We start from the raw sequence: 54,793 nt of genomic DNA, 5'->3' as shown, positions 1-54,793 counted from the left end.
ACGCATTGCGCTGGCTGCATCGCGAGGCTGCCGCATTCGGTATCGATGCGACGCGGCTCGCGGTTGGTGGCGACAGCGCGGGCGGTACGCTCGCGACCGTCTGCGCGGTGCTCGCGCGCGACGCGGGCATCGATCTTGCGCTGCAGTTGCTGATCTATCCGGGCGTGACGGGCTACCAGGACACCGAATCGCACGGACGGCTCGCGAACGGCTACCTGCTGACCCAGGACACGATCCAGTGGTTCTTCACGCAATACGTGCGGGATCGATCCGACCGCGACGACTGGCGCTTCGCGCCGCTCGACGGCACGCGCGGCGCGCCGTCGTTCGCCGGTGTGGCCCCGATCTGGATCGCGACGGCCGAATACGATCCGCTGAGCGACGAGGGCGCCGCGTACGCGGACAAGCTGCGCGCGGCCGGCAATACGGTTACGCTGGTCTGTTATCCGGGGATGATCCACGAGTTCTTCAAGATGGGCGGCTACGTGCCGGAGGTGCGGGCCGCGCATGCCGACGCGGTGGCGGCGCTCAAGGCCGCATTCGACGACGTTTGATGGCGGCGGCGCCCGGCGCCGCGCGGAGGAAGCGATGACCGACGGCTGGGTGGAGACGGGTGACTGGGCCGTGCTGGGCGGCGATGCCGCACGTATCCGCGATGCGGTGTTCGTGCGCGAGCAGCGGATTCCGCCGGAATGGGAACTCGACGACGAGGATCCACTGTCGTTGCACGCGGTGGCCTACCGCGTCGATGCGGCGACCGGCGCGCGCCGCGCGGTCGCGACGGGACGGCTGCTGCGCACCGGCACGATCGGCCGCGTCGCGGTGTTGGCCGATGCACGCGGGCAGGGCGCGGGATCGGCCGTGCTGCATGCGCTGCTGGACGCGGCGCGGCATCGCGGTGAGCCGATCGTGCGGCTCTACGCGCAGGATGCTGCGGTGTCGTTCTACGTGCGGCACGGCTTCGCGGCAATCGGCGAACCGTTCGTCGAAATCGGCGTGCCGCACGTCGAGATGGCGCGCACGCCCTAGTGCCGCGCGCGGCAGGCTCAGCGCGGTTGCGTCGCGTCGATGTCGAACGTGAACGTGCGCTCGAAACTGCCCGGCCGAACGGTGCGGTGCGAGCCGTCGTCGTCGCAGCGTTCCTTGATGTCGACCGTCAGCCGCACGCCTTCCTTCATCGTCACGCGCAGCGCGGTCGTGCCGCGCGTGCCGTATTCTGGCGTCTCGATGAATGCGGCCGACAGCGCCCGCTCGCGCTCGATCGGAATGCCGGTGTGCGGCAGCGCGTCGTCGTCCGCGACATGCGGATCGCGCATCAGCTCGATCAACTCGTCGAGCGACGGGGTCGGATTGTCGGTCAGCAGCGTGCCGAGTTCCGCGCGCTTGCGCACGACTTTCGGCCAGGGCGTATCGAGCCGGGCGTTCGACAGCGCGTGCACGCCGGCGCCGATCGCGACCGGCGATGCAACGCCGGTTTCGCCTTCGACCGCGCGATTGCAGAACCACGCGAGTTCGCGCCGCTTCCAGTCGCCGACCAGCAGGTTGAAGCCGTTGTACACGGCCGCGTGCTCGGCCAGCTCGCCGAGGTAGTCGAGCGGCGCGACGGACGGGCCGCGGAGGAAATCGGACACGAGCTTGCCGCGGGTCGGCGCGCCCGCGCGAATGTCGAACGGCGCGCGGTAATTCGTCAGCGCCGCGAAGCGGCCGTCGCGCGACACGCCGAGCCACGTGCCACCCGCTTCCAGATCGCGGCCGGCGAGCAAGCCCGGCACGTCCTCCCACCACGAAAGCGGCGCACTGGTACGGCGAAAGAATTCGTCGCGGTTGGCGGTCAGGGTAAAGACGGGACCGGCGGCGGCATCAGGCTGCCAGTCGAAGGCAATCAGACACATCGGGCGAATCTCTCGCAGGAAACTTCGGGCGCCGGCCGCGATCTGCGAGCCGGCGTGCGAACGGGTTGTCAGTGCGTCACGCTTCCGTCGGCCACGCGTACGGCAGCGCGTCGAACGCGAGCGCCGGACCGTCGGCGGAACCAAGGTGCACCGTGCCGTTGTCGAGCGCGGCCAGCTTGATCTCGACGAGCGCGTCGACGCCGCCCGCGGGCGCGGCCGCCGCGTTGACGATCATCCCGCACGGCTGGCCCGGGTCGTCGCTGTGGAACAGCTCGACGCCGGCATGCACGGTGTCGGTCTCGCCGGCGACGTGCGCGAGCGCGGTACGGCGCTTGATCGTGCCGCGGTACTGGCTGCGCGCGACGATTTCCTGGCCCGGGTAGCACCCCTTGCGGAAGTTAACGGCGCCGATCACGTCGAAGTTGACCATCTGCGGCACGAACTGTTCGACGGCCGGCTGCGTAATGCGCGGCTCGCCCGCGCGCACGTCGAGCCAGTCCCAGACGGCCGGCGACACGACCGGCAGCGTGCCGGCGAGCGCGGCGAGACGCGCGTCGACTTCCGCGCGGGGCCCGATCCACAGGTAGCGCTTGCGGCCGGCCGCGTCCGGCACGCGGATCAGCGCCCCGGCCGCGCCGTCGACCTTCACGTGCACGCCGTCGGGCAGCGCGTCGAAGATGCCCGACAGCACGTCGCGCACGTCGCCCGCGAAGCCGACGACCGCGAGCGCATCGCTCGCGTCCGTCAGTTTCGCCTTTGCACGCAGCACGAACATCGACAGCCGTTTCTGCACGGCGGCCTGGACGTCCTTCGAGACAAGCAGGCGCACGCCGTGACCGGCGCGCCACGCGAGGAACGACGCGAGCAGGCGGCCCTTCGGCGAGCAATAGCCGGACAGGCGCGCGCTCGCGGCATCGAGATGCTCGATGTCGTTGGTGAGCTGGCTGTGCAGGAACGTCGCGGCGTCGTCGCCGGCCACGTCGATCACGCCGAACTGCGCAAGCGGCATGCAGGCGCCCGGCGCGTCGAAATCGGCGGCTGACGGGCGGGGGAAAACGGGGAGCGAGACGGATGCGGGCTGTGCAGCCGGTGAAGCGAACGGTGTGCTCATGGAATGAGGGAACAGTCAACCCTGACTTTGACGAAGGCGAGCAAGTATTATATGGGTCTTACCTGAGTCTCGTTTCCATGTCCCTACTGAAGAAATGCGCCGCGACTGTCGTGGCGCTGGCCGTCGTTGTGGCCGCTGCCGGCGCGGGCGGCGGATATTACTGGGCGACCCGGCCGCTGCTGCTGGGTGCCGCGTCGCTCGATGTCACGATCAAGCCGCGCAGCAGCGTCAAGAGCGTCGCGCTGCAGCTCAGGCGCGGCGGCGTGCCGGTCGAGCCGCTCGGCTTCGTCGCGATGACGCGCCTGCTCGGGCTGTCGAGCCGGCTCAAGTCCGGCAACTACGAATTCAAGACCGGCATCACGCCGTACGACGTGCTGCAGAAGATCGCGCGGGGCGACGTGAACGAGTACGTCGCGACGGTGATCGAAGGCTGGACCTTCAAGCGGATGCGCGCGGAACTCGACGGCAATCCCGATCTCGCGCACGCGACGGCCGGCATGAGCGACGCCGAACTGCTGCGCGCGATCGGTGCGCCGGACAACGCGATTCAGCGCGGCAGCGGCGAGGGGCTGTTCTTCCCGGACACCTACCTGTTCGACAAGGGCACGAGCGATCTGAACATCTACCGGCGTGCGTACCATCTGATGCAGACGCGTCTCGACGAAGCATGGGCCGCGCGCGTGCCGGGACTGCCGTACAAGACGCCTTACGAAGCGCTGACGATCGCGTCGATCGTCGAAAAGGAAACGGGCCACGCGGCCGACCGCGCGTTCGTCGCCGCCGTGTTCGCGAACCGGCTGCGGATCGGGATGCCGCTGCAGACCGATCCGTCGGTGATCTACGGCCTGGGAGACGCGTACGACGGCCGCCTGCGCAAGCGCGACCTGCAGGCCGACACTCCTTACAATACCTACACGCGCCGCGGGCTGCCCCCGACGCCGATCGCCCTGCCGGGCGTCGCCGCGCTGCAGGCGGCGATCAATCCGGCCCAGACGAGCGCGCTCTATTTCGTCGCGAAGGGCGACGGCACGAGCGTGTTCTCGGACACGCTCGGCGACCACAACAAGGCCGTGGACAAGTACATACGAGGTCAATAATGGCGAGCGGTAAATTCATCACGTTCGAAGGCATCGACGGGGCGGGGAAGACCACCCACCTGCAATGGTTCTGCGAACGCCTCCAGGCCAGGCTGGCCGCGAGCGGCCGGCAGGTCGTCGTCACCCGCGAGCCGGGGGGCACGCAGCTCGGCGAGAAACTGCGCGAGATCCTGCTGAACCAGCCGATGGATCTCGAGACCGAAGCGCTGCTGATGTTCGCCGCGCGCCGCGAGCACCTCGCGCTCGTGATCGAGCCTGCGCTCGCGCGCGGCGACTGGGTCGTGTCGGATCGCTTCACCGACGCCACGTTCGCGTACCAGGGCGGCGGCCGCGGACTGCCGCGCGACAAGCTCGAGACGCTCGAGCGCTGGGTGCAGGGCGGCTTCCAGCCCGACCTGACGGTGCTGTTCGACGTCGCGCCACAGGTGGCGAGCGAGCGCCGCGGCGCCGCGCGCATGCCCGACAAGTTCGAAAGCGAGTCGGACGCATTCTTCTCACGCACTCGCGCCGAATACCTGCGGCGCGCGGAAGAGGCGCCGCACCGCTTCGCGATCGTCGACGCGACGCAGACGATTCCCGACATCCGCCAGCAGCTCGAACGCGTGCTCGCCGCGCTGTAACACGAAGGAACGCACCACATGATCTATCCGTGGCAGACCGACGACTGGAACCGCCTGCAGCAACTGCGTGCGCAGTGGCCGCATGCGCTGCTGCTGCACGGCCAGGCCGGGATCGGCAAGCTGCAGTTCGCGCAGCATCTCGCGCAGGGCTTCCTGTGCGAGGCGCCACAGCCGAACGGCGAGCCGTGCGGCACTTGTGCGGCCTGCACGTGGTTCGTGCAGGGCAACCATCCGGACTACCGGATCGTGCTGCCCGAGGCGCTCGCGGGCGAGGCGCCGGGCGCCACCGACGACGCGAAGCCTGCCGACGCGGACGAGGGCGGCAAGAAGACGCGCGCGCCGAGCAAGGAAATCAAGATCGAGCAGGTGCGTGCGTTGCTCGACTTCTGCGGGGTCGGTTCGCACCGCGGCGGCGCGCGCGTCGTCGTGCTGTACCCGGCCGAGGCGCTGAACGTCGCCGCGTCGAACGCGCTGCTGAAGACGCTGGAGGAGCCGCCGTCCGGCGTCGTGTTCCTGCTGGTGTCGGCCCGCATCGACCGGCTGCTGCCGACCATCATCAGCCGCTGCCGGCAGTGGCCGATGACCGTGCCGGCGCCCGACGCGGCCACGGCATGGCTCGCGGCGCAGGGTATCGACGATGCGCGCGCGCTGCTCGCCGAAGCCGGCGGCGCGCCGCTCGCCGCGCTGGCGCTCGCGAGCGACGAGAACCGCCCGCTGCGCGATTTCACGCTCGGCCAGCTCGCGGCCGGCTCCGCGTGCGATCCGTTCGCGTGCGGCGAGACGCTGCAGAAGCTGCCGGTGCCGCTGGTGCTCGGCTGGCTGCAGCGCTGGCTGTACGATCTGCTCGCGCAGCGGATGGCGGGCGCGCCGCGCTACTTCCCGATGCAGGCGGCCGCGCTCGCGCGGTGCGCGGAGGCGGTCGATGCGAATGCGTTCGCGCGCTTCATGAAGGCCGTGACGCGCCAGCGAACGGTCGAGAACCATCCGCTCAATGCCCGGCTCGTATTCGAGGAACTGTTTCTCGGTTATCGGGAAATGTTCGCGTGAGCGAGTATTGTTTCCTTCGGGTGAGGAAACGATTGCCGGCGAGTGCATGAGCGCCCGCCAACCGTATTCAGGAAACACGATGTTCGTCGATTCTCACTGTCACATCAATTTCAAGGGTCTCGCCGACCGCCTGCCTGCCGTGCTGGAGAACATGCGCGAGCACGACGTCACGCACGCGCTGTGCGTGTCGGTCGACTTCGAGACACTGCCCGACGTGCTCGCGATCGCGCAGGCGCACGACAACGTGTACGCGTCGGTCGGCGTGCACCCGGATCACGAGGACGCACGGGAGCCGACGCTCGCGGAACTGATCGAGCTGGCCGCGCATCCGAAGGTCGTCGCGATCGGCGAGACGGGCCTCGACTACTATCGCCTCGAAGGCCGCTCGATCGCCGACATGGAGTGGCAGCGCGAACGCTTTCGCACGCACATCCGCGCGGCGACCGCGACGATGAAGCCGCTGATCATCCATACGCGCTCGTCGTCGGAAGACACGCTGCGAATCATGGCCGAGGAGCGCGCGGACGTGCCGGGCGGCGTGATGCACTGCTTCACCGAGCCGTGGCCCGTTGCCGAGCAGGCGCTCGCGCAGAACTTCCATATCTCGCTGTCGGGGATCGTCACGTTCAAGAACGCGACCGACGTGCAGGACGTCGCGCGGCGCGTGCCGCTCGACAGGCTGCTGATCGAAACCGACTCGCCGTACCTCGCGCCGGTGCCATATCGCGGCAAGCCGAATGAACCTGCGTACGTCAGCCATGTCGGACGCTTTATCGCATCCGAGCGCGGGATCGCCGTCGAGGCGCTCGCCGATGCGACGACACAGAACTTTTTCCGGCTGTTCAAGATCGCCCGCTAACGGCGCGCGGCCAGCCGACAACCCAGGGAAGGAGCCCACAACAATGACGAAGCCGACCACATACCTGCCCAAGCGCGCACTCGTCGCCGCCGCGCTCGTCGCGAGCGGCCTCTTTGCCGCCGCCGGCGCGCATGCCGAGTCGCTCGACGCGATCGTCAAGGCGGTCAAGTTCGACGATATCGCCGACATCGGCAAGCAGCTCAAGAGCGGCAAGCTCGATCCGAACACGCTCGCGCCGAACGGCGACCCGATCCTCGTGATCGCCGCGCGCGAGAAGTCCGACAAGGTTGCCGCCGCGATCGCCACGACGCCGAACGTCGACCTCGAGAAGGAAGACAAGGCCGGCGAGAACGCGCTGATGCTCGCGTCGCTGAACGGCGACGTCGGGCTCGTCAAGCTGCTGATCGACAAGGGCGCGGAAGTCAGCAAGAAGGGCTGGGCGCCGCTGCACTACGCGGCGACCAACGGCCAGGACGAGGTCGTCAAGATCCTGCTCGACCACGACGCGTATATCGACACCGCATCGCCGAACGGCACGACGCCGCTGATGATGGCCGCGCGCGGCAACCACGCGACGACCGTCAACCTGCTGCTCGACCAGGGTGCCGATCCGCAGGTGAAGAACCAGCTCGGCATCACCGCGCTCGAGTTCGCGAAGCACTACAAGGCACCGGACGCAATCGACATCCTGAGCAAGCGGACGGTGCGCGTCGGTGCGTCGGCGCCGGCAGATGCCCAAAAGAGTGCAAAATGACGGTTTCGGCGCGGTGGCGCAGCGCCCGGCCGTCCGGAACCCGGCCGGCCGCGGGCGTCCGGCTGCCGCGCCGGTCAGCGCAGCAAGCGGCCCGGGGCCGCATTGACATAAGGAACACCATGTTGCGGGCTATGTTTTGTGCCGCGGCGTTCGCCGTGCCGTTGTCGGCGGCGGCTTTCACGGGCGCGGATCTCGACCGGCTGTGCGCGAAGACGGACGTCAAGTCGCGGGCGTCGTGCGCCGCCTACATCGAAGGCGCCGCCGATGGCGTCTACAACACGATCGACGCGATCGGCGGTACCACGGGGCCGCGCGTCGGGCAGTATTTCTGCCTGCCGCCCGACATCCGGGCGCAGCAGATGACCGACGCGGTGCGCAAGTACATCGCGGAGAACCCGAAGCTGGCCGACTACAACGCGAGCACCGCGGTGTCGCTCGGTCTCGGCAAGGCGTTCCCCTGCAGGGGCGGCAGCTGATCTGACGCCGGGGCCGGGCGCGCGCGTTGCCCGGACGTCGCCGACGCATCCAGGACGAGGCCGCCGCGCCTCATAACCGAAGCATTCCCGGGCGCCGATGATTTCAATCGAGGAATTGCAGCGCATCGCCGATGCGCCGTTGCATGCGTGGCTCGGCACGCTGGGCGTGTCGGTCATCGTCGTGCTCGTCGTCGTGATCGTGCACCGTGTCGGCGCACGCATCGTCAAGCGCATCGCGCAGCCGTATCCGTTGATGAGCGTGATCCTGCGTTACATCGACAAACCTTCGCTCGTCACGCTCGCGCTGCTCGCGCTCGAGTTCCTGTGGATCCAGGCCGACGAGGGCATGTCGTTCGTGGGCGGGATGCGCACCGCGGCCGCGGTCGGCTCCATCGTGTCGCTGACCTGGCTGCTGGTGCGGCTCGTGGCCGGCGTCGGCGACGCGATCATCCAGGCCCATCCGATGGATGCGGCCGACAATCTCCACGCACGGCGCGTCCACACGCAGGCCAAGGTGCTCGTGCGGACCGTCATGGTGCTGATCGTGATCATCGGCACCGGCGCCGCGCTGATGACGTTCCCGAACGTGCGCCAGGTCGGCGCGAGCCTGCTGGCGTCGGCCGGCGTCGCGGGGCTGGTTGCCGGCATCGCCGCGCGGCCGGTGCTCGGCAACCTGATCGCCGGGCTGCAGATCGCGCTCACGCAGCCGATCCGGCTCGACGACGTCGTCGTGATCCAGGGCGAGTGGGGCCGCATCGAGGAAATCACCGGCTCGTTCGTGTCGGTGCGGCTGTGGGATCAGCGCCGGCTCGTCGTTCCGCTGCAGTGGATCATCGAAAACCCGTTCACGAACTGGACGCGCAGCAGCTCGGAGATCATCGGCACGGTGTACCTGTCGGTCGACTACCGCACGCCACTCGCGCCGCTGCGCGAGGAACTCGCGCGGCTCGTCCATGCGGCGCCCGAGTGGGACGGCCGCGTGCAGGTGCTGCAGGTGACCGACGCGACCGAACGCACGATGCAGTTGCGCGCGCTCGTCAGCGCGGCCGACTCGTCGGCGTGCTGGGATCTGCGCTGCCGCGTGCGCGAGGGCTTGATCGCCTACCTGCAGGCGCGTTTTCCGCAATGCCTGCCGCGCAGCCGGATGGAACTGTATCCGCACGATTCGGCGCTGGACGAGCCGAGCCCCGAACGACCGCATGCGCGGCCGCCCGCCGCCAGCACGGCAGCCAACACCGCGGCCGATCCGAAGGCCACCGAAGGCCGCTGAACGCGTGCCGGTACCCGCCGCCATTTTCTTTCCATGAACACGCTCGCCATTGCCAACTACCGCTCGCTGCGCGAGCTGATCGTGCCGCTCGCGGCGCTCACCGTCGTCACGGGGCCGAACGGCAGCGGCAAGTCGAGCGTTTACCGCGCGCTGCGGCTGCTCGCCGATACGGCGCAGGGGCGCGTGATTCCGTCGCTCGCGCGCGAAGGCGGGCTGCCCTCGACGCTGTGGGCCGGCCCCGAGCGCTTTTCGCGCGCGATGCTGAGCGGCGAGACGCCGGTGACCGGTACGGTGCGCAATGGACCGGTGAGCCTCAAGCTCGGTTTCGCGAGCGACGATTTCGGTTATGCGATCGATCTCGGCCTGCCGGTCCCGAGCCGTTCGCAGTTCGCGCTCGATCCCGTCGTGAAGCGCGAATGCATCTGGGGTGGCGCGCTGTTGCGCCCGTCGACGCTGCTGGTCGACCGGCAGGGCGCGCAGATTCGCGCGCGCACCGGGTCGGGCGACTGGCACACGGTGCCGCAGCCGGTCGCGAGCTTCGACAGCATGATGACCGAGTTCGCCGATCCGGTCGGCGCGCCGGAGATGATCGCGGTGCGCGAGCGGATCCGATCGTGGCGCTTCTACGACCATTTCCGCACCGATGCGCAGGCGCCGGCCCGGCAGTCGCACATCGGCACCCACACGCCGGTGCTCGCGGACGACGGCGCCGACCTGGCCGCCGCGCTGCAGACGATTCGCGAAATCGGAGATGCCGCCGCGCTCGACGCGGCGATCGATGACGCGTTCCCCGGCGCATCGATCGACATCGACAATCCGGGCGGCCGCGGCCGCTTCGACGTGCTGATGCGCCAGCCGGGGCTGCTGCGGCCGTTGTCGGCCGCCGAGCTGTCGGACGGCACGCTGCGCTATCTGCTGCTCGCGGCCGCGTTGCTGACGCCGCGGCCGCCCGCGCTGATGGTGCTGAACGAGCCGGAAACGAGCCTGCATCCCGATCTCCTGCCGGCGCTCGGCCGCCTGATCGCACAGGCCGCGCAGCGTTCGCAGGTGCTGGTCGTGTCGCACGCGGCGCGGCTCATCGCGACGCTCGAACGCGAGGCCGGCTGCGAGTCGCTGGTGCTCGACAAGCAACTCGGCGCGACCGTGCTCGTCGACGCGGATACGCGCGACCTGCCGCCGTGGAAGTGGCCGTCGCGCTGACGGGCGGGGCGGTGCGCGCGTGGCGCGTCAGCGGTGGGCCGTCGGTCGCTCGCCCTCGGATGCCCGCCCTCGGATGCCCGTCGCGCCGGTCCGGCCGCCTCGAAGCTGGTACGGGCGGCCCGCGGGCGAATGTATCCTGTCTGTAACAACGCCCATAAAATGAAAGTCCGGTGCTTCCGGGCATCGGGATCGCGAATAATAATGAGATATTCGGCCGGCGCGATGCCGGCCGCATGCCGCACGGAGCGCGGCGTGCACCAGCCCCCGTGCCGGCTGACCGAGGACACAGGAGACGTGGACCATGAGAATTGCCCAGATCGCCCCGCTGACCGAATCCGTGCCGCCGAAGCTGTACGGCGGCACGGAGCGCGTCGTGTCCTACATCACCGAGGCGCTCGTCGACCTCGGCCATGACGTGACGCTGTTCGCCAGCGGCGATTCGACGACCCGGGCCAGGCTCGAACCGGTGTGGCCACGCGCGTTGCGGCTCGACTCGTCGATCCGCGATCGCGTCGCCCCGCACATGCTGCTGATGGAGACGGTCGCGCGCCGCGCGAAGGATTTCGACGTGCTCCATTTTCACATGGACTACTACTCGTTTTCGGTTTTCAACCGGCAGGACACACCGTACGTGACGACGCTGCACGGCCGGCTGGATCTGCCCGAGCAGCAACCGGTGTTCGACACGTTCAACACCGCGCCGGTGATCTCGATCTCGAATTCGCAGCGCCAGCCGCTGCCGCAGGCGAAATGGCTGACGACCGTGTACCACGGCCTGCCCGACGCACTGTACCTGCCGCAGCCCGTCGAGCCGCGCTATCTCGCGTTCCTCGGCCGTATCTCGCCGGAGAAGCGGGTCGACACGGCGATCCGCATCGCACGCCAGTGCGGGCTGCCGATCCGGATCGCAGCGAAGATCGACGCGGCGGACCAGGAATACTTCGAACGCGAGATCAAGCCGCTGTTCGCCCTCCCGCATGTCGAATACATCGGCGAGATCGCTGACCACCAGAAGGCCGAATTCCTGTCGGGCGCGCATGCGCTGCTGTTTCCGATCGATTGGCCGGAACCGTTCGGGCTGGTGATGATCGAGGCGATGTCGTGCGGCACGCCGGTAATCGCGTTCAATCGCGGCGCGGTGCCGGAGGTGCTGGACGAGGGTGTGTCGGGCTTCATCGTCGAGGACGAGATCAGCGCGGTGGCCGCCGTGAACCGGCTGCACCTGCTGCCGCGCGCACGCGTGCGGCAGCGCTTCGAGGAGCGCTTCACGGCGCGGCGGATGGCGCAGCAATACGTCGACGTGTACCAGTCGCTGATTCGCGCGCAGAAGCGTTCGCGCTTCAAGGTGATCGATTCGACGACCTGACGCGCCACGCGCGCGGATAAAAAAACGGCGATGCCCGCAAGGACATCGCCGTTTGCACGTCGCCCGCGCGCGGTGCGCACGGGCGAGGACGCCTCGGCGTCAGATCTTCAGCTTCGTGACCTTCGTGCCGTTGATCGACACGTCGCCCATCAGGCCGGCATTGGTCAGCACGACGACCTGGACCGGCGCGGTGGCCGTGGTCGTGTCGACCGCGCCGTTCGCGCCCATCTTCACGAGCGCGACCGATGCGCCGGCGCCGGCTGCCCAGCCGTCCGAGCCGCGGAATTCGTCGAGCGCTTCCTGCGTCATGAACAGGAACACGATCGCCTTCGACTGCGCGCCGGCCTGCAGGCCGACCGACAGCGACGACGTGTTGTAGTAGCCGACCGTGCTGCCACCGACGCGCAGTGCGCCGTTGCCCGACTGGCCGCCGACGATGAAGCCTGCCTGGATCACGTCCGGGAACACGAGCACGCCGCGCGACTTCGCGACGAGTTCGCGCGAACCCTTGACCGTGGAATACATGCGCGACAGCGTTGCGTCGACGCTCGAATCGATCGCCTGACGCTTCGACGCGTTGGTCGCGGCATTGTCGGGCTTGTCGGGGGTGGTGGTGCAACCGGTGAGCGCAAGGCTACCGACGACAAGCGCAGCGGCGGCTTTCAGCACAAGATTCCGTTTTTGCATCGTTCTTCTCCATCGGATGACGTTCGGAGTGAGTCTCGCTCAAGGAGCGGATCACGTCGGCAGTTATATCACAGCGGATTACAAACCCTTTTCGTTCGCGCGTGAAAAAGCGTCAAATCGTTTTGGGGTGTCGCGGCGCGCCAACGGACGGACCGGCGCGCGTACGGCCATACGTCGCGCGGCCGGCCGGGGGCGGCAGGAAAGGGGAAAGGGAAACGGTTGCTGCGCGTCAGTGCGGCGTGACGGGTGGTGCCGGCGGGGCAGGCGGTTTGATCGGCGGGCGGCGCAGCGCGCGGCGGATCAGCGCGATCACGACCCCGCACGCGAACAGGAACGCGGCCGGTACGACCCAATAGCCGACGAATGCATGCCACAGATAACCGGCGAGCGTATTGCGGCGCACCACGTATTCGTCCCGGGCTGCCTGCTGACGTGCCGCGTTGGCGGCCAGCACGTCGGACGGGCAGCCGGCGGCGCGCGCCGCGTCAGGATCGCCGTGGCACTTCGCGGCGGCGCCTGCCGCCTGCTGCGCATCGGTGAGCTGCCAGGTGGTCAGCGCGAGCTGCAGGTCGGCCTTGTTGTATGCCATTTCCTCGCGGATCTCGCGCACGGCGACGATCGCGACGGGCACGGCCCAGAACACGATCACGATCAGCCAGCGGCGGAACCAGCGGTGTTGTCTCCATGCCATCCATGCCTCCGTTTGACGCGGTGTGCGCGTCCGTCTCGAGGGCGGCCCGATGGCGCTTCTTGTACTTGGATGGGCCGCGTTGCAGCCATCATAGAAGAAATCGCGGCGAATTGCCGCACCATGTGGCGGCATTCGTGCGGCGCGCGGAGGGAAGCGGGGTGGGAGGGTGGTGGAGCATGTCGCAACGGCACGATGCCGTTGGCCGGACAGCGCGGTGACGCATCCGGCGTCGTCGCGCGCGTCGATGCGCGTGCAACGAAAACAAAAATGCCGCGCCCGCCGAAGCGGTGCGCGGCATTCGCGCGGGAGCGCCGGAACTCAGGCGGCCGGCTGGCTGCTCAGGCAACTCTTCATGAAAGCCTTGCGGTCGTCGCCCTTCTTGTCGGCGGCCTGGGTGTTGCAGGCCTTCATCTTTTCCTGCTGCGACATCTTCTTCGCGGGCTTGGCCGACAGGCAGTCCTTCATGAACGCCTTGCGTTCGTCGCCCGTCTTGCCGGCGGCCTGGGTGTTACAGGCCTTCATCTTGTCCTGCTGGCTGTTCGCCGCGAAAGCGGGGGAAGCCAGCATGCCGCCGAGAAGGACTGCGGCTACGAGCGATTGGATTTTCATTTCGACACTCCCATGGGGTGAATTGCGTTTTATATCGACGCCGTCACGAAGCCCGGCGCAACGGGAACAGGGTCACATCGCGCCGCGCGCTCCGATTATGGCAAATCAATGTGAAAACACCAAAACGGCATACCTATAACGCGGCGGGCAACGCGGCCGTTGACGGCGTGCGCATGCCGGCGATCGGGACAAACCATGATGCGACGCGTTCGGCTCCGGGCGCGCGCACGTGACCTACCGGATGCCGGCCGCGAGCGATTACAATCGCGGCCATGAATATTCCGAACACCGCAACTCCTTCGTCCGTGCCGGCGCTGCCGCGCATCGCCGTACTCGCCACCGGCGGCACGATCGCCGGCGCCGCGCCGGACGCCACCAGCACGGCCGGCTATCAGGCCGGCGCGCTCGGCGTCAATTTCCTGCTCGACGCGGTGCCGGCGCTCGGGTCGGTCGCGCGCATCGATGCCGAGCAGGTCGCCAGCATCGACAGCAAGGATCTCGCGCTGCCGCTCTGGAATACGCTCGCCGCGCGCATCGACGCGCTGATGGCCGATCCGGCGATCGACGGCATCGTGATCACCCACGGTACCGACACGCTCGAGGAAACCGCGTACGCGCTGCATCTGGTCGTGACCGGCGACAAGCCGGTCGTGCTGACGGCCGCGATGCGGCCGGCCACCGCGCTGTCATCCGACGGGCCGCTGAACCTGCTGAACGCGGTGACGGTCGCCGCTCACCCGGACGCGCGCGGGCAGGGCGTGCTCGTCGCGTTCAACAACCGGATCCACGGCGCGCGCGACGTGGTGAAGACGAGCACGTACGCGGTCGACGCATTCCAGTCGCCGGAACTGGGCGCGCTCGGCTGGGTGCAGGACGGCCGCGTCGAATTCGCGCGCCGCGTGACGCGCTCGCGCGATGCGCACCTGGCGATTGCTGCCACGTGGCCGCCGGTCGAAGTCGTCGCGAGCTATGCGGGCGTGACGCGCACGGCCGTCGACGCGCTCGTGGCGGCCGGCGTGCGCGGCCTCGTCGTGGCGGGCACCGGCAACGGGTCGATCCACGCGACGCTGCAGGCGGCGCTCGCCGATGCGGTGAAAGCGGGCGTCGCCGTGGTGCGTGCGTCGCGCGTCGGCTCGGGGCACGTGATGCGCAACGGCGCCGCGAACGACGACGTGCTCGGTTTCGTGAGCGCCGGGTCGCTGAGCCCGTTCAAGGCACGCGTGCTGCTGATGCTTGCGCTCGCGAACGGCATGCACGGACGCGACGCGCTGCAACGCGCATTCGATACGCTTTGACCGCTGTCCGCCGATCGGGCGGCGCGCATGAAGAAAAGGCAGGCCATCGGCCTGCCTTTTTTGCGTCAGTACTGCGCGAATGCTCAGGACTGCGGCGGAATCACGAGCTTCTGACCCGGATAGATGCGGTCCGGGCTCGACAGCATCGGCTTGTTCGCCTCGAAGATCGCCGGGTACTTGTTCGCGTCGCCGTACACTTCCTTGGCGATCGCCGACAGCGTGTCGCCCGGCTTCACATCGTGGTACTGAACTTCCGGATCGTCCGGCTGCAGATCGTCGTCGTTGACGCCCGCGACGCCTTGCACGTTGCCGGCCGCGACCTTGACCTTAGCCTTCGTGTCGAGGTCGGAGACGCTGCCCGACAGCGTGACGGTGCGCGATGCGCCGTCGAACGCCACGGTCAGGTTCGACGTGTCGAGACCTTGCGTGTTGATGTAGTTCTTGATCGCATCGGCCGCGGTCTGGTTCGCGGCATTCGGATCTTCCGCTGCTTGCGCATCGGCGTGACCCAGCAGTTTTTCACCCGCCTCTTTGATAAACGAAAGAAGACCCATCGTTGCACTCCCTAGGTGGTTGAAAAGAAAACGCGCCGTGAAGTGGCGAAAAAAACACCGCGCTGGGCGCGATCACGGGCGTGAGCGCAAGCGCGGCGGATTTCTCGAAAGGCGTGGCGAAAGTGTAGGCGTTCATCGCGACGATTGCATGAAAAATCGCACGCCCGAACGTAAAGAAATGTAATACGCGAAATCCGACAGGCGGACACCCGACGACGACGTCTGACCGACCAAGGCTTCCCCGGCGTCGCCGGGTGCCGCTGCGGACCCCACCACGCCGCTCTCAGCCCAGAGCGGCGTTTTTCGCCCCGCCGCGCACGCATTTCAGCAATACGCGGCGGGACGCCCCATCGTGATGCACGCACAGGCATGCATCGATGCGACCGGCCGTGGCCGGATCGCGTGTGTGCGTCGCGCGTTCGCCGTTGCAGCGAAACGCGCGTCGTTGCGTCGGCGTTACGCGGCCGGCGTCTGGCCGATCTCGAAGTTCGACATGATCTCGAGCGCACGCACGAGTGCCGAGTGATCCCACGCCTTGCCGCCATGCGATGCGCACACGCTGAACAGCTGCTGCGCGCTCGCCGTGTGCGGCAGTGCGAGGCCGAGCTTGCGTGCACCGTCGAGCGCGAGGTTCAGGTCCTTCTGATGCAGCTCGATGCGGAAGCCCGGATCGAACGTGCGCTTCGTCATGCGCGCGCCGTGCACTTCGAGGATGCGCGACGCGGCGAAGCCGCCCATCAGCGCCTGGCGCACGCGCTCCGGATCGGCGCCCGAGCGTGCGGCAAACAGCAGCGCTTCGCCGACCGCTTCGATGTTCAGCGCGACGATGATCTGGTTCGCGACCTTGCAGGTCTGGCCTGCGCCGTTGTCGCCGACGAGCGTGATGTTCTTGCCCATCTTCTCGAACAGCGGCTTCGCGCGCTCGAAGGCCTTCTCCGGGCCACCGACCATGATTGTCAGCGTCGCTTCGCGGGCGCCGACTTCGCCACCGGACACCGGCGCGTCGAGGTAGTCGCAGCCGAGCGCGTTGATCTGCTTCGCGAATTCCTGCGTGTCGAGCGGCGAGATCGAGCTCATGTCGATCACGAGCTTGCCGGCCGAGAGGCCCTTCGCGACGCCGTCGTCGGCGAACAGCACGTTACGCACGTCGGGCGTGTCCGGCACCATCGAGATGATGATGTCGGCGTTCTGCGCGACTTCGGTCGAATTTGCGACGACCTTCGCGCTGGCGCGCAGGTCGTCGGGAATCGGGAACGCACCGTTCACGACGAGCTGATGATCGCCCTTGAGCAGGTTGCGCGCCATGTGCGCGCCCATGATGCCGAGGCCGATGAAACCGATGGTTGCCATGTGAAAGTCTCCTATAGGGGCGTATGTGGGAATGCCGCGGGAAGGGCGGGCCTCAGGCTGCGCGACGCGCCGAGCCCGATGCGCAGCCGGCGACGCTTTGCAGCCAGCCGAGGCCTTCCGTCGTGGTGGTGCGGGGCTTGTATTCGCAGCCGACGTAGCCGGCGTAGCCGAGCCGGTCAAGCAGCGCGAACAGGAACGCGTAATTGATCTCGCCCGTACCCGGCTCGTTGCGGCCCGGGTTGTCCGCGAGCTGGACGTGGCCGATCGATGCGAGGTTGCGTTCGATCGTCGCGGCCAGTTCGCCTTCCATGCGCTGCATGTGGTAGATGTCGTACTGCAGGAACAGGTTGTCCGAGCCGACCGCGCGGATCACGTCGAGCCCTTCGGACGAGCGGTTCAGCGCGAAGCCCGGGATATCGAAGCTGTTGCACGGCTCGACGAGCAGGCGGATGCCTTCGCGCTTGAGCGCGTCGGCGGCGAAGCGCAGGTTGTCGACGATCGTGACGAACGTCTTGTCGCGCGCCGTGCTCGCCGACGGGATGCCGACGAGGCAGTTCAGCTGCGACACCTTCAGCGCCTTCGCGTACTCGATGGCACGTCCGACCCCTTCCTGGAACTCGCCGACGCGATCGGGCAGGCACGCGATGCCGCGCTCGCCCTGATCCCAGTTGCCCGCGGGTAGGTTGTGCAGCACGAGGCGCAGGCGATGCGTCTCGAGCCGCTCGGCGAGTTCCTCTTTCGCGTACGGATACGGGAACAGGAACTCGACGGCGTCGAAGCCCGCGTCGGCGGCCGCCTTGAAGCGGTCGAGGAACGGCACTTCGTTGAACAGCATGGTCAGGTTTGCAGCAAACTTCGGCATGAGCTAAGCCTCTTCGGTCGGTCAGTCAAAAAATGTCGTGCGGATCAGTCGAGCATCGAGATCGCGGTCGGCGCGTGTTCGGCCCGCTCGGCGAGTTCCTCGAACTCGTTGATCGCGTCGATTTCGGTGCCCATCGAGATGTTCGTCACGCGCTCGAGGATCACTTCGACGACGACCGGCACACTGAATTCTTCCGCGAGCGTTTGCGCCTGACGCAGTGCCGGCTCGATCTCTTCCGGCTTGAACACGCGCAGCGCCTTGCAGCCGAGGCCTTCGGCGACCGCCACGTGGTCGACGCCATAGCCGTTCAGCTCCGGTGCGTTGACGTTGTCGAACGCGAGCTGCACGCAGTAGTCCATGTCGAACGCACGCTGCGCCTGGCGGATCAGGCCGAGGTACGAGTTGTTCACGACGACGTGCACGTACGGCAGCTTGAATTGCGCGCCGGCGGCCAGCTCCTCGATCATGAACTGGAAGTCGTAGTCGCCGGACAGTGCGACGATCGGACGGCGCGGGTCGGCCGCACGCACGCCGAGCGCGGCGGGGATCGTCCAGCCGAGCGGGCCGGCCTGGCCGCAGTTGATCCAGTTGCGCGCCTTGAACACATGCAGGAACTGCGCGGCGGCGATCTGCGACAGGCCGATCGTGCTGACGTAGCACGTGTCGCGGCCGAACACCTTGTTCATCTCTTCGTACACGCGTTGCGGCTTGACCGGCACGTTGTCGAAGTGGGTCTTGCGCTGCAGCGTGCGCTTGCGTTCCTGGCACTCGGACACCCATGCGCTGCGATCCTTCAGCTTGCCGGCGGCCTTCCATTCCTGCGCGACGGCGACGAACAGTTCCAGCGCGGCCTTCGCGTCCGACACGATGCCGAGATCAGGGCCGAACACGCGGCCGATCTGGGTCGGCTCGATGTCGACGTGCACGAACTTGCGGCCCTTCGTATAGACCTCGACGCTGCCCGTGTGGCGGTTCGCCCAGCGGTTGCCGATGCCGAGCACGAAGTCGGACGCGAGCATCGTCGCGTTGCCGTAGCGGTGCGACGTCTGCAGGCCGACCATGCCGGCCATCAGCGGGTGATCGTCGGCAATCGCGCCCCACGACATCAGCGTCGGGATCACGGGCACGCCGATCGTTTCGGCGAACTGGACGAGCAGGTCTTCGGCCGCCGCGTTGAGCACGCCGCCGCCCGACACGATCAGCGGCTTGTCCGCGTCGTTGAGCATCGCGAGCGCCTTCTCGATCTGCGCGCGGGTCGCCGCGGGCTTGTAGACCGGCAGCGGCTCGTACGTGTCAATGTCGAATTCGATCTCGGCGAGCTGCACGTCGATCGGCAGGTCGACCAGCACCGGGCCCGGGCGGCCCGAGCGCATCAGATGGAACGCCTGCTGGAACACGCGCGGCACCAGCGCCGGCTCGCGCACGGTGACGGCCCACTTGGTGACGGGCTTCGCGATCGACTCGATGTCGACGGCCTGGAAGTCTTCCTTGTACAGGCGCGCACGCGGTGCCTGGCCCGTGATCGCGAGGATCGGAATCGAGTCGGCCGACGCGGAGTACAGGCCGGTGATCATGTCGGTGCCGGCGGGGCCCGACGTGCCGATGCACACGCCGATGTTGCCCGGCGCGGCGCGCGTGAAGCCTTCGGCCATGTGCGACGCACCTTCGACGTGGCGGGCCAGCACATGGCTGATGCCGCCCGACTTGCGCATCGCGGAATAGAACGGGTTGATTGCTGCGCCCGGCACGCCGAACGCGGTCTGGATGCCTTCCTTCTCGAGCACGAGTACGGCTGCGTCGACGGCTCTCATCTTGGCCATGAATGTCTCCTTGAATGTGCGGATCTTGCGAATCGGTCTGTTGGGAACACTTTAGGGATGCAAGAAAGGTTTGATAAGATCAGCCGAAGTCGTTTATTTCGAAACTAAAAGTATGGAATGACGGCCGGACGGGGTTTCCCCGCCGGTGTCGGAGCCGGGATGGAGACGGGAGATGGATCGTTTCAAGCAGATCGAGACGTTCGTGCGAGTCGCGGACGCGGGCAGCCTCGCGGCGGCCGCGCTCGAGGAGGGCGTGTCGCCGGTGGTGCTGGGGCGGCGCATCGACGCGCTGGAGAAGCGCCTCGGCGTGAAGCTGATGTACCGCTCGACGCGGCGGCTGGTGGTCAGCGAGGAGGGCGCCGCGTTCCTCGAGCGCTGCCGCGGGCTGTTGTCCGAATGGGACCAGGCCGAGAACGAACTGGCCGCCGGCCGCCGCGCGGTCAGCGGGCACCTGATCGTGTCCGCGCCAGCCGCGTTCGGCCGCAAGCACGTGGCGCCGCACGCGCCCGGTTTCCTCGCCGACAAGCCGGAAATGCAGCTGTCGTTCAACCTGACCGATCGTGTCGTCGATCTCGTGCGCGAAGGCTACGACCTGTCGATCCGGATCGGCGGCTCGGTCGACCCGAACTTCGTCGCGGTAAAGCTCGCGTCGAACCGGCGCGTCGTGTGCGGCACGCCTGACTATTTCCGCCGCCACGGCCGGCCGAAGTCGCTCGACGACCTGCTCAGGCACAACTGTCTCGCGTTCAACCTGCAGGGGGGCCAGAACCGCGGCTGGTATTTCCAGCGCCACGGCAAGATTGTGACGATGCGGGTGGCCGGCAATCTCGACTGCAACGACGGCGAGCTGCTGCACCGCTGGGTAGCGGAAAGCCTCGGGCTCGGCTGGCGCTCGACCTGGGAAATCGCCGCACAGCTCGAGGCGGGCGAACTCGAGACGGTGCTCGACGAATATGCGCTGCCCGACTACGACATCCTCGCGGTCTATCCGCAGCAGCGCTACGTGCCCGCGCGCGTGCGCTACTTCATCGACTACCTGCGCGAAGCGTATGCGCGCCCCGGCTACTGGAGCAGCACGCCGTAACGGGCGCGGCAGGTTCCGGCATTTTTTTGCGCATCATCGGCTCCATGCGGGAATAAACTCGACGCAGCGGCGGTAAGGTCATCGAGTGCGCACGCTGCCGGTCTGTCCGGGCACCGGGCGCGGAACGGGCGCGGCTTCGGCCGCCGGGACCAGGGAGGCCATGTGGGGCAAGCCGGACAGGCGGTCGACGAACGGACGGAGGACGACGCGGTCGCGCGTGGCGAGCGGTTTCGCGCGCTCGTGTTGCCGCATCTCGACGCCGCGTACAACCTCGCGCGCTGGCTGAGCGGCAATGCGGGCGACGCGGACGACGTCGTCCAGGACGCGTGCATGCGCGCGCTGCGCTTCGTCGACTCGTGTCGTGGCGACAACGCGCGACCTTGGCTGCTGACGATCGTGCGCCACACCTGGTACACCGAGTGGCGCCGCCGCACCCACGCGCACGAGGTTGCATTGCCCGACACGCTCGACGACACGGAAGTGCCCGACGACTGGCAGTCGGCGACCGAGGATCCGCTCGCGCAGTTGCTGCGCGGCGAAAACGTGCGGCTGGTGAACGCGGCGCTCGCGAAGCTGCCGCCCGAATATCGCGAGGTGCTGGTACTGCGCGAGATGGAGGATTTGAGTTACCGCGAGATCGCGGCGATCGCCGACGTGCCCGTCGGCACCGTGATGTCGCGGCTTGCACGCGGCCGGCGCAGGCTCGCCGCGCTGCTGGGCGACACGGCGGCGCCGGCGTCGACGTCCAAACCCGCGCCGGGACGTGCGTCGGCAAGCGGAACCGCATCGGAGGCGATCGATGGACTGTAACGAAGCGCGAGCGTTGCTGGACGCAGACGTCGACCGCGAGCTGTCGGCGCCCGATGCATTGCGCATCCAGCGGCATGTCGAAGGGTGCGACGCGTGCCGCCGCGAACGCGAACGAATCGTCGCGCTGGGGCGGATCGTGGGGCAGGCCGACTATCATCGCGCGCCGGATGCGCTGCGGGCGAGCATCCTCGCGGGGCTGCCGGCGGCGGGTGGCGCGGGGGCGCGCAGGCAAGCCCGCGCGGAACCGGAGCCTGACGCAGCGGCGCGGCCGCGACCTCGACCGAACGGTCGCCGCTGGTTCTCATGGCCGACCGGGCGCGGCGAGCCGGCTCGCCCGGTACCTGTCGGGCCGGGGCCGCGTGTCCCGGCGCTGCCCGGGCTTGGCTGGGGCGTGGCGCTGGTGATCGCGCTGGCCGCGGCCGCCGGAATGGTGGTGTCCGCGCGCCACGCCGAAACCGGCCAGACGGTCGACGAACTGGTCGCGAGCCACGTGCGGGCCGGCCTGTCGGCGCGGGACATCGACGTGATCTCGACCGACCGGCATACGGTCAAGCCGTGGTTCAACGGCCGACTCGACTATGCGCCGCCGGTCGAGGACCTGTCGGCGAGCGGTTTCCCGCTGGCCGGCGGCCGGCTCGACTACGTCGGGCGGCGCCGCGTCGCAGTGCTCGTCTACCGGTACCGGCAGCACGTGATCGACGTGTACGTGTGGCCAGCCGGCGTTGGGCGGCAGGGTGCGCCGTACGCGACCGTGTCGCAGGGTTACGCGCTCGACCGCTGGGATGCGGCCGGGATGACGTGGTGGGCCGTGACGGACGCCGAGCCGTCGGCGCTGGCCGCGTTCAGGACGGCGCTCGACGCGCAGCTGGGCGGGGCGCGCAGCGAGTGACGGCAGGTCGCGCCACCGGCCCGTCTTCCTGTGCGCGACGCTCCGTCCCCGATTCCTGAGCTGACGCGCCGACAGCCTTTTGAATTGTCGGCGCCGTTCAAGTCTTTGAAAACATGGCCGAATCCGGTCGGAAATCGTCGATCGGTGTTGCATGCTCCCTGTATCCGGGTTAGAATCTTCGGCTTCTCACTTGCCACACCGGTTCAGACGCCCGGGTGGCTTCAATCCACAAGGAGTGTGTAATGCGTCATTACGAAATCGTATTCATCGTGCACCCCGATCAGAGCGAGCAAGTGCCCGCGATGATCGAGCGTTACAAGACCACGATCACGACGCACGGCGGCCAGATCCACCGTGTCGAAGACTGGGGCCGTCGCCAGCTGGCCTACATGATCGAGAAACTCGCGAAGGCTCACTACGTCTGCATGAACATCGAGTGCGACCAGACGACGCTCGACGAACTCGAACACGCGTTCAAGTTCAACGACGCCGTGCTGCGTCACCTCATCGTCAAGATGAAGAAGGCCGAGACCGGCCCGTCGCCGATGATGAAGGAAGTTCAGCGCGAAGAAGCCAAGAAGGCGGCTGCAGCTCAGCCGACCGAAGCGCAGGCTTAAGTTCGTCACTCATTAAGCCATCAAGGAGCGCGTCACTCACGTGAACAGGTTGCAATTGACGGCGAGCGTCGTCGAACGCGCACCGGTGCGATATACGCCGGCAGGTGTTCCGATCGCAAGCGCCACGTTGCATCACCGCACGGAAGTCGTTGAAGCAGGCATTCCCCGTCAGGTCGAAATGACGATCGAGGCGGTGGCGGCCGGTGAGGCGAGCGGCAAGCTGGAAAGCCGTGAAATGGGCGTCGAGACGCTGTTCACGGGCTTCCTGGCAAAGAAAAGCCGCAACGCGAGAACCTTGGTGTTTCACATCACTGCATTGCAGGACATAGGAAAGGACTGAAATCATGGCCCGCCCGACTGGTAAGAAATTCGACAAGCGTCGTCAGCAACAAAACCCGCTCTTCAAGCGCAAGAAGTTCTGCCGTTTCACGGCTGCCGGCGTCGAGCAGATCGACTACAAGGACACGGAAACGCTGAAGGACTTCATCGGCGAAAACGGCAAGATCACGCCGGCTCGTCTGACGGGTACGAAGGCGCACTATCAGCGTCAGCTGGACACGGCAATCAAGCGTGCGCGTTTCCTCGCGCTGCTGCCGTACACCGATCAGCACAAGGCGTAATCAGGCGACGCAATAAGGAGAATTCGAATGCAAATCATTCTGTTGGAAAAAGTCGCCAATCTGGGCAACCTCGGCGATATCGTCAAGGTCAAGGACGGTTACGCTCGCAACTTCCTGATCCCGAACCGCAAGGCTCGCCGTGCAACGAAGGAAGCGATCGCCGAATTCGAAGTTCGCCGCGCTGAACTCGAAAAGATCGCCGCTGAAAAGCTGGCGGCATCGCAGGCAGTCGGCGAGAAGCTGAACGGCCAGTCGTTCGAAATCACGCAGAAGTCGGGCGTTGACGGCCGTCTGTTCGGCTCGGTCACGAACGGCGACGTCGCGGAACTGCTGAAGAAGGCAGGTTTCGAAGTCGAGAAGCTGCAAGTTCGCATGCCGGAAGGCCCGCTGAAGATGATCGGCGAGCACGTCGTTCAGATCGCGCTGCACACGGACGTCATCGTCGACGTCACGATCAACGTGATCGGCGACCACGCGTAAGCGTACGCAGGCTTTCCGGGCGGCTTCCGTCGACCGGACAAGGGCAGGCGCCCGGGCAACCGGGGCCTGCCTTTTTTATTGCCCGATCCCCGGAGCGGTAGCGCTGCCGCGATCAATTCGCGATAATCCCAACCCATGAACGCGCCGCAAGATCCTCAAATCGAATCGCTGAAAGTCCCGCCACATTCGGTCGAAGCCGAGCAGTCGGTGCTTGGCGGCCTGTTGCTCGACAACGCGGCATGGGACCGGATTGCCGACTTCCTGTCGCAGGGCGACTTCTATCGCTACGACCATCGGATCATCTACGAGCACATCGGCCGGTTGATCGCGTCGACGCGCCCGGCCGACGTCGTGACCGTGTACGAAGCGCTGACCACGTCCGGCAAGGCCGACGACGTCGGCGGCCTCGCCTACCTGAACGCACTCGCGCAGAATACGCCGAGCGCCGCGAACATCCGCCGCTACGCGGAAATCGTGCGTGACCGTGCGGTGCTGCGCCGGCTCGTGTCGGTCGCCGACGAAATCTCGGCCGACGCGTTCAATCCGCAGGGCAAGGAAGTTCGCCAGCTGCTCGACGAGGCCGAGTCGAAGGTGTTCTCGATCGCCGAAGAAGGCGCGCGCGGCAACCAGGGCTTCCTCGAGATCGGTCCGCTGCTCACGCAGGTCGTCGAGCGCATCGACACGCTGTATCACACCGCGAACCCGAGCGACGTCACGGGCACGCCGACGGGCTTCGTCGATCTCGACCGGATGACGTCCGGGATGCATGGCGGCGAACTGATCATCGTCGCGGGTCGGCCGTCGATGGGTAAGACCGCATTTTCGATGAACATCGGCGAATACGTTGCGGTCGAGTACGGGCTGCCGGTGGCGGTGTTTTCGATGGAAATGCCGGGCACCCAGCTCGTGATGCGTATGCTCGGCTCGATCGGCCGGCTCGACCAGCACCGGATGCGTACCGGCCGGTTGACCGACGAGGACTGGCCGAAGCTGACGCACGCGGTGCAGAAGATGAGCGAGGCGCAGCTCTTCATCGACGAGACAGGCGGCCTGAACCCGATGGAATTGCGCTCGCGCGCGCGGCGTCTGGCCCGCCAGTGCGGCAAGCTCGGCCTGATCATCGTCGACTACCTGCAGCTGATGTCGGGCTCGTCGCAGGGCGAGAACCGCGCGACCGAAATCTCGGAAATCTCACGATCGCTGAAGAGTCTGGCCAAGGAACTGGACGTGCCGGTGATCGCGCTGTCGCAGCTGAACCGCGGGCTGGAGCAGCGTCCGAACAAGCGTCCGGTGATGTCCGATTTGCGTGAATCGGGCGCAATCGAACAGGACGCGGACGTGATCCTGTTCATCTATCGTGACGAGGTCTACAACCCGGACAGCCCGGACAAGGGCACGGCCGAAATCATCATCGGCAAGCAGCGTAACGGTCCGATCGGGCCCGTTCGGCTCACGTTCCTGGGTCAATACACGAAGTTCGACAACTTTGCGGGGGCCCAGACCTTCTACGGCGAGTAACACTTCTTCGCCAGATGTAAACCGTTATTTCACCAAGCGTTGTATCCAATCCCGGCGCGCGCAGATGCGCGCGTCGCGTCGCAACCGAAAACGGTACAATATCGCCCGTTTTCGTGACAGTCGTTTGACAATCTCTCAGGAATCCCATGTTCGGTCGATTCATGCCCACCGAGGGCAAGTTCTTTGAACTCTTCAACGCGCACGCGAAGCACATCGTTTCCGGTGGCCGCGAGCTCGAACTGCTGATCGACAATCTCGCCGACGCCGAGATTCACAAGCAAAACGTGCAGACCGCCGAGAAGGCCGCTGACAAGCTGACGCATGAAGCGATCGATCTGCTGCACAAGACCTTCATCACGCCGCTCGATCGCGACGAGATCCACAAGCTGATCACGACGATGGACGACATCCTCGACCTGATGGAAGACGTCGCCACGGCCGTGTCGCTGTACGACGTGCAGTCCGTCACGTCCGAGGCGAGCCAGCTCGCGCACATCGTCACGCAGTCGGCCCAGCACGTGCAGCAGGCCGTCGGATTGCTGTCGGACATGAAGCAGTCGGCGCAGATCCTCAAGCAGTGCGAGGAGATCGACCGCTGGGAGTCGGAAGCCGATCGCGTGCTGCGCGCGGCGATGTCGAAGCTGTTCCGCGAGGAAGACGACGTGAAGACGCTCATCAAGCTGAAGGCGATCTACGAGTTGCTCGAGGAGATCACCGACAAGTGCGAGGACGTCGCGAACATCATCGAAGGCATCGTGTTGGAAAACGCCTGAGCGGACCACGATGCATTCGATACAACTCGCCCTATGGATGGTCGCGACGCTCGTACTCGTCGCGCTCGTATTCGACTTCATGAACGGCTTCCACGACGCGGCGAACTCGATCGCCACCGTCGTGTCGACCGGGGTGCTGAAACCCCAGCAAGCCGTGGTGTTCGCAGCCGCGTTCAACGTCATCGCGTATTTCATCTTCCACCTGAAAGTTGCGCAGACGGTCGGTAAAGGCACGATCGACCCCGAGATCGTCGACCACTATGTCGTGTTCGGTGCGCTGGTCGGTGCGATCGGCTGGAACGTGATCACGTGGTATTACGGGATTCCGTCGAGCTCGTCGCACGCGCTGATCGGCGGCCTCGTCGGCTCGGCGCTCGCGAAGTCGGGCTGGAGCTCGCTGAACATCGACGGCCTGATGAAGACCGTCGCGTTCATCTTCATCTCGCCGCTGCTCGGCTTCATCCTCGGTTCGCTGTTCATGCTCGGCGTGTCGTGGCTGTACTTCCGTACCGCACCCAGCAAGGTCGACCGGCGCTTCCGCCGGCTCCAGCTGCTGTCGGCCGGTCTGTACAGCCTGGGCCACGGCGGCAACGACGCGCAGAAGACGATCGGCATCATCTGGATGCTGCTGATCGCGTCGGGCTATGCGTCGGCGACCTCCGATGCACCGCCCGCGTGGGTGATCGGCGCGTGCTACCTGTCGATGGGCCTCGGCACGCTGTTCGGCGGCTGGCGAATCGTCCGCACGATGGGCCAGAAGATCACGAAGCTCAAGCCGGTCGGCGGTTTCTGTGCCGAAAGCGGCGGGGCGATCACGCTGTTCATCGCGTCGTTCCTCGGCATTCCGGTGTCGACCACGCACACGATTACCGGTGCGATTGTCGGCGTCGGCGCGACGCAGAAGCTGTCGGCCGTGCGTTGGGGCGTTGCCGGCAACATCGTGTGGGCCTGGGTGCTGACGATTCCGGCGTCTGCGCTGATCGCCGCGGGCGGATGGTGGATCGGGCATCAGATCTTCTGATTCCGACGCTGCCGGACGACGCGACATGCGCCGCAAACCGAAAGGTTGCGGCGCATTTTCTTTGGTGGTCGGGAAAGGGGCGGGACTGGCGGGATTGCTGCCGGGATGGGGCGGGTCAGTAACTGCCGTTCGCGAAGCGGGCGATCGGATCGTCCGCGGTGCCGGTGCGCGGGCCGCGCGGCGCGGATTGCGTCGACGCACGCAGCACCTGCACGGGCTCGATGTCGCGCGGCGACGGCGCGGCGGCCGCAGGCGGGGGCTCCGTATCGAACGCGGCAGCCTGGGCGGCCGTCAGTGCCGTCGTCGGAATCTGTGTGCCGGTCTCCGTCGGGACTGCGTTCGCCGTCATCGCGGTCATGTCGCCATTCGCGGATGCCGCCTGCTGCTGGGCTGCCGGCATGCGCGGCGGCGGCGGTTCGTAAGGGTCGACGGACGGGGCGGCTGCCGGGGCGACCGCTGCGGTCGATACGACCGGTGCCGCCAGCATGACCGGAGCCGGCGACGGTGTTGCGCCGGCTTGTGACGAAGCGTAGGCCGGCTGCCGCGGCGCGGCGGCTGCGACGACCGGAGCCGGTGCGGCCGTCGGCGCATCGCGCCGTGCCTCGTAGGTTGGCGCATCGAACGGTGCTGGCGTACCGCGCGGCGGCGCGACACGGCGAATGCCGTCGAAGCGCTTGGCCCAGTACGGGTTCGTCAGGTAGTCGAGCCGCACGGTGCCGCCGGTCGACGGCGCGTTGACAAAGCGCAGCTTGCCGACGTAGATGCCGACGTGCGAATGCGGGCGTCCGGTCGTATTGAAGAAGATCAGGTCGCCCGGCGCGACCTGGTCGGGGTCGATCGACACGCCGCGGCTGCTCATGTCGGCGGTCGTGCGCGGCAGGTTCACGTCGGCCGCGCGGCCGATCACGTAGCGCACGAGCCCGCTGCAGTCGAAGCCGCTCGTCGGCGTGTTGCCGCCCCAGCGGTACGGCACGCCGACGAGGCTCATCGCCTGGATCGAGATCTCTTCCTGGCCGACGCTGTGATCGACGAATTTCGGGAAATTGGCAGGCGCCGGGAACGCGCGCGGCGTCGTGATCTTCATGCCCGAGGTGCGCGAAGCCGACTGCTGCGGCACGCTGGAGCAGGCCGCGAGCAGTGAAACGACGGCGACGGGAACCCAGATTCGAAGCATGACATGGCGGACGAGCGCAGGGCGCTCGCCAATCGTATGACAACAGACAGACCCGATGGTAGACGTTCCGGCGGGGCTTAGGCAACCATTCCTGAGAATTTACTTGAAGTTTCGCGCGTAAGTGAGGCCGTTGCGTAACGAATCATGACCGACGTTTCCGACCCCAAAAATAAAAACGGCGCTCCGGAAACGGAGCGCCGCATGGCGTCGACGGCCGGCGGGCAGCCGGTCGCGCGTTACAGGATGTCCGACGCGTAGTCGGCGAGCCGCGAGCGTTCGCCGCGCGCGAGCGTCACGTGGCCGCTGTGCCCCCAACCCTTGAAGCGGTCGACGACGTAGGTCAGGCCCGAGCTGCCTTCGGTCAGGTAAGGCGTGTCGATCTGTGCGATGTTGCCGAGGCACACGATCTTCGTGCCGGGGCCTGCGCGCGTGACGAGCGTCTTCATCTGTTTCGGCGTGAGGTTCTGCGCTTCGTCGATGATCAGGTACTTGTCGACGAACGTGCGGCCGCGCATGAAGTTCATGCTCTTCACCTTCAGGCGCGAACGGATCAGTTCCTGCGTCGCCGCGCGGCCCCATTCGCCGGCTGCGTCGTCGGTCTTCTGCAGCACTTCGAGGTTGTCGTCGAATGCGCCCATCCACGGCTGCATCTTCTCTTCCTCGGTGCCGGGCAGGAAACCGATGTCCTCGCCAACGGGGACGGTCGCGCGCGTCACGATGATCTCGTTGTAGCGCTTGTCGTCGAGCACCTGCGCGAGGCCGGCCGCGAGCGCGACGAGCGTCTTGCCGGTGCCGGCCTGGCCGAGCAGCGTGACGAAGTCGATCTCGGGGTTCATCAGCAGGTTCAGCGCGAAGTTCTGCTCGCGGTTGCGCGCGGTGATGCCCCACACGTTGTTCTTGTGGTGGCTGTAGTCGCGCAGCGTCTGCAGCAGCGCCGTCTTCCCGTTCAGCTCACGGACGATCGCATGGAACGTCGGTTCGCCGTTCTGCGGTTCGAGATAGACGAACTCGTTGACGAGCATCGACGCGACGAGCGGGCCCGTCACGCGGTAGTACGTGGTGCCCGTCTTCGTGTCCTGCCAGCTCTCCATGCCCTTCGCATGCCTGGTCCAGAAATCCTGCGGCAGCTCACGCACGCCGTTGTACAGGAGATCCGAGTCCTCGAGCACCTGGTCGTTGAAGTAGTCTTCCGCGGGCAGGCCGAGCGCATGCGCCTTGATCCGCATGTTGATGTCTTTCGACACCAGCACGACCTGGCGGTCCGGCCGGTCGCGCTGCAGCGCGCGCACGACGCCGAGGATCTGGTTGTCGGCCTTGCCTGCAGGCAGGCCTTCGACGGGCGGAATGTTGGTGAGCGTCGTCTGGAAGTACAGGCGGCCGAGCGCCTCGCGGCTGCCGAGGCGCGACAGCGGAATGCCGTTCGTGATCGGGCCCGCGTCGGCGACCAGTGCGTCGAGCGTGCGGCTCACCTGGCGTGCGTTGCGCGCGACTTCCGACATCCCCTTCTTGTGGTTGTCGAGTTCCTCGAGCGTCATCATCGGCAGATAGACGTCGTGTTCCTCGAAGCGGAAGAGGCTGCTCGGATCGTGCATCAGCACGTTGGTGTCGAGCACGAACAGCTTCTGCAGTTCGGCTTCGGCGGCCTTGCGGTTGCGCGACTTCGTCGCCGCGCCGGCATCGCGTGCGGGCGCCGCGGCCGGTTTCGCGGCGGCGGGCTTGTCATGGCGTGCCTCGACCGGCGCGGCGGGTGCTGCTTCGACCGGCGCCTGGATCGGCTGCAGCAGCGCCGCGGTCTGTTTGGTCCTGCGGCCGCGTGCAGGTGTGCTCGCGGATTCTTGCGCCGACGACGCGACGGCGCGCAGCGGCGCGGCCGTGTTCGCGGCTTCGGTCATCGGTTGGGCCACGCTGGCCGGGCCATAGTCACCGGCAGTGGATGCGTCCCCTTCGGCGGATTTCTTCGCGGCTTTCGCGGGTCGCGCTTTCGCCTTGTATTCGTCGGGCGGCAGCAGGCTGCCGAGCTTGCTGGGGGGGGTAGGCAAAGGCATGGTGTCCCTCGGGAGGAATCGTGTCGCATGAAGTGCGCCGCTGATCGCATCCTGCGTGACGTACACGCATGCAGTTTGCGCGCGGTGGCGCACAGGAATTTCGTCTAGCCGGTTCGCCTAAGTGTCGATCAGCTCCTTGACGGGGTGAGGGCCGGACCGAGGGCCGGCGCGCAGTCCATAAAAAAAGCCGCTGCCCCGTCGACAGGGACATGCGGCTCGGCTGATACCGTCGTAATGCGCGTCAGGTGCCGGGAAGCATCGCATCGGGCACCGGTGCAGCTACGAGAAATATGGGGCGAACTGGCATTCATTGCGGCCCAATATAACGCGGCTCAAAGCGCTTGTACAGCCCTTAGCACGTCGTCCACGTGACCGGGCACCTTGATGCCGCGCCATGCCTGGCGAAGCACGCCGTCGGCGTCGATCAGGAACGTCGAACGCTCGATTCCGCGCACTTCCTTGCCATACATTTTCTTCATCTTGATGACATCGAACAGCGTGCACAGCGCTTCGTCGGCATCGGAGATCAACGGGAACGGCAGTTCGAGCTTTGCCTTGAAGTTGTCATGAGAGCGCAGGCTGTCGCGCGACACGCCGATGACTTCGGCGCCCGCCTTCTTGAACTTCGGATAGAGATCGCGGAACTGCAGGCCTTCGGTCGTGCAGCCCGGCGTGTTGTCTTTCGGATAGAAATACAAGACGAGCTTCTTGCCCTTCAGGTCGGACAGCGAAATGTCGCCGCCCGTAGCCGGTGCGGTGAAATCGGGAACTTGGCGGTCAACTTCGACGGACACGTGTTTCTCCTGTTGTTATGGAAAGGCGCCGCTCGGGCGGCGCGGTACGGCGGGACGTCGCGGCGGCACGCCGCGAGGGCAGGGCCGGCGGGGCGCCGGCGCGCGCGAACTCAGTCGGGCTGGACGATCAGTTCGCCGGAGCGGCCGGGAATCTCACCCCACGTGACAGGGTACGATGGCAGCGAGTCGCGGTCCAGCGTCGCGTGGTAGTCGCCCATCGTCGCAAACGTATGGCCCTGTGCGCGCCACCCCGCGAGCAACTGCTCGAACACCGGCGCGAGCTTCTGGCCTTCCAGTTCCGCATGCAGCGTGAACACCTGGTCGTGCGGATTGGTCTCCGTGAACTTCAGGATATGCGCGGCGACGTTGTGCGTGTCGATGCCGTCGATGCCGAGCACTTCGTCGAGCGTCGGCAGCGTGGTCGGCATCTGCACGTGCGACAGCGTGCGGCCGCCGACGACGGGAAGGTACGGCGAATGGCCGCGACCGTCCGATGCGTAGCGCATCCCCCATGCGTCGATCTGCTCGAACGCCGCGTCGTTCATCTGCCAGCCGGCCGCGCCGTGCGTGACGGGCGGCGCGCCGAAGACGTCGACGAAGCGCGCGTGGCTCTTCTGCATTTCACGCGCGGTCCAGTCGCGATCGCGCACGCGCACGTTGTCCTGCCAGTACACGTGATCCCACGTGTGGATCCCGCATTCGAAGCCGGCCTCGTGGATCGCGCGCATGTCCGCGATCGCGCGGCGGCCGATGTCGGGGCCCGGCAGCAGCACGCCGTACATCAGCTGCTTCACGCCGTAATGCTCGACCACCGACGTGCGCGACACCTTCTTCAGGAAGCCGGGGCGGAACACGCGCCGCAGCGCCCAGCCCGTGTGATCGGGCCCGAGGCTGAAGAGGAAGGTCGCGCGCGCACTGAAGCGGTCGAAGATGCGCGCGAGGTTCGGCACGCCTTCGCGCGTGCCGCGCAGCGTGTCGACGTCGATCTTGAGGACGATACGAGCCAAGCGAGCGTCCCGTCAGTTCTGCTGCTCGACCAGCGCGCGCGCGTCGGCGACATGGCCGCGATACGCTTCGAAGATCTTGCGCAGCGCATCGTCGAACGTCGATTGCGGCGCCCATGCGAGCTCCTGCATCGTGTTGTCGATCTTCGGCACGCGGTTCTGCACGTCCTGGTAGCCGTTGCCGTAATAGGCGCCCGACGTCGTTTCGACGAGCTGCACCTGCTTCGCGGAGCCGGCGTATTCCGGGTATTCGGCGGCCAGTTCGAGCATCTTGTGCGCGAGCTCGCGAACCGAGAAGTTGTTCTCCGGATTGCCGATGTTGTAGATCTTGCCCGACGCGATGCCGTTCTTGTTCTCGATGATCTTCATCAGCGCGCTGATGCCGTCGTCGATATCGGTGAACGCGCGCTTCTGCGAGCCGCCGTCCACGAGGCTGATGTTCTCGCCGCGCACGATGTGGCCGAGGAACTGCGTGACGACGCGCGAGCTGCCTTCCTTCGGCGTGTAGATCGAGTCGAGGCCCGGGCCGATCCAGTTGAACGGACGGAACAGCGTGAAGTTCAGGCCTTCCATTCCGTAGCCCCAGATCACGCGGTCCATCAGCTGCTTCGAGCAGGCGTAGATCCAGCGCGGCTTGTTGATCGGGCCGTAGGTGAGCGCCGATGCATCCGGGTCGAACTGCTCGTCCGAGCACATGCCGTAGACCTCGGAGGTCGACGGGAACACGAGGTGCTTGCCGTACTTGACGGCCGAACGCACGATCGGCAAGTTTGCCTCGAAGTCGAGCTCGAACACGCGCAGCGGCTGCTGGACGTAGGTCGCGGGCGTCGCGATCGCCACGAGCGGCAGGATCACGTCGCACTTCTTCACGTGATACTCGACCCACTCCTTGTTGATCGTGATGTCGCCTTCGAAGAAGTGCATCCGCTCGTGGTTGACGAGGTCGCCCAGCCGATCGGTCTGCATGTCCATGCCGAACACTTCCCAATCGGTGGTTTCAAGAATGCGCTTCGACAGGTGATGGCCGATGAAGCCGTTCACACCCAGGATCAGGACTTTTTTTGCTTTCATGAATGACGGGAAGAATGAATGAACTGCGCGAATTCCGCGGGCGTCACGACGGTTTCGCTATCGTCGCGCTGCTGCCACAGCTCGAGAATGGATAGGGCGCGGCTGTCGCCGCAGACGCCGAATAGCGCATTATCGCTTACGTGCAGGCCGGGCGGCAAATCCGCCGCGGCCGCGGCGACCGCGCTGCCGGGCGCCGCGAGGCGCGCGCGGGCGATCACGAACCGCGTGCCGCCGACGTCGGTGAACGCGCCCGGATACGGGGGCGCGACCGCGCGAACCAGGTTGTAGACCTGCGCGGCCGGCTTCGACCAGTCGACGCGGCCGTCCTCCGGCTTGCGTCCGCCGAAGTAGCTGCCGTTCGCGAGATCGTTCGGCAGATGTGGCGCATCGCCCGCGAGCAGCGCGGGCAGCACGCGCCAGAGCGTCTGCTCGGCGGCCACCGTGACCTTGTCGAATACCTGCGTGGCCGTGTCGTCCGGCAGGATCGGCACCGCGGTCTGGCCGATGATCGCGCCGGCGTCGGGCTTCGCGGCCATCTCGTGCAGCGTCGCACCGGTTTCCGTTTCACCGTTCAGCACGGCCCAGTTCGTCGGTACCCGACCCCGGTATTTCGGCAGCAGCGAACCGTGCATGTTGTACGCGCCGCGTGGCGCGATCGCGAGCAGATCCACCGGCAGCATGTGGCGGTAGTAGAACGAGAAGACGAAGTCCGGCTGCGCGTCGGCTACCGCGCGGCGCAGTGCCGGATCGGCGGGGTCGGCCGGCGTGACGACCGGGATCCCGTGCTCGGCGGCGACGGATGCGACGCTGCCGAACCAGATGTTCTCGTTCGGGTTGTCCTCGTGCGTGACGACGAGCGCGACGTCGACGCCGCGCGCGAGCAGCACCTGCAGGCACCGCACGCCGACGTTGTGATAGGCGAAGACGACGGCGCGCGGCTTCATTGCGACACCCCCGTGCGGTTCGTGCCGACCGGCACCGCCGGCATGCCGTCATGCTGTTCGAGCACGGCCTGGATCAGGTAGCGTGGCCGTGCACGCACTTGCTGGTAGATGCGGCCGACGTATTCGCCGAGCAGGCCGAGCGCGAAGATAATCACGCCGAGCAGGAAGAACGTGATCGCGAACAGCGTGAACACGCCTTGCACTTCCGCGCCGACGATGAAACGGCGCACGAGCAGCAGCACGAACAGCGCGGCGGAGCCGAGCGACAGGATCACGCCGATGAACGACAGCCACTGCAGCGGCACGACCGAGAAGCCCGTCACGAGGTCGAAGTTCAGCCGGATCAGGCTGTACAGCGAGTATTTCGACTCGCCCGCGAAGCGTTCTTCGTGCGCGACCTCGATTTCGGTCGGGTTCTGCGCGAAGGTATAGGCCAGCGCGGGGATGAACGTGTTGACTTCGCCGCACACGTTGATCGTGTCGATGATGCGGCGGCTGTACGCGCGCAGCATGCAGCCCTGGTCGGTCATCTTGATCCGCGTGATGCGCTCGCGCAGCCGGTTCATCATCTGTGATGCCTTGCGTCGCCACAGGCTGTCCTGACGCTGCTTGCGGATCGAACCGACGTAGTCGTAGCCCTCGTGCATCTTCGCGATGAGCTTGCCGATTTCCTCGGGCGGGTTCTGCAGGTCGGCGTCGAGCGTGATGACGATATCGCCGCGCGACTGCGCGAAGCCGGCGAGGATCGCCATGTGCTGGCCGTAGTTGCCGTTGAGCAGCACGACGCGCGTCGTGTCGGGGCGCACGTGGAACTGGTCCGCCAGCATCGCGGCCGAGCGGTCGCGGCTGCCGTCGTTGATCAGGATCACTTCGTACGACGTGCCGAGTGCGTCGAGTGCCGGGTACAGGCGCGCGAACAGCGCGGCCAGGCCGTCTTCCTCGTTGTACACGGGGATGATGACCGATACCTCCGGGTTCGCGGCGCCCGGATGCCCGGCGCGTGCTTCAAGGTGATTCATGTACGCTTATTTTCCGTATTGTTCGCAAATCTGGTTGACGGCGTCGGCCACGCGACGCACGTCGTCTTCCGTCATCTGCGTGAAGAGCGGCAGCGTGACGGTCGATGCGCCGTATCGTTCGGCGTGGGGGAACATGCCCTCCTTGAAGCCGCGTGCACGATACAGCGTGAAAAGATGGATGGCCGGGTAGTGGACGCCGGTGCCGATCCCGCGTTCCTTCATCTGCGCCATGAAATCGGCGCGCGAGATCGACAGCCGGTCGAGCGGCAGCGTGACCTGGAACATGTGCCAGTTGCTGTTCTCGAAATCGGCGACGGGCAGCCCGAGCCCGAGCTTCACGGCCGGGCCGCCGTCGAGCGCGGCGAAGTACGCGCGCACGAGAGCGCGGCGCTGCGCGGTGAAGCGCTCGAGGTGCGGCAGCTGGCCGAGGCCGACGCGCGCGGCGACGTCGGTCAGGTTGTACTTGCCGCCGAGCACGTCGCAGTCCATCCCGTCGAAGCCGGTGCGCGTGATGCCTTGCAGCCGGTACTTCTGCGCGAGCGTCGCCTCGTCCTCGTTGTTCAGCACGAGCGCACCGCCTTCGATCGTCGTCAGGTTCTTGTTCGCGTGGAAGCTGAACGACACGATGTCGCCGATCGCGCCGATGCGCTTGCCTTTCCAGGTCGAGCCGAGCGCCTGCGCGGCGTCCTCGATCACGCGCAGGTTGTGCGCGCGCGCGATTGCGTACAGGCGGTCCATGTCGACCGGCAGGCCGGCCAGGTAGACCGGGATGATCGCTTTCGTGCGCGGCGTGATCGCCTGCTCGAGCTTGTCGAGGTCGATGTTGCGCGTGACCGGGTCGATGTCGGCGAATACGGGCGTCGCGCCCGTCTCGAGGATCACGTTGCTGGTCGACACCCACGACGCCGGCGTCGTGATCACCTCGTCGCCGGGGCCGACGCCCGCGATGCGCAGGCCGATCTCGAGCGTGCAGGTGCCCGAATTGAACGCGCGGACCGGACGGCCACCGCAGTACTCGGACAGCGCTGCCTCGAATTTCTGGCTTTGCGGGCCGGTGGTGATCCAGCCCGAGCGCAGCACTTCGACGACGCCCTGGATGGTTTCCTCGTCGATCTCGGGGCGGGTGAACGGCAGGAACGGAGCGGTAGTCTGGCTCATGAACGCTTGTGGCCTGTAATGGCTGGTAATAAAGGGGTCGGGCGATCCGGCCCGAAACCGGCATTAAACACCGGTTGCCGGATTCGTACCGTGATTTTTTGTAGGCGGACGCTTAATGCCGTCGGGCCGGGCGCGCTCAACTGCGCGCGAGCACGAGCACGCCGATCAGGATGATGCCGATGCCGACGAGCCGCTGGACCGACAGCACCTCGCCGAACAGGTACCAGGCGGCAAATGCGTTGACCACGTAGCCGAGCGACAACATCGGGTACGCGATCGATACGTCGACTCGCGACAGCCCGAGAATCCAGACGACCACGCTCAGCACGTAGCAGCCGAGGCCGCCGATGATCGGCAGCTGGGTCGCGATCTTCAGGCCGACCGGGATGATGTTCGCACGGCTGAATTCGAAGTGTCCAACGGCGTTGACACCGGCTTTCAGCAGGAGTTGCGCACAGGCGTTGAGCATCACGCCGGTGATGATGCAGACGAACGAAACGGGATTCATGCGGCGGGCGTCCTTACGATTGCGGTTTCTCGACGATCACGCGGCGGTTGTCGCGCGCGATCACGCGCATCGCCACGCCTTGCTTGACCAGCGTGTCGTACTGGCCGGGCGGCATGATCGCGAGCGCATGGGTGTCCTGCTTCCAGCGTTCGATCCATTGGTCGACGGTCGGGATCCATTTGTTCGGCTCGACCGAGATCCCGAATGCGAGTTCGTCCTGGCGCTGGACCATGATCGTCGTGTGGCCCATATAGAACGGGAACGTGTGATCGAGCATCTCGATCGAATAGAACGGTGTGTCGGGCGGCAGCTTCGCCAGTTCGGCGCGCACGGCGGGCGCGAGCAGCGCGCCCGAGCTGTAGCGGCCGAATTCATCGTGACCGGTGCCGCCGATCGTGCCGAACGCGAGCCACGCGGCGCCGAACGCGGTGATCGCGGCCGCGACACCCACGCGACGGTTCAGCCATGCGGCCGCGAGCGTCAGCGCACCCGCGACCGCGAGGCCCGCGTACAGCCATAGCTGGAACGCGCGGTACAGCGCGTTCGGCGTGCGGGCGTCGCCCTGATACGCGAGGAAGATGATCCCGAACGCCGCGACGACTAAGAATACGAGGTAGCCGAGCAGGTGACGGCGGAACCGGTCGGCGCTCATCAGCGGCAGGTACGCGCCGATCATCAGCGCGAGCGCTGGCGCGACCGGCAGCACGTAAGAGATCAGCTTCGAATGCGATGCGCTGAAGAACAGGAAGATGAACGCGCTCCAGATCAGCAGCACGAGCATCGGAGAGAAACCGTTCGGCTGGCGCGGCATGCGCAGTGCATGGCGGATGCTCTGCCATGCGACGGACAGCCACGGCAGGAAGCCGACCAGCAGCACCGGCACGAAATAGTAGAGCGGGCCCGGGCGGTTCTGTTCCGGGGTCAGATACCGGCGGAACTGCTGGACGATGAAGAAGAAGTTGAAGAACTCGGGGTTGCGCTGCTGGACGAGCACGAACCACGGCGTGACGATCGCGAAGAAGATCACGAGGCCGCTGACCAGGTACAGCCGCTTCCACAGCGCCCAGTCGCGGGCGATCAGCGTATAGAGCACCAGCACGGCGCCGGGCAGGATCAGGCCGACGAGGCCCTTGGACAGCACGGCGAACGCCATCGCGCCCCAGCACGCCCACATCCAGCCGCGCGCCGCGCCCGCCTGCAGCCCGGGCCGCTGCGCGAGCAGCAGCGAGCAGAGCGACAGCGTCATCCAGAACGCGAGCCCCATGTCGAGCGCGTTGAAGTGGCCCATCAGGTTCCAGTACGGCGAGCACGCGAGCACGACGGCCGCGAGGAAGCCGGACAGCGGGTTGAACAGGCGCGCGCCCGTGAAGCCGACCAGCAGCACGCCGGCGAAGCTGGCGAGGCCCGTGTAGAGGCGCGCCTGCCATTCGCCAATGCCGAACCACGCGAACGTCAGCGCGTTCAGCCAGGTCTGCAGCGGCGGCTTCTCGAAGTACTTGTAGCCGTTGTAGCGCGGTGTGATCCAGTCGCCGGTGACGAACATTTCCCGCGCCATTTCGGCGTAGCGGCCTTCGTCGCTCGGGATCAGGTGGCGCAGCCCGAGCGGCGCGAACCAGACGATCGCGAGTGCGACGAGCAGGAGGACGAGCGTGATGCGATTGAGCGGTAGCCTCGGCGGCGTATCGTTCATGGATTTTCAGCCTGTTGGTTGTTGTAAGAGCCGCCGGCGGGTTGCGCCGGGGGCGGCCGGCGTGCCGGTCATCGACCCGGAGGACGATCCGGGGATCGACCCGGTGTGCCGGCCCGAGTTTTACCGCAACGGTGATTAACGTTCAATTAAGAGCGCGGCGGCGACCTTGCGGCCCTCGGCCATCAGGATGTTGTAGGTACGGCAGGCAGCCTGGAAATCCATCGTCTCGACGCCGATGCGCTTGGCCGTGAGCATGGCCACGAGGCGCGGGTGTGGGAAGCGCAGCCGCGCGCCGCTGCCGAAGATCACGAGTTCGGGTGCCGGGTCGAGCAGCATCGCGAAATGCTCGGGCGCGAGCGCGTCGAACGACGACACGGGCCAGTCCCGCACCGGTGCGCCGGGCAGCACGATGACGCTTCCTTCGTGGCGTTGGAGGTTGACGTCGACATAATCGGGGCCGTAGCCGGTGACGGTGTTGAGCGCGCCGCTCGCGTCCTGGTGCAGTTTCAAATCGGTATTCCGCGGTTCCGTGGAGGGATTGTCTGGCAAGGGCCGCACGGGCCCGGGCGGCCGGTTTCGCGACCGCCGCGCGCGGGACGCCTGACGGCGCGGGCCCGGAGCGGCCATGGTGCATTGCGAAAGTCGGCCAAAATCCGCTAAATTATAACTTTTTGGTTGCCCCCGGGCGCCAGTTGCATCGTGCGTCGCCACAAGCCGCGTCCGACCGCCCGCATTTTCCCCAGTCTAGACAGCGCGCACAGACCGGCCGCTCTCCAGTTTTGATCCCGTCCCCCGGCCGCAAGGCCAACCCAGGAACCGTGTCGTCGTGAAACCGATTCAGAAGTCGAACAAGCTGCTCAACGTCTGCTACGACATCCGTGGCCCGGTGCTCGAGCACGCGAAGCGCCTCGAGGAAGAAGGCCACCGCATCATCAAGCTGAACATTGGCAACCTCGCGCCGTTCGGTTTCGACGCGCCGGACGAAATCATCCAGGACATGATCCGCAACCTGCCGGCGTCGTCCGGCTATTCGGATTCGAAGGGCGTGTTCTCGGCCCGCAAGGCCGTGATGCACTACACGCAGCAAAAGGGCGTCGTCGGCGTCGGCCTCGACGACATCTACATCGGCAACGGCGCGTCCGAGCTGATCGTGATGGCGACCCAGGCGCTCCTGAACGACGGCGACGAAGTGCTGCTGCCGGCGCCCGACTACCCGCTGTGGACGGCCGCCGTGAGCCTGTCGGGCGGCACGCCCGTGCATTACGTGTGCGACGAGCAGAACGCGTGGATGCCCGACCTCGACGACATCCGCCGCAAGATCACGCCGAACACCAAGGCGATCGTCGTGATCAACCCGAACAACCCGACCGGCGCGCTTTATTCCGACGAATTGCTGCGCGATCTGCTCGAGATCGCGCGCCAGCACGGGCTGATCGTGTTTGCCGACGAGGTCTACGACAAGATCATCTACGACGGGCTCGAGCACACGGCGCTGGGCTCGCTGTCGGAAGACGTGATCACCGTCACGTTCAACAGCCTGTCGAAGAGCTATCGCTCGTGCGGCTACCGCGCGGGCTGGATGGCCGTGTCGGGCCTCGGCGGCGACAACCGCCGGCGCGCGAAGGATTACCTGGAAGGGCTCGGGATCCTGTCGTCGATGCGCCTGTGCGCGAACGTGCCCGGCCAGTTCGCGATCCAGACCGCGCTCGGCGGCTACCAGAGCATCAACGAGCTGATCGTGCCGAGCGGGCGCCTGTACAAGCAGCGCGAGCTGGCGTATGACATGCTCACGTCAATTCCGGGCGTGACCTGCGTGAAGCCGCAGGCCGCGCTGTACATGTTCCCGCGCCTCGATCCGAAGCTCTATCCGATCCAGAACGACCAGCAGTTCATCCTCGACCTGTTGCTCGAGGAACGCGTGCTGCTCGTGCAGGGTACGGGCTTCAACTGGGCGGCGCCGGATCACTTCCGCGTGGTCTTCCTGCCGAACCTCGACGACCTGACCGATTCGATCAACCGGATCGCGCGCTTCCTCGACGGCTACCGCAAGCGCCATTCGGTCTGAGCGGACATCGTCCCCGGCATTCATTCACTCTTACTCATCGATCACACGCAGCATGGAACCGATCAAAGTTGGCCTGTTGGGCTTCGGCACCGTCGGCAGCGGCACCTTCACGGTGCTGCACCGCAACCAGGAAGAAATCAAGCGACGCGCGGGGCGCGGCATCGAGGTCGCGCGCATCGCGGTGCGCAACCCGGCCAAGGCGCAGGCCGCGCTCGGCGGTAACGTCGGCGCCGCGCAGATCACCGACGATTTCAACGCGGTCGTCGACGATCCGTCGATTTCGATCATCGCCGAGATGATCGGCGGCACGGGCATCGCGCGCGAGCTCGTGCTGCGCGCGATCGCGAACGGCAAGCACGTCGTGACGGCGAACAAGGCGCTGCTCGCGGTGCACGGCACCGAGATCTTCGAGGCCGCGCGCGAAAAGGGCGTGATGGTCGCGTTCGAGGCGGCCGTCGCCGGCGGCATCCCGATCATCAAGGCGCTGCGCGAAGGCCTGACCGCGAACCGCATCCAGTACATCGCGGGCATCATCAACGGCACGACGAACTACATCCTGTCGGAAATGCGCGACCGCGGCCTCGACTTCGCGACCGCGCTGAAGGCCGCACAGGAACTCGGCTACGCGGAAGCCGATCCGACCTTCGACATCGAAGGCGTCGACGCCGCGCACAAGGCGACGATCATGAGCGCGATCGCGTTCGGCGTGCCGGTCCAGTTCGACCGCGCGTACGTCGAAGGGATCAGCAAGCTCGACGCGACCGACATCCGCTACGCGGAAGAGCTCGGCTACCGGATCAAGCTGCTCGGCATCACGCGCCGTGCCGAAAACGGCATCGAGCTGCGCGTGCATCCGACGCTGATTCCCGAGAAGCGCCTGCTCGCGAACGTCGAGGGCGCGATGAACGCGGTCGTCGTGCACGGCGACGCGGTCGGCACGACGCTGTACTACGGCAAGGGCGCGGGCGCGGAACCGACCGCATCGGCGGTCGTCGCGGATCTCGTCGACGTCACGCGGCTGCACACGGCCGACCCCGAGCATCGCGTGCCGCACCTCGCGTTCCAGCCGGACAGCCTGTCGAACACGCCGATCCTGCCGATCGAGGAAGTCACGAGCGGCTACTACCTGCGCCTGCGGGTGGCCGACCAGACGGGCGTGCTCGCCAACATCACGCGCATCCTCGCCGAATCGGGCATCTCGATCGACGCGCTGCTGCAGAAGGAATCGGAGCAGGTCGACGACGCGAAGGGCGAAACCGACATCATCCTGATCACGCACGAGACGCAGGAGAAGCACGTGAACGCGGCGATCGCGCAGATCGAAGGCCTCGCGACGGTGGTCTCGAAGGTGACGAAGCTGCGCATGGAAGCGCTGAACTGAGGACCAGGAACGACATGAACTACATCTCCACGCGCGGCGCCGGCATCGGCGAGCGCCACACGTTCTCCGACATCCTGCTCGGCGGTCTCGCGAAGGACGGCGGGCTGTACCTGCCGGCCGAGTACCCGAAGGTGTCGGCCGACGAACTGGCGCGCTGGCGCACGCTGCCGTACGCGGATCTCGCGTTCGAGATCCTGTCGAAGTTCTGCGACGACGTGCCGGCCGACGACCTGCGCGCGATCACGCGCCGCACGTATACGGCCGCCGTATACAGCAACACGCGCCACGGCGAGAACGCGTCCGACATCACGCCGCTGAAGACGCTCGGCACCGAGAACGGCGCGCCGATCTCGCTGCTCGAACTGTCGAACGGCCCGACGCTCGCGTTCAAGGACATGGCGATGCAGCTGCTCGGCAACCTGTTCGAGTACACGCTCGCGAAGCACGGCGAAGCGCTGAACATCCTCGGCGCGACGTCCGGCGACACGGGCAGCGCGGCCGAATACGCGATGCGCGGCAAGGCCGGCGTGCGCGTGTTCATGCTGTCGCCGCACAAGAAGATGAGTGCGTTCCAGACCGCCCAGATGTTCAGCCTGCAGGATCCGAACATCTTCAACCTCGCGGTCGAAGGCGTGTTCGACGACTGCCAGGACATCGTGAAGGCCGTGTCGAACGATCACACGTTCAAGGCGCGGCACAAGATCGGCACGGTCAACTCGATCAACTGGGCGCGCGTCGTCGCGCAGGTCGTGTACTACTTCAAGGGCTATTTCGCGGCGACGACGTCCAACGACGAGCGCGTGTCGTTCACGGTGCCGTCGGGCAACTTCGGCAACGTCTGCGCGGGTCACATCGCGCGGATGATGGGCCTGCCGATCGCCAAGCTCGTGGTCGCGACCAACGAGAACGACGTGCTCGACGAGTTCTTCCGCACCGGCGCATATCGCGTGCGCAGCGCGGAACACACGTATCACACGAGCAGCCCGAGCATGGATATCTCGAAGGCGTCGAACTTCGAACGCTTCGTGTTCGACCTGCTCGGCCGCGATCCGGCACGCGTGATGCAGTTGTTCCGCGACGTCGAGGAGAAGGGCGGTTTCGATCTCGCGGCGAGCGGCGATTTCGCGCGCGTGGCCGAGTTCGGCTTCGTGTCGGGTCGCAGCAGCCACGCGGACCGCATCGCGACGATCCGCGACGTGTTCTCGCGCTACGACACGATGATCGATACGCACACGGCCGACGGCGTGAAGGTCGCGCGCGAGCACCTCGACGCGGGCGTGCCGATGGTCGTGCTCGAGACGGCCCAGCCGATCAAGTTCGGGGAGACGATCCGCGAAGCGCTCGATCGCGAGGCCGAGCGGCCGGCGGCATTCGACGGGCTCGAGGCGCTGCCGCAGCGTTTCGAGGTCGTGAAGGCCGATGCGCAGCAGGTGAAGGACTTCATTGCCGCGCATACGGGCGCGTAACGTAGCACCGGGGTAGCCTCGGGCCGCGGGGTCGCAAGCCCGGCGGTGCAGGACGGCCGGAATGCCGATTCGTCACACGGATCGGGGTTCCGGCCGTTTCGCTTGGTGGCGGCCGCGCGCAGGGGCATTGTCAGATGGCGCGCGAATCAAGTGCCAGTGCCGCGCGTTCGCGCCGATCACGGTTGTCGCATGTCCGGCATATCGCACGTGGGCGCGATGGCGTCGCTACAATGACGTATTGATTCCAACGATCCCCGATTCCATCGATGTCGAACCCGAATCCCGCGGCGCCGCGCGCGCCGATGCTGTCGACCGCCGAAGCGCTCGCCGCGCTGCTCGAAGCCGCGAAGCCGCTGCCCGGCGCTGAAACCGTCGCCACGCTCGACGGGCTCGGCCGCGTGCTGGCGGCCGACGTGAGCTCGCCGCTCGACGTGCCGCCGATGCATACGAGCGCGATGGACGGCTATGCGGTGCGCGTCGCCGACCTGCTGCACGGCGAGCGGCGCTTGCCGGTGTCGCAGCGGATTCCGGCGGGCCATCCGGCCGCGCCGCTCGCGGCGGGCACGGCCGCACGGATCTTCACCGGCGCGACGGTGCCGCCCGGCGCCGATGCCGTCGTGATGCAGGAGCAGGCGTCGGCCGACGGCGATGCGGTCGAAATCCTCCACACGCCGAAGGCCGGTGAATGGATCACCGCGCAGGGCGCGGACATCCGCCAGGGTTCGGTGATCCTGCCGGCCGGTACGCGGCTTACGCCACAGGCGCTCGGGCTGGCCGCGTCGGTCGGCTGCGCGCAGCTGTCGGTCGCGCGGCGGATTCGCGTCGCGGTGTTCTTCACCGGCGACGAACTGACGATGCCGGGCGAGCCGCTGAAGCCCGGCGCGATCTACAATTCGAACCGCTTCACGCTACGCGGACTGCTTGAGCGGCTCGGCTGCCACGTGACCGACTACGGGATCGTGCCCGACTCGCTCGCCGCGACGCGCGACACGCTGCGTGAGGCCGCGCGCGATCACGACGTGATCCTGACGAGCGGCGGCGTATCGGTCGGCGACGAGGATCACGTGAAGCCGGCCGTCGAAGCCGAAGGTCGGCTCGCGCTGTGGCAGATCGCGATGAAGCCGGGCAAGCCGCTCGCGTTCGGCGCGGTGCGCCGCGGCGACGCGCATCCCGACGCGCACTTCATCGGGCTGCCGGGCAATCCCGTGTCGAGCTTCGTCACGTTCCTGCTGTTCGTGCGGCCGTTCCTGCTGCGCCTGTCCGGCGTGCGCGACGTCGCGCCGCGCGCGCTGTCGCTGCGCGCGGACTTCTCGCAAAGCAAGGGCGACCGGCGCAACGAATTCCTGCGCGCGCGCGTCAACGCGGCCGGCGGCCTCGACCTGTTCCCGAACCAGAGCTCGGCGGTGCTGACGTCGACGGTCTGGGGCGACGGCCTGATCGACAATCCGCCGCAGCACGCGATCAGCGCAGGCGAGACCGTGCGTTTCATTCCGTTTTCCGAACTGCTGTCGTAACGCGACGGCTTCCTGACCCATGAAGATTCAACTGAAATTCTTTGCAAGCGTGCGCGAGGCACTGGGCGTATCCGACGAGCAGGCCGACGTGCCGGACGGCGTGACGACCGTTGGCGACGTGCGCGCATGGCTGCGCCTGCGCGGCGGCGCGTGGGCCGAGACGCTCGCCGAAGGGCGCGCGTTGCGCATGGCATGCAATCACGAGATGACCGACCCCGATACGCGGCTCACCGACGGTTGCGAGGTCGCGTTTTTTCCGCCCGTGACGGGCGGTTGAGAGGCGGGCGATGGCTACGGTACGAGTGCAGGCCAACGATTTCGACCTGAACGCCGAAGTGGCGGCGCTACGCGCGCGCAACCCGAAGATCGGCGCGGTCGCCTGCTTCGTTGGCACCGTGCGCGACCTGAACGAAGGCGATTCGGTCGCCGCGATGGAGCTCGAGCATTATCCGGGGATGACCGAGAAGGCGCTCGAGAAGATCGCCGCCGAGGCTGGCCGGCGCTGGCCCGGGATCGACGTCGCGATCGTGCATCGCGTCGGCCGGCTGCTGCCGCTCGACCAGATCGTGATGGTCGCGACGGTCGCATCGCATCGCGGCGATGCGTTCGCGTCGTGCGAGTTCGTGATGGACTACCTGAAGACCGAGGCGCCGTTCTGGAAGAAGGAAACGACGCCCGACGGCGAGCGCTGGGTCGATGCTCGCAGCACCGACGATGCGGCGCTCGCGCGCTGGGGCGTCGAATCGGGCAACACGCCGCGTTGAGCGCGGCGTACGTGTCGTGCGGCGATGTGCCGCAGGCACTCGAGCGATCCGGCGCTGCGAATCGAGGTGTCAGGCGTCCGGATCCGTGCCGCGCCCGATGATCTTCGTCGGAAACGGCTCGCCGCGGGCGCGTGACGGCAGCGCATGCGGATCGTCGCCCGTGTCGCGGCGGCGTGGCGCGATCGCGTCGAGCAGCGCCTGCTGCTCGGGTGGAATCTGATAATCCCAGCCGAAGCGGCTCAACTGCAGGCTCTGCGCGATGCGCAGCGCGGGCTCCATGAAGCGGATGGCCGCGGGCGGCGTGTAGCGCCCCTCGACGGTCTTCAGGAACAGCGACAGCCAGCGGCTGAAATGCGCGGGCTCGATCCCGTCGAGTGGCTGGTGCGCCTGCTGCACGTTGCCGCGATAGCCCTTGGTGCCGAGCACGAGGCTCGACCAGAAGCTCACCATCTTCGGCAGATGGTCGTCCCAGCGACCGTCCAGCTTCGCGTCAAACACGGGGCCGAGCAGCGGATCGGCGCGCACGCGGTCGTAGAACGCATACACGAGGTCGCGAATATTGTCTTCTGTTGGCTCGGCGTCGCGAGGGCGGGCCGGGGCGGTATCGGGCGAGGCGGGCAGGGCGGTCATGGAAAAAAGGGCCGGGAAAATCAGGGCGTCAGTGTCGTGCCCGCGGAACGGCAGCGTGGGCAACGCGCAGGACGCCGACAGAATTTTGACGCAAAATAGCGTCCATCAATGCCCGAAAAATGCGTAGATTTCATGAATATTATTGCGCGCAGGCCGTCCCGGCAACCCGGCGCCGTCAAGCGGCCTCGAGAACCGTCACGGCGCGCGTTCCGATTGATCCGTCCCGCTTGATCTGGGCGCGATCGATCATTTTCCGTATTCGCTCATGAGACTCACTGACTACACCGACTATTCGCTGCGCGTCATGCTGTACCTCGCCGTGCGCGGCGAGGGGCTCGCGACGATCCAGGAGATCTCGGACGCCTACGGCATCTCGAAGAACCATCTGATGAAGGTCGTGCAGCAGCTCGGCGAGCTCGGCTGGGTCGATACCGTGCGCGGCCGCAACGGCGGGCTGCGGCTGTTCCCCGAATCGCTGAAGCTGACGGTCGGCCAGGTGGTGCGGGCGACCGAGAACGATTTCGCGCTGGTCGGCTGCTTTGCGGCCGACGGCGACGCGTCGCGCGACTGCGTGATCGAGCCGCATTGCCGCCTGAAGGGCGTGCTGGCGGCCGCGCGCGACGCATTCTTCGCCGAACTCGACCGTCACACGCTCGGCGAGCTGACCGTGCCCGCGTCGCCGCTCGTCGCGCTGCTGGGTATTCGTCCGATCGCGCTGGTGCGTGCCGAGCCGTCCGGGGATGACGCAGCGGCGTCCGCCGAATCGTCGTCGAAGGTCGGCTGACACGCCGGTACCACCGCCACCATCCGGGCGGCGGCCCGCCCGCAGGCCGCCGCATCGCCGCCCGGCTATTTTTGCGCTGAATCAACCCGAATTTCGCTTGAAACCCGTATAACCATCCTCATCTTGGTGTTAATCGAAAATTGGAGGTCTCGCCAAATGAGAATCGACAAGCTCACCACCAAGTTCCAGGAAGCACTCGCGGACGCGCAAAGCCTCGCGGCAGGCCGCGACAATCAATACATCGAACCCGTTCACGTGCTGGCGGCGCTGGTCGCTCAGCAGGACGGCTCCGCCCGCTCGCTGATGTCGCGCGCGGGCGTGCACGTACAGGCGCTGCAAGGCGCGCTGAACGAAGCCATCTCGCGCCTGCCGCAAGTAACGGGCACGGGCGGCGACATCCAGATCGGCCGTGAGTTGGCCGGGCTGCTGAACCAGGCCGACAGGGAGGCGCAGAAACTCAACGACACGTTCATCGCGAGCGAGATGTTCCTGCTCGCGGTCTCCGACGACAAGGGCGAAGCCGGCAAGCTTGCGCGCCAGCACGGCCTCACGCGCAAGGCGCTCGAAGCCGCGATCGCCGCGGTGCGCGGCGGCTCGCAGGTGCACAGCCAGGACGCCGAAAGCCAGCGCGAGGCGCTGAAGAAATACACGGTCGACCTGACCGAGCGCGCCCGCGCGGGCAAGCTCGATCCGGTGATCGGCCGCGACGATGAAATCCGCCGTTCGATCCAGATCCTGCAGCGCCGGACCAAGAACAACCCGGTGCTGATCGGCGAGCCGGGTGTCGGCAAGACGGCGATCGTCGAAGGGCTCGCGCAGCGCATCGTCAACGGCGAAGTGCCCGAGACGCTGAAGGGCAAGCGCGTGCTGTCGCTCGACATGGCCGCGCTGCTCGCCGGCGCGAAGTATCGCGGCGAGTTCGAGGAGCGTCTGAAGGCCGTGCTCAACGACATCGCCAAGGACGAAGGCCGGACGATCGTGTTCATCGACGAGATCCATACGATGGTCGGTGCCGGCAAGGCCGAAGGCGCGATGGACGCAGGCAACATGCTGAAGCCGGCGCTGTCGCGCGGCGAGCTGCACTGCATCGGCGCGACCACGCTCGACGAATACCGCAAGTACATCGAGAAGGACGCCGCGCTCGAACGCCGCTTCCAGAAGGTGCTCGTCGACGAGCCGAGCGTCGAGGCGACGATCGCGATCCTGCGCGGGCTGCAGGAGAAGTACGAACTGCACCACGGTGTCGACATCACCGACCCGGCGATCGTCGCCGCGGCCGAGCTGTCGCATCGCTACATCACCGACCGCTTCCTGCCGGACAAGGCGATCGACCTGATCGACGAGGCCGCGTCGAAGATCAAGATGGAAATCGATTCGAAGCCCGAAGAGATGGACAAGCTCGATCGTCGTCTGATCCAGCTGAAGATCGAGCGCGAGGCCGTGAAGAAGGAGCAGGACGAGGCGTCGCAGAAGCGCCTGCAGTTGATCGAGGAAGAGATCGAACGCCTCGGCCGCGAATATGCGGACCTGGAAGAGATCTGGACTGCCGAGAAGGCTGCGGTGCAGGGCAGCGCGCAGCTCAAGGAAGAGATCGAGAAGGTGCGGGCGGACATCGCGCGCCTGCAGCGCGAAGGCAAGCTCGAGAAGGTCGCCGAGCTGCAGTACGGCAAGCTGCCGCAACTCGAGGCGCAGCTGAAGCAGGTCACGCAGGCCGAAGAGCAGGAGCAGCACAACCCGACGCGTCCGCGTCTGCTGCGCACGCAGGTCGGCGCGGAAGAAATCGCGGAAGTCGTGTCGCGCGCAACCGGAATTCCGGTGTCGCGGATGATGCAGGGCGAACGCGAGAAGCTGCTGCACATCGAGGAAAAACTGCACGAACGCGTGGTCGGCCAGGACGAGGCGATCAGCGCGGTGGCGGACGCGATCCGTCGTTCGCGCGCGGGTCTCGCCGATCCGAACCGCCCGTACGGCTCGTTCCTGTTCCTCGGCCCGACGGGGGTCGGCAAGACCGAGCTGTGCAAGGCGCTGGCGTCGTTCCTGTTCGATTCGGAAGAGCACCTGATCCGCATCGACATGAGCGAGTTCATGGAGAAGCACAGCGTCGCGCGGCTGATCGGTGCGCCGCCGGGCTATGTCGGCTACGAGGAAGGCGGCTACCTGACGGAAGCCGTGCGCCGCAAGCCGTACAGCGTGATCCTGCTCGACGAGATCGAGAAGGCCCACCCGGACGTGTTCAACGTGCTGCTGCAGGTGCTCGACGACGGCCGCATGACCGACGGGCAGGGGCGCACGGTCGACTTCAAGAACACGGTGATCGTGATGACGTCGAACCTCGGCTCGCAGGTGATCCAGGCCATGACGGGCTCGCCGCAGGAAGAGATCAAGGACGCCGTGTGGCTGGAAGTGAAGCAGCACTTCCGCCCCGAGTTCCTGAACCGGATCGACGACGTCGTCGTGTTCCACGCGCTCGATCGCAGCAACATCGAATCGATCGCGAAGATCCAGCTCGCGCGCCTGCACGACCGGCTCGCGAAGCTCGACATGGCGCTCGACGTGTCGCCCACCGCGCTCGAACAGATCGCGAAGGTCGGCTACGATCCGCTGTTCGGCGCGCGGCCGCTGAAGCGCGCGATCCAGCAGGAGATCGAGAATCCGGTCGCGAAGCTGATCCTCGCGGGCCGCTTTGGCCCGAAGGACGTGATCCCGGTCGACGTCAGCGACGGCACGTTCGTGTTCGATCGCGTCGTGCACTGATCGCCGGTGATCGGCCGCACGCCCGGTTCGCGCCGGGCGCGCAAAAACAAACACCCCGCTCAGGCGGGGTGTTTGCATATGGGGCGGCCGAAACCGCCGTCGAGGCGGTCAGCCGGCGCGCTGCGGGCTCAGGCCTGCTTGCTGCCGCCGAACATGCCGGCGAGCTGCGTGAGCGTGCCGAGCACGTTCGACGTATCGACCTGGCCGCCGGCCGGCACTTCGCCGTTCGGCGTCGCGCCGTTGACGACGTGCGGCAGCACCTGCGCGAGGATCGACGATGCCTGAGACGGATCGATGCCGACCTTGCTCGCCAGCGAGCCGACGACGTCGGAACCGAGCACGTTCTGCAGCGTGTCGGCCGAGATCGGCTGGTTTTCGCCGTTACCGACCCACGAGCCGATGATGTCGCCGGCGCCGCCGGCCTTGAACTTCTCGATCAGCCCGTTCAGGCCGCCCGGCTGGTTGTTGATGAATTCGAGCGCCGTCGTGATGAGCGCGCTTTGCGAGTTGCCGCCGGCCTGGCCGCCGATCAGACCGCCAACGATGTCGAGGAGACCCATGGTTCTTCACCTTTACTGAAAAGGGCGCCGCAACGACGGCGCCCGTTGATCGAATGCCGCGCGCACGCGATCGCGCGCGTGGCGCATATCAGGCGCCCGACGCCGCGGCGGCGGAGGCTGCCTTGTCCTTCTTGCTCTTCTTCTTCGAGCCCTTCGTCGCCTTCGTGGACGACGCTGCGGCCGGCGCGCTCGCTCCCGCATCGGCGGATGCCGCTGCGGCCGCGGCTGCCTTTTCCTTCTTCGACATGCGCTTGCTCTTGGCCGGCTTGGTCGCTGCTTCGGGGGCGCTCGCGGCCGGGGCCGTCGCCGTCGTGCCGGCCGTTGCGGTAGTCGACGTCGATGTCGACGTCGTGGCCGACGTGGTCGCCGACGTCGTCGCGGCCGGCTTCGACAGCTTCACGCCCTTCGGCGGCGTCGACGAGCCGCCGATCGTCAGGCCGTTTTCCTCGAGATGCCCGACCGACTTCGTGCCGAGACCCTTCACGCGGTTCGCGAGATCGTCCGCGTCCTTGAACGGGCCGTTCTTGGTGCGTTCGTCGATGATCGCCTTCGACTTCACGGGCCCGAGGCCCTTCACCGATTCGAGCGCGGCCTGGTCGGCCGTGTTGACTTCGACGGCCGCGGCGATGCCGGCGGCGAGCGACAGCGACAGCGCGACGAACAGCATCAGCAGCTTTTTCAGCATGGCAAAGGCTCCCTGGTTCTGACGGATGAATGGCTGTTGCAACGGACGGCGGGGCGAGACCTGGCCGGGCGTCGCCGTTAAGCATAGGACAAATGCGTGCCCTTTTTAAGACAGGCTGACTGAATCTTGCTGAAGGCTTGCGTCGCTGTAAAGACAGAAAGCCGAGTCGGGCGGCGGTTTTGACCATTCTTTACGGTGTTCGCGGCGGTGATTTCGGATTGTCGTGGCTGGCCATTCGACAACGCTTGACTTAGAGTGAACTCTAACTCCTAACCTTGATCCTGCCATGTCGAAAACCGTATCCAGACCTTCCGCCGCCGGTCCGCTGACGATCGGGCAAGTCGCCGAACTGACCGGCGTGTCGACGCATACGCTGCGGTATTACGAGCAGGCCGGCCTGCTGCGCGCGATTTCACGCACGGCGGCGGGGCACCGGCTCTATGCGCCGGCCGACCTCGACTGGCTTGCCTTCGTGATGCGCCTGAAGGCGACCGGCATGCCGATTGCGCAGATGCAGCAGTTCGCGGCGCTGCGTGCGCAAGGCGAGTCGACGTTCGGTGCGCGGCGCAACTTGCTGGCCGCGCATCGCGACGCGGTGCGCGCGCATATCGCGGAACTGCAGGCGAGCCTCGACGCGATCGGCGACAAGATCGCGTACTACGAGGCCAAGGAGCGCGAGACGGAACGACGGGCGAACGCTACTCATTCACTCTTGGAACAGGACGGACACCATGGATCGACTCGTTGAAGATCGCTACACGCGCGGCTGGAACAAGCTGAAGGAAATCGACGGCGAAGTGGGCGAACGCGTGATCGCGGCGCTTGCGCCGATCGCGCCGGACTTCGGGCGGCTGCTCGTCGAGTTCGGCTTCGGCGACATCTACAGCCGGCCGCAGCTCGACCTGAGGGCGCGCGAGATCGCGACGATCGCGGCGCTGGCCGCGCTCGGCAACGCGCAGCCGCAACTGAAGGTGCATGTCGAGGCGGCACTGAACGTGGGCTGCACGCGCGACGAGATCGTCGAGGTGTTCATGCAGATGGCCGTCTACGCAGGTTTCCCGGCCGCGCTGAACGCGCTGTTCGCCGCGCACGAGGTGTTCGCGCGGCGCGACGAAGCGGCGGGTGAGGCCGGGAAAGCAGGCGAAGTGGCCGCGCAGGCCGCGTGATGGCGGTCGCGCCGGCTCGTCACGCGCGGTGCGGCGCGACGATCCGGTGTTTCGCGATCCGCCGGTACAGCGTCGCGCGCGAGATGCCGAGCGCCTGCGCGGCCGCGTCAGGCCGCCAGCGATGCGCGGTGAGCGCCGCGACGATGCGGCCGCGTTCGTCGTCCGGCAGCGCGCCGCCGGCCGGGCCGGCGCCGAGCTGCGCGGCGAGATCGGCCGGCAGGTCGCGCCGCGTCACGCGGGCGGCATCGCACACCGCGCACGCATAGCGCAGCACGTTGCGCAGTTGCCGCACGTTGCCGGGCCAGGGATACGCGGCGAGTTGCTCGGCGAGCGACGTGTCGAGCGTGAGCACGTGGCCGGTCGCCTGTGCTTCCTCGGCGAATACCGCGGCGATCACGTCGCGCACGTCCGCGCGCTCGCGCAGCGGCGGCAGTTCGAACGTCGCGCCGCTCAGCCGGTAATACAGATCCTCGCGGAACGTGCCGTCGGCCACCATGCGCGCGAGATCGCGGTGCGTCGCGCAGATCACGTCGAGATCGACGCGCACGGGCGTATCGCTGCCGAGCGGCACGACCTCGCCGTCGGCGAGCACGCGCAGCAGGCGCGTCTGCAGCGTGAGCGGCATGTCGCCGATTTCGTCGAGGAACAGCGTGCCGCCGTCGGCAAGCGCGATCTTGCCGCGCGCGCCGTGCTTGCGCGCACCGGTGAACGCACCTGCCGCATAGCCGAACAGCTCGCTTTCGATCAGCGCCTCGGGCAGCGCGCCGCAGTTGACCGCGACGAACGGCCGTGCGCGTCGCGCACCGGCGTCGTGGATCGCGCGGGCGAATACTTCCTTGCCTGCGCCGGTTTCGCCGAGTACGAGAATCGGCAGCCGCTTGCTCGCGACACGCAGCGCGAGTTCGGCCTGCTGCGCGACGCGCGCGTCGCTGCTGTGCAGGAACGGCGTCAGGGCGCCGACGTGGCGCTGCGCGGTGCCGGGGCGGCGCGATGCCGTGCCGGTTTCGCGGCCGGCGCGCCGTAGCGGCGCGCGCAGCCGCGCATAGAGCGGGGCACCCGTCGCGCGCAGCCGCAGCGCGACGATCGCGTCGAGCCGCGCGGCGTCGCGCAGCGGCATCTCGGTTGCGTCGAAGATCTCGTCGATATGGCGCGGTTCGCGCAGCGCCGGCAGCGCGTCGCGCGCCTGCCGGTTCGCGGCGACGATGTTGCCGCACTCGTCGAACGCGATCAGCCATTCGGGCTGCGCCTCGACGTAGTGACGATTCGGATGCCCGAACAATATCCAGTATTGCGCGGTGCTGTGCACGAAATAGCCGTCCTCGATCAGCGCCGCGCTCTGCCGCACGAGCTGGTACACGAGACGCTGGCTGTCGCGGCCGTCCGGCGACTGGACGGCCGACGCGTCGAGCACGCCGATCAGTTCGCCGCCCGGCGCGAAGATCGGGGCCGCGCTGCAGGTGAGCGTGGTGAACGCCGCGCGGAAGTGGTCGGTCTTGTGCACGGTGATCGGCGCGAGATCGGTCAGCACGCTCGCGACCCCGCAGGTCCCTTCCTCGCTTTCGGACCAGCACGAGCCGATGTGCAGCCCCGCATGTCGGAAGTCGTTGCGGCGTTCGCGGTCGATCCGGTAATCGATCGTCACGCCGTGCGCGTCGGTCAGCATCACGCAGTAATCCGCGACGCGAATCATGTCGTGCAGGCGCGTCAGGCACTGGCCCGACGCGCGCAGGAAGGCTTCCTCCTTGTCGCGCACCTCGCGCAGCTCGGCCGCGGTCAGCACGCGCGGGCCGATCGACGACGCGGGGTCGAGCGCGTAGCGCTCGAGCGAGCGCTGCCACGACGACACGAGACGCGCGGAATCGGCAGGCGCGGGCAGGCGTCCGGCGAGCGCGCCGAGCACACGGTCGGCGTGCTGGGCCTGGGGGACGGCGTAGGGCATGGTCGGCTCCGGTTCCGTACGACGGGGAATTCGATGTTCTTGTAGCACATCCGCCTGCGCGGATCACATTGCATCGCAGCACGCGCGCGGCGTGAGACGTTCGTCTCAGCGGCATCTCAGCCGGTCTCGCGCGATTGAGACGCGCGGGCATGCCGCGCGCGATGGTGGCCCACGTCATGGTGTCGCGCGCCGCGCCGCGATACGCGTGGCTTGCCGGCCGACGCGCAATCCGGATGAAGGTGCCGAAGCCGGTGCGCCGGGACATCGACGGCGTGAGACGCACGGGCGGTTTCGCGGAGCGTCGGG

General features: G+C 66.9%; 57 protein-coding genes (1 of these 57 running past the window's edge). 33 read left to right on the top strand and 24 right to left on the bottom strand.

Annotated features, from left to right (window positions below; translation table 11 throughout):
• Together DIE08_RS22435 and DIE08_RS22430 are read left to right on the top strand one after the other, a co-directional pair.
• A protein-coding gene (locus tag DIE08_RS22435; protein WP_124903618.1) for an alpha/beta hydrolase crosses the window boundary here: on the top strand, positions 1-554 show its 3' portion. 406 nt of this gene lie to the left of the window's left edge; only the last 554 of its 960 coding nucleotides appear in the window; the start codon falls outside the window, past its left edge; it ends in the stop codon at positions 552-554.
• A 34-nt stretch (positions 555-588) separates the two neighbouring features.
• Positions 589-1,029 (top strand): GNAT family N-acetyltransferase, encoded by a 441-nt coding sequence (locus tag DIE08_RS22430; RefSeq protein WP_124903616.1) that lies wholly within the window; start codon positions 589-591, stop codon positions 1,027-1,029.
• A 17-nt stretch (positions 1,030-1,046) separates the two neighbouring features.
• Here the strand turns inward: DIE08_RS22430 and DIE08_RS22425 are convergent, their stop codons facing one another.
• Together DIE08_RS22425 and DIE08_RS22420 are read right to left on the bottom strand one after the other, a co-directional pair.
• Positions 1,047-1,892 carry an NRDE family protein gene (locus DIE08_RS22425; protein ID WP_124903614.1) on the bottom strand — a complete coding sequence of 282 codons (846 nt, stop codon included), beginning with the start codon at positions 1,890-1,892 and terminating at the stop codon, positions 1,047-1,049.
• 76 nt (positions 1,893-1,968) lie between these two features.
• Positions 1,969-3,003, bottom strand: a complete 1,035-nt coding sequence (locus DIE08_RS22420) for a folate-binding protein YgfZ (RefSeq protein ID WP_124903612.1) — start codon at positions 3,001-3,003, stop codon at positions 1,969-1,971.
• Positions 3,004-3,080: 77 nt separating this feature from the next.
• Between DIE08_RS22420 and mltG the strand changes: the two genes are divergently transcribed.
• The 9 genes from mltG (at position 3,081) to DIE08_RS22375 (ending at position 11,692) form a co-directional block, all read left to right on the top strand.
• Complete coding sequence (gene mltG / locus DIE08_RS22415) at positions 3,081-4,100, top strand: endolytic transglycosylase MltG (protein ID WP_124622580.1); 1,020 nt, start codon at positions 3,081-3,083, stop codon at positions 4,098-4,100.
• Positions 4,100-4,720 carry a dTMP kinase gene (gene tmk, locus DIE08_RS22410; RefSeq protein ID WP_059604208.1) on the top strand — a complete coding sequence of 207 codons (621 nt, stop codon included), beginning with the start codon at positions 4,100-4,102 and terminating at the stop codon, positions 4,718-4,720. The genes mltG and tmk overlap by 1 nt, the downstream gene beginning before the upstream one ends.
• 18 nt (positions 4,721-4,738) lie before the next feature.
• On the top strand, positions 4,739-5,767 hold the full coding sequence (locus tag DIE08_RS22405) for a DNA polymerase III subunit delta' (protein WP_124903611.1): 1,029 nt from the start codon (positions 4,739-4,741) through the stop codon (positions 5,765-5,767).
• Positions 5,768-5,846: 79 nt separating this feature from the next.
• Entirely contained in the window at positions 5,847-6,626 is a 780-nt protein-coding gene (locus DIE08_RS22400) for a TatD family hydrolase (RefSeq protein ID WP_059538079.1), read from the top strand.
• Between the two features lie 43 nt (positions 6,627-6,669).
• The gene (locus DIE08_RS22395; protein WP_059817616.1) at positions 6,670-7,380 is read left to right on the top strand and encodes an ankyrin repeat domain-containing protein; all 711 of its coding nucleotides are present in this window, start codon (positions 6,670-6,672) and stop codon (positions 7,378-7,380) included.
• 119 nt (positions 7,381-7,499) lie between these two features.
• A complete protein-coding gene (locus tag DIE08_RS22390; RefSeq protein ID WP_006755340.1) occupies positions 7,500-7,856 on the top strand; it encodes a Rap1a/Tai family immunity protein in 357 nt (118 codons plus the stop codon).
• 97 nt (positions 7,857-7,953) lie between these two features.
• On the top strand, positions 7,954-9,126 hold the full coding sequence (locus DIE08_RS22385; RefSeq protein ID WP_059604216.1) for a mechanosensitive ion channel family protein: 1,173 nt from the start codon (positions 7,954-7,956) through the stop codon (positions 9,124-9,126).
• Positions 9,127-9,159: 33 nt separating this feature from the next.
• Positions 9,160-10,326, top strand: coding sequence for an AAA family ATPase (locus tag DIE08_RS22380; RefSeq protein ID WP_124903609.1), 1,167 nt, complete (start codon positions 9,160-9,162; stop codon positions 10,324-10,326).
• Positions 10,327-10,627: 301 nt separating this feature from the next.
• The gene (locus DIE08_RS22375) at positions 10,628-11,692 is read left to right on the top strand and encodes a glycosyltransferase family 4 protein (protein WP_059604220.1); all 1,065 of its coding nucleotides are present in this window, start codon (positions 10,628-10,630) and stop codon (positions 11,690-11,692) included.
• 99 nt (positions 11,693-11,791) lie between these two features.
• Here DIE08_RS22375 and DIE08_RS22370 read toward each other — a convergent pair whose 3' ends face one another.
• The 3 genes from DIE08_RS22370 to DIE08_RS22355 all read right to left on the bottom strand — a co-directional run bounded on the left by DIE08_RS22370 (position 11,792) and on the right by DIE08_RS22355 (position 13,679).
• A complete protein-coding gene (locus DIE08_RS22370) occupies positions 11,792-12,379 on the bottom strand; it encodes a YSC84-related protein (RefSeq protein ID WP_059680074.1) in 588 nt (195 codons plus the stop codon).
• A 229-nt stretch (positions 12,380-12,608) separates the two neighbouring features.
• Positions 12,609-13,070, bottom strand: coding sequence for a hypothetical protein (locus DIE08_RS22365; RefSeq protein ID WP_185715886.1), 462 nt, complete (start codon positions 13,068-13,070; stop codon positions 12,609-12,611).
• Positions 13,071-13,388: 318 nt separating this feature from the next.
• Positions 13,389-13,679, bottom strand: coding sequence for a PsiF family protein (locus DIE08_RS22355; protein ID WP_044843641.1), 291 nt, complete (start codon positions 13,677-13,679; stop codon positions 13,389-13,391).
• 272 nt (positions 13,680-13,951) lie between these two features.
• Here DIE08_RS22355 and DIE08_RS22350 point away from each other — a divergent pair, with 272 nt between their 5' ends.
• Positions 13,952-14,974, top strand: coding sequence for an asparaginase (locus DIE08_RS22350; RefSeq protein WP_124903605.1), 1,023 nt, complete (start codon positions 13,952-13,954; stop codon positions 14,972-14,974).
• Positions 14,975-15,057: 83 nt separating this feature from the next.
• Here the strand turns inward: DIE08_RS22350 and lysM are convergent, their stop codons facing one another.
• The 4 genes from lysM to gcl all read right to left on the bottom strand — a co-directional run bounded on the left by lysM (position 15,058) and on the right by gcl (position 19,560).
• A complete protein-coding gene (lysM, locus tag DIE08_RS22345) occupies positions 15,058-15,528 on the bottom strand; it encodes a peptidoglycan-binding protein LysM (RefSeq protein ID WP_124903603.1) in 471 nt (156 codons plus the stop codon).
• Positions 15,529-15,984: 456 nt separating this feature from the next.
• The gene (locus DIE08_RS22340; RefSeq protein ID WP_260437096.1) at positions 15,985-16,893 is read right to left on the bottom strand and encodes a 2-hydroxy-3-oxopropionate reductase; all 909 of its coding nucleotides are present in this window, start codon (positions 16,891-16,893) and stop codon (positions 15,985-15,987) included.
• A 37-nt stretch (positions 16,894-16,930) separates the two neighbouring features.
• Positions 16,931-17,740 carry a hydroxypyruvate isomerase gene (gene hyi / locus DIE08_RS22335; protein WP_124903601.1) on the bottom strand — a complete coding sequence of 270 codons (810 nt, stop codon included), beginning with the start codon at positions 17,738-17,740 and terminating at the stop codon, positions 16,931-16,933.
• 44 nt (positions 17,741-17,784) lie between these two features.
• A complete protein-coding gene (gene gcl / locus DIE08_RS22330) occupies positions 17,785-19,560 on the bottom strand; it encodes a glyoxylate carboligase (protein ID WP_124903599.1) in 1,776 nt (591 codons plus the stop codon).
• A 172-nt stretch (positions 19,561-19,732) separates the two neighbouring features.
• On the opposite strand from gcl, the gene DIE08_RS22325 reads away from it, so the two are divergent.
• From DIE08_RS22325 to DIE08_RS22280, 10 genes are all read left to right on the top strand, one after another.
• A complete protein-coding gene (locus tag DIE08_RS22325; protein ID WP_124903597.1) occupies positions 19,733-20,644 on the top strand; it encodes a LysR family transcriptional regulator in 912 nt (303 codons plus the stop codon).
• A 162-nt stretch (positions 20,645-20,806) separates the two neighbouring features.
• A complete protein-coding gene (locus tag DIE08_RS22320; RefSeq protein ID WP_124903595.1) occupies positions 20,807-21,454 on the top strand; it encodes an RNA polymerase sigma factor in 648 nt (215 codons plus the stop codon).
• A complete protein-coding gene (locus DIE08_RS22315; RefSeq protein ID WP_124903593.1) occupies positions 21,444-22,343 on the top strand; it encodes an anti-sigma factor in 900 nt (299 codons plus the stop codon). The genes DIE08_RS22320 and DIE08_RS22315 overlap by 11 nt, the downstream gene beginning before the upstream one ends.
• 242 nt (positions 22,344-22,585) lie before the next feature.
• Entirely contained in the window at positions 22,586-22,960 is a 375-nt protein-coding gene (gene rpsF, locus DIE08_RS22310; RefSeq protein ID WP_006755436.1) for a 30S ribosomal protein S6, read from the top strand.
• 40 nt (positions 22,961-23,000) lie between these two features.
• Complete coding sequence (priB, locus tag DIE08_RS22305; RefSeq protein WP_006486250.1) at positions 23,001-23,300, top strand: primosomal replication protein N; 300 nt, start codon at positions 23,001-23,003, stop codon at positions 23,298-23,300.
• A gap of 4 nt (positions 23,301-23,304) precedes the next feature.
• A complete protein-coding gene (gene rpsR / locus DIE08_RS22300; RefSeq protein ID WP_004193360.1) occupies positions 23,305-23,580 on the top strand; it encodes a 30S ribosomal protein S18 in 276 nt (91 codons plus the stop codon).
• Positions 23,581-23,607: 27 nt separating this feature from the next.
• Entirely contained in the window at positions 23,608-24,060 is a 453-nt protein-coding gene (gene rplI, locus DIE08_RS22295; RefSeq protein ID WP_059604251.1) for a 50S ribosomal protein L9, read from the top strand.
• A 135-nt stretch (positions 24,061-24,195) separates the two neighbouring features.
• On the top strand, positions 24,196-25,578 hold the full coding sequence (locus DIE08_RS22290) for a replicative DNA helicase (protein WP_006486249.1): 1,383 nt from the start codon (positions 24,196-24,198) through the stop codon (positions 25,576-25,578).
• Positions 25,579-25,724: 146 nt separating this feature from the next.
• Complete coding sequence (locus DIE08_RS22285) at positions 25,725-26,351, top strand: DUF47 domain-containing protein (RefSeq protein ID WP_044847234.1); 627 nt, start codon at positions 25,725-25,727, stop codon at positions 26,349-26,351.
• A 10-nt stretch (positions 26,352-26,361) separates the two neighbouring features.
• A complete protein-coding gene (locus DIE08_RS22280) occupies positions 26,362-27,372 on the top strand; it encodes an inorganic phosphate transporter (protein WP_059604254.1) in 1,011 nt (336 codons plus the stop codon).
• Positions 27,373-27,487: 115 nt separating this feature from the next.
• Here DIE08_RS22280 and DIE08_RS22275 read toward each other — a convergent pair whose 3' ends face one another.
• The 10 genes from DIE08_RS22275 to DIE08_RS22225 form a co-directional block, all read right to left on the bottom strand.
• Positions 27,488-28,546 carry a C40 family peptidase gene (locus tag DIE08_RS22275; RefSeq protein ID WP_124903591.1) on the bottom strand — a complete coding sequence of 353 codons (1,059 nt, stop codon included), beginning with the start codon at positions 28,544-28,546 and terminating at the stop codon, positions 27,488-27,490.
• 236 nt (positions 28,547-28,782) lie between these two features.
• Positions 28,783-30,591: a PhoH family protein gene (locus DIE08_RS22270; RefSeq protein ID WP_059604261.1), complete on the bottom strand. Its 1,809-nt coding sequence runs from the start codon at positions 30,589-30,591 to the stop codon at positions 28,783-28,785.
• A gap of 332 nt (positions 30,592-30,923) precedes the next feature.
• A complete protein-coding gene (locus DIE08_RS22260; RefSeq protein WP_059604264.1) occupies positions 30,924-31,385 on the bottom strand; it encodes a peroxiredoxin in 462 nt (153 codons plus the stop codon).
• A gap of 110 nt (positions 31,386-31,495) precedes the next feature.
• Complete coding sequence (locus DIE08_RS22255) at positions 31,496-32,392, bottom strand: polysaccharide deacetylase family protein (protein WP_059529808.1); 897 nt, start codon at positions 32,390-32,392, stop codon at positions 31,496-31,498.
• Positions 32,393-32,404: 12 nt separating this feature from the next.
• Positions 32,405-33,460, bottom strand: a complete 1,056-nt coding sequence (locus tag DIE08_RS22250) for a bifunctional UDP-4-keto-pentose/UDP-xylose synthase (protein ID WP_059604266.1) — start codon at positions 33,458-33,460, stop codon at positions 32,405-32,407.
• Positions 33,457-34,404, bottom strand: coding sequence for a formyltransferase (locus DIE08_RS22245; protein WP_124903589.1), 948 nt, complete (start codon positions 34,402-34,404; stop codon positions 33,457-33,459). Before DIE08_RS22245 ends, DIE08_RS22250 begins: the two co-directional genes overlap by 4 nt.
• Entirely contained in the window at positions 34,401-35,423 is a 1,023-nt protein-coding gene (locus DIE08_RS22240; protein ID WP_059604272.1) for a glycosyltransferase, read from the bottom strand. The genes DIE08_RS22245 and DIE08_RS22240 overlap by 4 nt, the downstream gene beginning before the upstream one ends.
• A 6-nt stretch (positions 35,424-35,429) precedes the next feature.
• Positions 35,430-36,581 carry a DegT/DnrJ/EryC1/StrS aminotransferase family protein gene (locus DIE08_RS22235; RefSeq protein WP_059604275.1) on the bottom strand — a complete coding sequence of 384 codons (1,152 nt, stop codon included), beginning with the start codon at positions 36,579-36,581 and terminating at the stop codon, positions 35,430-35,432.
• Positions 36,582-36,717: 136 nt separating this feature from the next.
• Positions 36,718-37,089 carry an EamA family transporter gene (locus DIE08_RS22230; RefSeq protein WP_014896865.1) on the bottom strand — a complete coding sequence of 124 codons (372 nt, stop codon included), beginning with the start codon at positions 37,087-37,089 and terminating at the stop codon, positions 36,718-36,720.
• 13 nt (positions 37,090-37,102) lie between these two features.
• Positions 37,103-38,779 carry a glycosyltransferase family 39 protein gene (locus tag DIE08_RS22225; protein WP_124622607.1) on the bottom strand — a complete coding sequence of 559 codons (1,677 nt, stop codon included), beginning with the start codon at positions 38,777-38,779 and terminating at the stop codon, positions 37,103-37,105.
• Here DIE08_RS22225 and DIE08_RS35710 point away from each other — a divergent pair.
• Positions 38,778-38,918 (top strand): hypothetical protein, encoded by a 141-nt coding sequence (locus DIE08_RS35710; protein ID WP_174908827.1) that lies wholly within the window; start codon positions 38,778-38,780, stop codon positions 38,916-38,918. The genes DIE08_RS22225 and DIE08_RS35710 overlap by 2 nt on opposite strands.
• On the opposite strand, the gene DIE08_RS22220 is transcribed toward DIE08_RS35710, so the two are convergent.
• Positions 38,915-39,289, bottom strand: coding sequence for an Mth938-like domain-containing protein (locus tag DIE08_RS22220; RefSeq protein ID WP_059604281.1), 375 nt, complete (start codon positions 39,287-39,289; stop codon positions 38,915-38,917). The genes DIE08_RS35710 and DIE08_RS22220 overlap by 4 nt on opposite strands.
• Before the next feature lie 316 nt (positions 39,290-39,605).
• Between DIE08_RS22220 and DIE08_RS22215 the strand changes: the two genes are divergently transcribed.
• The 6 genes from DIE08_RS22215 to DIE08_RS22190 all read left to right on the top strand — a co-directional run bounded on the left by DIE08_RS22215 (position 39,606) and on the right by DIE08_RS22190 (position 45,969).
• A complete protein-coding gene (locus DIE08_RS22215; RefSeq protein ID WP_124903587.1) occupies positions 39,606-40,844 on the top strand; it encodes a pyridoxal phosphate-dependent aminotransferase in 1,239 nt (412 codons plus the stop codon).
• Positions 40,845-40,896: 52 nt separating this feature from the next.
• Complete coding sequence (locus tag DIE08_RS22210; RefSeq protein WP_124903585.1) at positions 40,897-42,225, top strand: homoserine dehydrogenase; 1,329 nt, start codon at positions 40,897-40,899, stop codon at positions 42,223-42,225.
• 14 nt (positions 42,226-42,239) lie between these two features.
• Positions 42,240-43,691, top strand: a complete 1,452-nt coding sequence (gene thrC, locus DIE08_RS22205; protein ID WP_124622612.1) for a threonine synthase — start codon at positions 42,240-42,242, stop codon at positions 43,689-43,691.
• Positions 43,692-43,957: 266 nt separating this feature from the next.
• Positions 43,958-45,205 (top strand): gephyrin-like molybdotransferase Glp, encoded by a 1,248-nt coding sequence (gene glp, locus DIE08_RS22200; protein WP_059680094.1) that lies wholly within the window; start codon positions 43,958-43,960, stop codon positions 45,203-45,205.
• 19 nt (positions 45,206-45,224) lie between these two features.
• On the top strand, positions 45,225-45,482 hold the full coding sequence (gene moaD, locus DIE08_RS22195) for a molybdopterin converting factor subunit 1 (RefSeq protein WP_006758354.1): 258 nt from the start codon (positions 45,225-45,227) through the stop codon (positions 45,480-45,482).
• A 10-nt stretch (positions 45,483-45,492) separates the two neighbouring features.
• Positions 45,493-45,969: a molybdenum cofactor biosynthesis protein MoaE gene (locus DIE08_RS22190; RefSeq protein WP_059604296.1), complete on the top strand. Its 477-nt coding sequence runs from the start codon at positions 45,493-45,495 to the stop codon at positions 45,967-45,969.
• Between the two features lie 69 nt (positions 45,970-46,038).
• Here DIE08_RS22190 and DIE08_RS22185 read toward each other — a convergent pair whose 3' ends face one another.
• Positions 46,039-46,599, bottom strand: a complete 561-nt coding sequence (locus tag DIE08_RS22185; RefSeq protein ID WP_059604299.1) for a group III truncated hemoglobin — start codon at positions 46,597-46,599, stop codon at positions 46,039-46,041.
• 265 nt (positions 46,600-46,864) lie between these two features.
• Between DIE08_RS22185 and DIE08_RS22180 the strand changes: the two genes are divergently transcribed.
• Both DIE08_RS22180 and clpB read left to right on the top strand, forming a co-directional pair.
• Entirely contained in the window at positions 46,865-47,383 is a 519-nt protein-coding gene (locus tag DIE08_RS22180) for an Rrf2 family transcriptional regulator (protein ID WP_124903583.1), read from the top strand.
• A 156-nt stretch (positions 47,384-47,539) separates the two neighbouring features.
• The gene (clpB, locus tag DIE08_RS22175; protein ID WP_124903581.1) at positions 47,540-50,137 is read left to right on the top strand and encodes an ATP-dependent chaperone ClpB; all 2,598 of its coding nucleotides are present in this window, start codon (positions 47,540-47,542) and stop codon (positions 50,135-50,137) included.
• Between the two features lie 128 nt (positions 50,138-50,265).
• Here clpB and DIE08_RS22170 read toward each other — a convergent pair whose 3' ends face one another.
• Positions 50,266-50,697, bottom strand: a complete 432-nt coding sequence (locus tag DIE08_RS22170; RefSeq protein WP_059604306.1) for a YidB family protein — start codon at positions 50,695-50,697, stop codon at positions 50,266-50,268.
• 88 nt (positions 50,698-50,785) lie between these two features.
• Entirely contained in the window at positions 50,786-51,382 is a 597-nt protein-coding gene (locus DIE08_RS22165) for a helix-hairpin-helix domain-containing protein (protein ID WP_124903579.1), read from the bottom strand.
• A gap of 286 nt (positions 51,383-51,668) precedes the next feature.
• Here DIE08_RS22165 and DIE08_RS22160 point away from each other — a divergent pair, with 286 nt between their 5' ends.
• Positions 51,669-52,130 carry a MerR family transcriptional regulator gene (locus DIE08_RS22160; RefSeq protein ID WP_124903577.1) on the top strand — a complete coding sequence of 154 codons (462 nt, stop codon included), beginning with the start codon at positions 51,669-51,671 and terminating at the stop codon, positions 52,128-52,130.
• Positions 52,114-52,548 (top strand): carboxymuconolactone decarboxylase family protein, encoded by a 435-nt coding sequence (locus DIE08_RS22155; RefSeq protein WP_124622620.1) that lies wholly within the window; start codon positions 52,114-52,116, stop codon positions 52,546-52,548. Before DIE08_RS22160 ends, DIE08_RS22155 begins: the two co-directional genes overlap by 17 nt.
• A 19-nt stretch (positions 52,549-52,567) precedes the next feature.
• Here DIE08_RS22155 and DIE08_RS22150 read toward each other — a convergent pair whose 3' ends face one another.
• Positions 52,568-54,487, bottom strand: coding sequence for a sigma-54-dependent Fis family transcriptional regulator (locus DIE08_RS22150; RefSeq protein WP_124903575.1), 1,920 nt, complete (start codon positions 54,485-54,487; stop codon positions 52,568-52,570).
• Positions 54,488-54,793 lie beyond the last annotated feature (306 nt).

Source organism: Burkholderia sp. Bp9004, from assembly GCF_003858025.1.
Classification (GTDB): Bacteria; Pseudomonadota; Gammaproteobacteria; order Burkholderiales; family Burkholderiaceae; genus Burkholderia; species Burkholderia diffusa.
The sequence above is the reverse complement of the archived record's forward strand: the minus strand, read 5'-3'. Positions and strand labels throughout refer to the sequence as shown.

What these genes read in the sequence shown, in the direction of transcription:
- tmk (WP_059604208.1), top strand. Translation starts at nt 4,100, where the DNA reads ATGGCGAGCGGTAAATTCATCACGTTCGAAGGCATCGACGGGGCGGGG.
- DIE08_RS22290 (WP_006486249.1), top strand. Translation starts at nt 24,196, where the DNA reads ATGAACGCGCCGCAAGATCCTCAAATCGAATCGCTGAAAGTCCCGCCA.
- mltG (WP_124622580.1), top strand. Translation starts at nt 3,081, where the DNA reads ATGTCCCTACTGAAGAAATGCGCCGCGACTGTCGTGGCGCTGGCCGTC.
- DIE08_RS22185 (WP_059604299.1), bottom strand. Translation starts at nt 46,599, where the DNA reads ATGACCGCCCTGCCCGCCTCGCCCGATACCGCCCCGGCCCGCCCTCGC.
- rplI (WP_059604251.1), top strand. Translation starts at nt 23,608, where the DNA reads ATGCAAATCATTCTGTTGGAAAAAGTCGCCAATCTGGGCAACCTCGGC.
- DIE08_RS22315 (WP_124903593.1), top strand. Translation starts at nt 21,444, where the DNA reads ATGGACTGTAACGAAGCGCGAGCGTTGCTGGACGCAGACGTCGACCGC.
- glp (WP_059680094.1), top strand. Translation starts at nt 43,958, where the DNA reads ATGTCGAACCCGAATCCCGCGGCGCCGCGCGCGCCGATGCTGTCGACC.
- clpB (WP_124903581.1), top strand. Translation starts at nt 47,540, where the DNA reads ATGAGAATCGACAAGCTCACCACCAAGTTCCAGGAAGCACTCGCGGAC.
- DIE08_RS22425 (WP_124903614.1), bottom strand. Translation starts at nt 1,892, where the DNA reads ATGTGTCTGATTGCCTTCGACTGGCAGCCTGATGCCGCCGCCGGTCCC.
- lysM (WP_124903603.1), bottom strand. Translation starts at nt 15,528, where the DNA reads ATGGGTCTTCTTTCGTTTATCAAAGAGGCGGGTGAAAAACTGCTGGGT.
- DIE08_RS22390 (WP_006755340.1), top strand. Translation starts at nt 7,500, where the DNA reads ATGTTGCGGGCTATGTTTTGTGCCGCGGCGTTCGCCGTGCCGTTGTCG.
- thrC (WP_124622612.1), top strand. Translation starts at nt 42,240, where the DNA reads ATGAACTACATCTCCACGCGCGGCGCCGGCATCGGCGAGCGCCACACG.
- DIE08_RS35710 (WP_174908827.1), top strand. Translation starts at nt 38,778, where the DNA reads ATGGATTTTCAGCCTGTTGGTTGTTGTAAGAGCCGCCGGCGGGTTGCG.
- DIE08_RS22365 (WP_185715886.1), bottom strand. Translation starts at nt 13,070, where the DNA reads ATGGCATGGAGACAACACCGCTGGTTCCGCCGCTGGCTGATCGTGATC.
- DIE08_RS22235 (WP_059604275.1), bottom strand. Translation starts at nt 36,581, where the DNA reads ATGAGCCAGACTACCGCTCCGTTCCTGCCGTTCACCCGCCCCGAGATC.
- hyi (WP_124903601.1), bottom strand. Translation starts at nt 17,740, where the DNA reads ATGCCGAAGTTTGCTGCAAACCTGACCATGCTGTTCAACGAAGTGCCG.
- DIE08_RS22350 (WP_124903605.1), top strand. Translation starts at nt 13,952, where the DNA reads ATGAATATTCCGAACACCGCAACTCCTTCGTCCGTGCCGGCGCTGCCG.
- rpsF (WP_006755436.1), top strand. Translation starts at nt 22,586, where the DNA reads ATGCGTCATTACGAAATCGTATTCATCGTGCACCCCGATCAGAGCGAG.
- DIE08_RS22420 (WP_124903612.1), bottom strand. Translation starts at nt 3,003, where the DNA reads ATGAGCACACCGTTCGCTTCACCGGCTGCACAGCCCGCATCCGTCTCG.
- DIE08_RS22240 (WP_059604272.1), bottom strand. Translation starts at nt 35,423, where the DNA reads ATGAATCACCTTGAAGCACGCGCCGGGCATCCGGGCGCCGCGAACCCG.
- DIE08_RS22180 (WP_124903583.1), top strand. Translation starts at nt 46,865, where the DNA reads ATGAGACTCACTGACTACACCGACTATTCGCTGCGCGTCATGCTGTAC.
- DIE08_RS22430 (WP_124903616.1), top strand. Translation starts at nt 589, where the DNA reads ATGACCGACGGCTGGGTGGAGACGGGTGACTGGGCCGTGCTGGGCGGC.
- DIE08_RS22150 (WP_124903575.1), bottom strand. Translation starts at nt 54,487, where the DNA reads ATGCCCTACGCCGTCCCCCAGGCCCAGCACGCCGACCGTGTGCTCGGC.
- DIE08_RS22375 (WP_059604220.1), top strand. Translation starts at nt 10,628, where the DNA reads ATGAGAATTGCCCAGATCGCCCCGCTGACCGAATCCGTGCCGCCGAAG.
- DIE08_RS22405 (WP_124903611.1), top strand. Translation starts at nt 4,739, where the DNA reads ATGATCTATCCGTGGCAGACCGACGACTGGAACCGCCTGCAGCAACTG.
- DIE08_RS22325 (WP_124903597.1), top strand. Translation starts at nt 19,733, where the DNA reads ATGGATCGTTTCAAGCAGATCGAGACGTTCGTGCGAGTCGCGGACGCG.
- DIE08_RS22355 (WP_044843641.1), bottom strand. Translation starts at nt 13,679, where the DNA reads ATGAAAATCCAATCGCTCGTAGCCGCAGTCCTTCTCGGCGGCATGCTG.
- DIE08_RS22250 (WP_059604266.1), bottom strand. Translation starts at nt 33,460, where the DNA reads ATGAAAGCAAAAAAAGTCCTGATCCTGGGTGTGAACGGCTTCATCGGC.
- DIE08_RS22270 (WP_059604261.1), bottom strand. Translation starts at nt 30,591, where the DNA reads ATGCCTTTGCCTACCCCCCCCAGCAAGCTCGGCAGCCTGCTGCCGCCC.
- gcl (WP_124903599.1), bottom strand. Translation starts at nt 19,560, where the DNA reads ATGGCCAAGATGAGAGCCGTCGACGCAGCCGTACTCGTGCTCGAGAAG.
- DIE08_RS22160 (WP_124903577.1), top strand. Translation starts at nt 51,669, where the DNA reads ATGTCGAAAACCGTATCCAGACCTTCCGCCGCCGGTCCGCTGACGATC.
- DIE08_RS22225 (WP_124622607.1), bottom strand. Translation starts at nt 38,779, where the DNA reads ATGAACGATACGCCGCCGAGGCTACCGCTCAATCGCATCACGCTCGTC.
- DIE08_RS22275 (WP_124903591.1), bottom strand. Translation starts at nt 28,546, where the DNA reads ATGCTTCGAATCTGGGTTCCCGTCGCCGTCGTTTCACTGCTCGCGGCC.
- DIE08_RS22285 (WP_044847234.1), top strand. Translation starts at nt 25,725, where the DNA reads ATGTTCGGTCGATTCATGCCCACCGAGGGCAAGTTCTTTGAACTCTTC.
- moaD (WP_006758354.1), top strand. Translation starts at nt 45,225, where the DNA reads ATGAAGATTCAACTGAAATTCTTTGCAAGCGTGCGCGAGGCACTGGGC.
- DIE08_RS22395 (WP_059817616.1), top strand. Translation starts at nt 6,670, where the DNA reads ATGACGAAGCCGACCACATACCTGCCCAAGCGCGCACTCGTCGCCGCC.
- DIE08_RS22280 (WP_059604254.1), top strand. Translation starts at nt 26,362, where the DNA reads ATGCATTCGATACAACTCGCCCTATGGATGGTCGCGACGCTCGTACTC.
- DIE08_RS22155 (WP_124622620.1), top strand. Translation starts at nt 52,114, where the DNA reads ATGGATCGACTCGTTGAAGATCGCTACACGCGCGGCTGGAACAAGCTG.
- DIE08_RS22380 (WP_124903609.1), top strand. Translation starts at nt 9,160, where the DNA reads ATGAACACGCTCGCCATTGCCAACTACCGCTCGCTGCGCGAGCTGATC.
- DIE08_RS22370 (WP_059680074.1), bottom strand. Translation starts at nt 12,379, where the DNA reads ATGCAAAAACGGAATCTTGTGCTGAAAGCCGCCGCTGCGCTTGTCGTC.
- DIE08_RS22170 (WP_059604306.1), bottom strand. Translation starts at nt 50,697, where the DNA reads ATGGGTCTCCTCGACATCGTTGGCGGTCTGATCGGCGGCCAGGCCGGC.
- DIE08_RS22400 (WP_059538079.1), top strand. Translation starts at nt 5,847, where the DNA reads ATGTTCGTCGATTCTCACTGTCACATCAATTTCAAGGGTCTCGCCGAC.
- DIE08_RS22210 (WP_124903585.1), top strand. Translation starts at nt 40,897, where the DNA reads ATGGAACCGATCAAAGTTGGCCTGTTGGGCTTCGGCACCGTCGGCAGC.
- rpsR (WP_004193360.1), top strand. Translation starts at nt 23,305, where the DNA reads ATGGCCCGCCCGACTGGTAAGAAATTCGACAAGCGTCGTCAGCAACAA.
- DIE08_RS22190 (WP_059604296.1), top strand. Translation starts at nt 45,493, where the DNA reads ATGGCTACGGTACGAGTGCAGGCCAACGATTTCGACCTGAACGCCGAA.
- DIE08_RS22385 (WP_059604216.1), top strand. Translation starts at nt 7,954, where the DNA reads ATGATTTCAATCGAGGAATTGCAGCGCATCGCCGATGCGCCGTTGCAT.
- DIE08_RS22165 (WP_124903579.1), bottom strand. Translation starts at nt 51,382, where the DNA reads ATGCTGAAAAAGCTGCTGATGCTGTTCGTCGCGCTGTCGCTGTCGCTC.
- DIE08_RS22245 (WP_124903589.1), bottom strand. Translation starts at nt 34,404, where the DNA reads ATGAAGCCGCGCGCCGTCGTCTTCGCCTATCACAACGTCGGCGTGCGG.
- DIE08_RS22230 (WP_014896865.1), bottom strand. Translation starts at nt 37,089, where the DNA reads ATGAATCCCGTTTCGTTCGTCTGCATCATCACCGGCGTGATGCTCAAC.